Source organism: Larkinella humicola (assembly GCF_008727875.1).
GTDB lineage: Bacteria > Bacteroidota > Bacteroidia > Cytophagales > Spirosomataceae > Larkinella > Larkinella humicola.
In genome coordinates, this window is the sequence record NZ_VTWS01000006.1 from 575,685 (window position 1) to 633,355 (window position 57,671).

Sequence of the window (57,671 nt, forward strand, 5' to 3'; positions counted from 1 at the left end):
CGGCCAGTATGACCTATCTGCTCGGCGTCAACGCCAGTGTCCCCATTTTTGAAGGAAAACGGAATCAGCAAAACATCCGGTTGGCTCAACAGCAATTCAAAACTGCCGATGCCTCCTATCAGCAACGGATGCTGGTGGCCCAGCGCGAAGCCGAAACCGCCCTGGACAATCTGCAGAGCATGCGTGCGCAAATTGACGCTCAAAATCTGGCCCTCGAATCGGCCCGGTATACCGAACGACTCAACCGGGAGCTTTATACGAAAGGTCTGACGACGTTTCTGGAAGTGCTGGATTCCCAACGCACCGTTCTCGACTCCGAACGCCAGTTGGTGTTGCTTCAGGGCCAACGGGCATCGTATACCGTGGCTTTACTGAAAGCCCTGGGGGGAAGTTTTTAAGGAGTAACGATCGAAGGGGTCCAGTTTGTTGCCAAAAAACAGGCCCGTTAGCCTTTTACCTGCGGAGCCCAGTAGGTACAGTTGGCCGTGGCATACACCGGGCCTTTGAACAACATGCAACCGCCACAGGCCTTGCCCGCTGCGGGCGGTAACCACAGGTTGCAAGTGCTACACTGCTTGTCGGAGCTGGGCGATTGGGTTACATAGCCCAGTCCCTGGCGGGTTTTCAGATCGCCCTCACTCAGTCCGGAATAATCTTCACAGGGATTGGCTGCCGGTTTTTTCGTTTCATCGGTTTGGGTGGTTGGTTTAGAATCGCAGTTGGTCAGCAGGACGGTTCCACTGGTCAATACCAAGCCGATCGACGCACAGCGTTGCAGAAAAAAACGGCGGGATTTCAGTACATTCATCAATGACAAGGCGTTTGTAATCAGATCGAAGGCGGTTTTGCTAACGCTTCCCGTACGGCACGGATCGCTTTTTTTACATCTTCTGCCCGAGCCGTATTTTCCAGACTTTGGAGTGCTTTGGTTACTTCGGCGTTGCCGTCGGTTCTGGTTTCAGCTTTGGTTATTCCTTCGGCCAATCCGGTTAAACCTGCCACCTGCCAGCTTTCTTTTCGCTGGGTTGGGCTGTTTAAGAATCCCAGAAACCGGGTTACTTCGGCGGGTTGGTTCCGACGGCCCACGATGTGCGAAAAATCCGCCAGAAACGTCATTTTTCCGGCAGTTGTATCACTAAAAAAGGCCTTCTGATTCAGGAGTGTACTCAGCAATTCCGGCGACGAACCCGCCGGAGAACTCAGCACTGCGGTTCGGAACCAGCCGTTTTCGCTGTGCTTTTGAACCACCTGCGCCAGTGCCGCAACAACGGCGGGGTTCGTGAATTGACCCGCACTCAAACACGCCTGCAACGCCACCTGCACGGACGAATCGCCGATCATTTTGAGCAATTGAGGCAGTAAATCAGGGTACCGTTCGGCCAGCATCAGACCGTGTTCACGAACGCCGGGATGCGCGTCCTGCATGGCCTTCTGAACCAAATCCCGGCTGAGGGCATTCAGTCCTTCGAGCGTATAGAACGCGTGCAGCCGGACGCGCGGATCCTGGTGTTGTGCCAATAAAGTCCTGAGTTGCGGAACCACCGACAGATCCCGTCGTTCCAGCAGCAGGCGTTGCGCCTGCAACCGCCACCACCGGTTCGGATGCGCCAGCACCTCGACCAACTCCGCCGGTTTCCGGTTTCGCAGATTGGGTGAAACAGCCGGGCGGTTTTTCGCCGTCGTCGGCAGAATCCGGTAAATTCGTCCTTTGTCGTTGCCATTCAGGAAATCCATGTCTTCTTTCAGATCCTCCGGAATTGAAACCGGCGTTTCAATGTGCTGGCGGTAAAAGTCGACCACATAAAGCGCGCCATCGGGGCCGGTGGTCAGATTGTCGGGCCGGAACCAGGGATCGGTGGATGCCAGAAACTCGCGGTCGGTTTCGCCTTCAGCCCGTTTGGCTACGAAAACGGGGCTGTCGGCCAACGGTGTCAGCACATCGCGGTGAATCAGATTCCCGGCTACATCGCCCGTAAAAACCGACCCGTAATAGTCGGATGGAAAGGCGTCTCCGTCGTAAAATATGCCACCGGAAGAACCGGTAAAATGGTCTTCGGCGTATTCCTGACGATCCAGTTTTGCTTCCGCGTATTGCTTCTGCCGCCGTTCGGTGCGTTCCTTGCGCCAGTACGGGGGTGGCGTTTGCTGAAACATCACCAGATCGTGATCCGAAATATTGACGGACGATTTGGGGCCGGGCCAATGCGGATTTCGGCGCAGATACCGTCCGGCAATCGGTGCCTGCTGGATGTGAATGGTATTTTGGGTGAAAAAGCGATGTCCCCAATCGTCGATGGCCAGCCCAAACTGACCGGAACCCGACTCCGCTTCAAACAACCCGCGATCCAGCCGAAACCGGAAATCCCCGCCATTGACGGTCAACAGGGGGGCATCGGGTTTCCGGTTGAACCGGATCTGACCTTCCTGCCCGTTGTTGTTGGCATAAATCCAGTTGTCGATTCCGTAGCGAAGGCTCGTGATCTGGGCTTCAGAATTGTTCGCAAAAAAACCGGTGAAAAGCACTTCCCGCGTGTCGGCCCGGAAGTCGCCATTGGTGTCTTTCAGAAAGAGAATGTCGGGGGCTGCCGCGACAATCAACCCGCCTTCCCAGGGCAGTACGCTGGTCGCATCCGCGATGGAATCGGCAAAAATCACCGACCGGTCCATCCGGCCGTCGTTATTGGTATCGGCCAGCATCCGTATTTTGCCTTTGCCCTTCCCGGTTTCGGGTTTGCCCGGATAATCGCCCATCTCCACCACGTAGGCAACCCCCTGTTCATCGAATACCAGATCCACCGGATCGGCAATGAGCGGTTCGGCAGCAACGGTCTCAATTTTGAAACCGTCCCGAAGCTGAAAACTCTGAAGCGCTTCCGCGGGCGACAACGGATCGGCGTACCGCTTTTTTGAACAGGAAGCAAAAAGGACGATACTCAGCAGGCAGGCAATCGAAAACAGACGATTTAGGCGGTATTCGTTCATTTTTAAGTGGGTAAAGGAGTCTTGACAGATTAGTGGAGTCGGCTACAACCGGAATAATTTTTTCGAATTTTCGTACAGGATTTTCCTCTCAATGGTTTTGGAAGGCGAAAGCCGACGGATGGCCGCAATGGTTTGCGAACCCTGGCAGGTGGGTCCGTGGCCAGCCGTATCCAGACAATCACTGCCATACAAAATCTTGTTCTGGTGACGGTCCAGAAAACCCCGGGTGTGTTCTTCATCCCGCAGCAGGGCGTTCAGTCCCGACCCGGCCGACATGTCGGCATAGACATTGGGATAGTCGCTCAGCAACCGATCGGTGAGGCCGCCGGGGGTTACGCTGGTTTTCGGATACAAAACCGTCTGGTCCTGGTGTCCCTTATCGATGTTGGCCCACCAGGTTTGGGCATGTCCGATAAAATTGACTTTCGGGTATTTTTCCAGCATCGTATGAAACCGGGCGAAATCATGGTTATACATGCCGTATTGCCAGTGCATCAACACCGGAACGCGGTAGCTCTGAGCCAGTTCGTAGATTCGCTGCATCTCGGGCGAATCGCATTTCACGCCGAATTTGGATTCCCCGATGATGGGAGCACCCCGCTTCAGGTACTTTTCAATTTCCAGCGTCGCATCCGGCAAATCCGGCACTTCGTTGGCTCCGAACCGGAATTCGGTCGGGTGTTGCCGGGCCAGGTTGTAGCAGGTTTCATTGCCGCTGCACTTGGCCTGCAGTCCGTTCGACTCGCCCTTGTGCGTCGACATCCCAAAAGCCGGGGTGCCTGCGGGCAACAGAATCGTGGTGGTAACGCCCATCGCCCGCTGGTGCGCGATCAACTGGTCATGGGTCCGGCCCATGTAGTCGGTATGCTGGTGAATGTCGATGATGGGTTCGGACTGGACTCCGGCCAAACCGTTCAGGCTGACAGCCGTTCCGGCCAGTAAAATACCGGAACGGGCTAAAAATCCACGGCGTGAAACCGATGCGGGATTCTTCATGCGGGGTTAAGGAAATCGTTTAGGATTTGCCCCCCAATATAGTGAACTTTCCCCGGCTCTCCTTTTCTTTCAGGGTCTGAAGCTAAAAAATCGGTTACGTACCCGAAAACGACTTTCAGATAAATAGCGCGGTCACTACTTTAAAGACGAACCGCCATTCCATCAATGGACAAAAATCTTTCAAACCTTCTTTCCCAAGCCGCGTTTTAGTGATATTTCCACTTTAACCCTATTGATTATGGCACTTGCAACCAGCCTGCCTGAAACCGATACCACCCCCACTTCGAACGCAGAATACCCCGAAAACATGCACACCAGTGGCTACGGCGGTTCTGCGGCACTGACTGACGGCCCCGATGAAGATGAAGAATATGACGAAGAGGAACTCACCCTTACGGACGATGATGACGACGACGATCTAACCGTCGATGAAGAAGAACTAACCCTCGATGAAGACGAGGATGATGACGTGTAGGCTTAAAAAGAGAACGATGGATGATGAACGATGGAATGACTGACACGTCCGTTCATCGTTCATCATCCATCGTTTATTGGGTTATAACCGAAAGCATTGTATCGCACTTCAGCTCCGTCTCGCGCCATTCTTTTGCCGGCGAAGAGTCCTCCGTTAGCCCGGCACCGGCGTAGAGCGTTCCCTCCTGCCCTTCCAGTTTCATGCAGCGCAGGTTGACAAACAGGTCGGTTTCCGGGCCTTTCTGGCGGGCTATATTGACCGGGCCAAGAAAACCGCTGTAGAGTTCGCGCTCGTGGGCTTCGTGTTGCAGAATGAAGGCCTGAGCCGTTTCGCGGGGCATGCCACAAACGGCCGACGTCGGGTGCAACAACCGCAGCATCACGGTGCCGAGTTGAGGGAAATTAACGGCCTGCGTATCGACGGAATAATCCGACCGAAGGTGCATAAGGTTGCCGGCAACAACGGTTCGGGGTCCTTCTTCGATGTATTCCCGAACGCGGATTTTCTTGAAACAACCGATGATGTAGCGACCAACCAGCGCCTGTTCTTCAATTTCTTTCTGCGTCCAAGGCGCATCCGCCGTCCGTTTCTGCCGGCCTTCCGAATCAAAAGCCGACTGGGTACCGGCCAGGGCAACGGTGCGAAAAATACCGTCGGCATCCACGCTCACCAGTCGTTCGGGCGTGGCACCAATCCAAACCTGGTTGCGATCCGGCAAATAAACCGCAGACACAAACGCATTCGGATAGGCCTGACAAAGGCGATTGAACAGCATCGGAATGTCGGGCTGCTCTTCAAACCGGATGGTTTTGGTGCGCGACAACACCACCTTCCGAAACGTTCCGCGCTCCATCTGGCGGATGGCCCGGCTTACGGCTTCTTCAAAATCAAGTTGCTGATTTTGAATCGATTTTATTACTTTGACGATTGGAATGGCTTCCTTGCTAACGGTTTTCGAGTCGGTCCGAAAGAGCGATTCAAAGGCCGGATGATCCGTCGGCAGTTTGTTCTGGGCGGCCAGCATGGTACCATTTTCGTCGAAACGCCAGTAAAAATCGGCTTTTAGAAAGAAGGTACGTTCCGCGTCCGGATTGACAAACGGGCTGACGGCAAAGCCCATCGGCAATTCTTCAAAATCCATCGCAACGGTGGCCACCGTGCCGGAAGCGTCAATAATTAATTCGCGGTCAGTTCGATTGGGAAGGCGCCAGAGGGCTGCGGGATACCCCGCCTGAACAGCTCCCTGCCAAATGGAATGGCTGGTTTGCTGCGTTTGTACGGTTGATGACAAGTGTGTTGAAAATTGCATTGTCGAAATCGGGTCGATGCAAATTTAGCTGTATCCGAATAACAGTTTGTTCTGCTTTTTTGTGCGGAAAAAGCGACGAAGTCCGCAAAAAATCTGCCTGAGACGCCGTAATCTTCCCCATTTCAGGTCAGAAAAACAACAATTCGTTCGGAAAACTTTCCGGTTTGTCCCCTGCTCTGTTTTTATTGGATTTTATTGATTCGTACTTCCACTCCTTTTAATTTGGCAGAACTATGGACATTCTAATCGTTGAGGACGAGCCACTGGCGGTTCAGAAACTGGTCAAGCTCCTGAACCTGGCCGATGCTTCCAGCCGGGTGGTTGGCACCACGGACGGTATTGAGTCGACCGTTGCCTGGCTGAATGCCCATCCCCGCCCCGATCTGATTCTGATGGACATCGAGCTGTCCGACGGACAAAGTTTTGAGATTTTCAACCTGGTATCGATCGATTGTCCGGTTGTTTTCACGACCTCCTACGATGAGTCTGCGGTCAAGTCCTTTCAGGTAAACCGCTTCGATTACCTGCTGAAACCCATCAAAAAAGACGAACTGGCGCAGGTTCTCAACCATTACAAACAGCCCGAATCAGCCACCGTGCGTTCGGCCGACATTGGCGAGCTGGTCGATGACCTCAGGAAACAGACACGCCAGCCGGAATTCAGGAGCCAGTTTCTGGCCAAATACCAGCAGCAACTCGTCTCGGTCGATGCCACCGACGTTCGTTTCTTTTACACCCGGGAAGGCACAACTTACCTTTTTGGCCGTAACAACAACCGCTATCTAGTTGATTATACCCTCGACACGCTGGAAGGGTTTCTGGAGCCTCACCATTTTTTCAGAATCAACGAGCAGTTTATCGTCGAGCGAAGAGCAGTTTCGCAAATTCATTCCTACCTTAACGGTCAACTTACCGTAGACCTGGATTCCGGCGGCATCGCCCGGGACATCGTCGTCAGTCGTGACCGCATCCGGGCTTTCAGGGAATGGATTGGACGATAAGATGCAGAAACTGAATGACAAGTGGATGCGCATTCTGGGCATCCCATTGCTGTCTTTTACGGGTCAGTGGGCCATGTACGGCTATACGAATGTCCCCTACCCGGACGACTGGCGCATTCCGTTTTTCTTCATCCTGGGCAGCGTGGTGGTCTGGGAAACCAACCGCCGGGGCATTATCCTCTCCCGCCGAAAATACCCCGACCTGACCCAGACCCGGCAGCGGGTTTTGTACCAACTGATCTGGTTTGCTTTTTTTGCCAGCCTGATCCGCATTACCCAGACATTTCTTTACGAACGCATCGGGCTCTGGCCTACCGACGATTACCTGCAATTCAGACCGTATTTTTTCAACACCCTCGTTTCCTTCGCCGGAACGGTGCAAATAGCCGCCTATTACGAAGGTGTTTACCTGTATCAACGCTGGAAAGTAGCCTATACCGAAGCGCAGGAGTTGAAAAAAGTGAACCTGCAAAGCCAGCTCGATTCGCTCAAAACCCAGATCAATCCGCATTTTCTGTTCAACAACCTGAATTCGCTGTCGTCGCTGATCACCAGCGATGCCCAGCAGGCCGAGCTTTTTGTGGATGAACTATCGTCGGTCTACCGGTATTTGCTTCAGCAGAACAACCGCGATTTGTGTCCGCTCAACGACGAAATTCAGTTCATCAAAGCCTATTTCCACTTGCTGAAAACCCGGTATGGTGACGGTATTTTCATGGAGCTGGACCTGGATTCCCGCTACCTGACGTACCTCATTCCGCCCCTGACACTTCAGATTTTGCTTGAAAATGCCATCAAGCACAACATCATTGCCGTCGGCCGCCCGCTAACGATCAAGCTTTACACGCTGGAAGGCCACCTGTATGTGGAGAACAATCTGCAAAAGAAGAAAATGGCGGTTCCCTCCAACCAGATCGGGTTGCAAAACATCATGATCAAGTATAAACTCCTCGCCCACTCGCCGGTGACGATCTACAACGACGAGCAGAAATTTCTGGTGGGCGTGCCACTGCTGACGCCGACGGTGGAGGGGTAGCGGGTTAAGCCCCCAAAAAAACCGTCTGCCAGGCCATTACCGCGTGATGAAAATGGGTGATTTACGTGTATTTCAGCCAATGCTCACACACCTCGACGAGCTGCGCCGTGATGCCGTGAACGGAGATCTCCTTGTTGATAAAACCGTCTGCACCGGCGGTAAAGCAGTGCTCCACGTCCTTTGGTGAGGTTGAATGCGTAAAAATTACCACCGGGATGTGCTTCCAGTCCGGATGCGCTTTCAACCGGGTTAGCAACTGAAAACCGGTGATGTAGGGCATCTTCAAATCCAGTAAGATCAGATCCGGCTTTGGAGCGAAGGCGTTTAAACGTTCTTGCAGGAAAAAACCGTCCGAGTAGAGCTGAAAAGTGTACTCCGGCAGGTAGCGCGCATTGATCCACTCGTACAGAATCAGATTCTCGTCGTTATCTTCAATAAAACAAAGCGTAGGATTTTCGCCCACCGGCACCGGACGGGTGGCAAAAACCGACCGCTTATCTGATCCAGAATTTTCCATAACGTTTCCGTGAGTTGATTTAAATGGACACTTTAAACAACTCACTGGCAAACAATTATTATGCAAAACTTTTCAGAATAAATACTTAGTTATTTTCCGGTATTTTGCCGCATTACTTACTTATTCTCCAGTACTGCCACCGTCAGCCGGCTGATGCAAACGAGTTTCCCCGCTTCGTCCGTAATGCGAATGTCCCAGATGTGCGTCGTCCGGCCGACGTGGATCGGCGTTACTTTGCCGTAGACCCACCCTTCTTTTACGGAACGAATGTGATTGGCGTTGATTTCCAGGCCCACAGCCCGCTGGCGGGCCGGGTCGTCGAGTTGCGTCACCGAGGCCACACTGCCCAGGGTTTCGGCCAGCACCACCGATGCGCCCCCGTGCAGAATCCCGAACGGCTGGTGAGTCCGGTGGTCGACGGGCATCCGGGCAGTTATAAACCCGTCTCCGAGTTCGGTTAACTCGATTCCCAGGTGATGAACAATGGAGTTTTTATGAAATTGCTGCAGGGATTCTAAAGTCCAGTCCGGCTTCATTGTGTGAAGAATTTTTCGTAATTTTGCAGGCGTTTTGCCCGACAGATCGAAGCTGTCACGGGATGAAATAGCAAATTTAAAATGTAAAATGAGAATTAATAAAGTATTCTAACGGTTGGTTTTTCATTTCGCGGACCGTTTAACATTTCCATTTTACATTTACCGGAATACCTATTACAAACTTAGAGGATTGGAACAAAAAACGATATATCTCATTCGCCACGGCGAAACGGATTACAACCGACAGGGCATTGTTCAGGGCAGTGGCGTAGATTCCGATCTGAATGCGATGGGGCAGGCACAGGCCCTGGCTTTTTATCAGGCGTATCAGCACATCCCGTTTGCCAAAGTATATACCTCCAAACTCCGGCGCACCATGCAGTCGGTGCGGTTTTTCATCGATGCGGGCATTCCCCACGAAAGCTACGAGGGTCTGAACGAAATTAGCTGGGGTGCCCGCGAAGGCAAAACGCCCAACAGCTTCGACAACGAATATTACCGTACGCTGATCGAAAACTGGGCGGCTGGCCACACCGACTATCCGACCGAAGACGGCGAAAGCCCGGAACAGGTTGCCCGACGCCAGAAACCCGTGATCGATCTCATCCTCTCGCGCCCCGACGAAAATCCGGTTCTGGTTTGCATGCACGGCCGGGCCATTCGCATTTTGCTGTCGTGGCTGATGAACGAATCCCTGGCGACCATGGATTTATACGAACACAGCAATTTGTGTCTGTACAAACTGAACTACGCGTACGATACCAAAGAATTTACGATCGAAGTTTCCAATGACAGCACTCACCTGCTAGCGTTGGTGATGCATCAGTAAGGTGTTCAACTTTTGTCATCCGAAAAATGCCAGCGGTTACATAACTAAAAACCGACAACTGACAATTCTATATTGCCACTCCTGTAATAATAGCCCCACTTCATCCGCAAACTTGTATATTCGTTATGGGTACATTGTTTTTGGAGTTGATTTCTGAAGTGAGCGCATGTCAAAAAATAGAATATATTGGTTTTGTCAGATAGTCGGGTGGACGATGCTCATCATGGCAGAGTTCGCCATTTTTACATTTGAAGAAGGATACCGGTCTGATTTTTTTTACGAAGCGATTGCCACCATTATTCTGTGTATCCTGCTGACCCACCTGTACCGCCTGATGATCAAACGATGGCGGTGGGTTCAATTGCCTTTCTTTCAACTGGTTCCCCGGGTTATTTTATCGGTTTTTGTATTGGCCGTCATCATGACCATCATCAACCTCCCCATCGATAAACAGGTCCTTCCGGAATACCTTTCCGATGAACCCTCCATCGTTTTGGGCTATCTGTTGAACTGGGGAAAAAGCATGCTGGCCTGGGTTCTGAGTTACACCGCTTACCATTATGTGGAACGTTCCCGCGATGCCGAAATTGAAAAAATCCTGCTGAAAACCTCCATTCGCGAGTCCGAAGCCAAGGTTCTGCGGTCGCAGCTTAACCCGCATTTCGTCTTCAACGCCCTCAACAGCATCCGCGCGCTGGTGCTCGAAAATCCGACCAAAGCGCAGCAAAGCATCACCCAACTCTCCAATATTCTCCGCAACTCGCTGCTGGCCGACCGCCGGAAAACCGTTGAACTGCGGGAAGAAATCAAAACTGTCGAAGATTACCTGGCCCTCGAAAAAGTCCGCTACGAAGACCGGCTGAACTGCCGTCTGGAGATCGATCCGAAAACCCAGTATTTGCAGGTGCCGCCTATGATGTTTCAAACGCTGGTTGAAAATGCCATCAAACACGGTGTTCAGAAAGCCATTTCCGGCGGTTTTGTCGAACTGACCACCTGGCTGGAAGACCGTCTGTTATACATCCGCATCCGCAATACCGGCGTTCTGGGCAACACGGAAGCCTCGTCCGGCTTCGGACTCAAAAATACCTCCCAACGGCTCGAGTTGCTCTATGGCCCCGAAGCCAGTTTTCGCATTCAGCAGGAGTCCGCCGACGTGGTGTGTGCCGACGTGGTCATTCCGCTGCAATCCGCCGGTGTATTCAAACGTACGGAAGAATTGAAACGGGTTTAAGGTTTGTCGTTTAAAGTTTAAGTTTTGACGTTTAACGATTCCGGTAACAATCAAACAACTTAAATGATAAACGCTTTAAACGTTAAACTCGAAACCTTAAACAAAAAAAAATGAAGACCCTTATCGTTGACGACGAGCGGCTGGCTCGGAATGAACTCCGCCGGTTGTTGGATAATTTCCCTAAAATTGAAGTGATCGGCGAAGCTGCCAACGCCGACGAAGCCCTGAAACTGATCGATGACCTTCAGCCGGAATTGCTCTTTCTGGATATTCAGATGCCGGGGAAAAACGGTTTCGAATTGCTCTCAGCCATCGATGGCAAATCGCCGGAAGTCATTTTCACAACGGCCTACGACGAATACGCCATCACGGCTTTTGAATACAATGCCCTGGATTACCTGCTCAAACCGATTGAATTAAACCGCCTGTCGGAAGCCATCAACCGCATTGAGGAGAACAGCCATGCCCCCGAAACGGAAGCCCCGCGCCGGGACACGAACAAGGTGCTGGGCGAAAACGACCAGGTGTTTGTCAAGGACGGCGAGAAATGCTGGTTTGTCAAACTCGGGAAAGTCCGGTTGTTCGAATCGATGGGCAATTACGTCCGGCTGCATTTCGATGATCAGAAACCGCTGGTACTGAAGTCATTGAACAGCCTGGAAGACCGCCTGGACCCCAACACGTTTTTCCGCGCCAACCGCAAGCACATCATCAACCTGCCCTGGATCGACAAGATTGAGCCGTGGTTCAGCGGTGGCCTGCTGGTGACCCTGAAAGGGGGCGACAAAATCGAAATCAGCCGCCGTCAGGCCATCCGGTTCAAGGAGTTGATGAGCCTTTAATGGGTTAAGAGTTAAAAATTAAGAGTTAAGAGTTAAAAGGAGCCACCGTTGGTCGGCTGACGCAGTCACTTGGCACCGCAACTCTTAACTCTTAATTTTTAACTCTTAACTCTCCCCTCCTAATTCATTCAACGCGGCCCGGGCTTTGTTGTCGATGCTGTTTTTGTATTCGTGTTTTTTGTAGCTCAGTGCCTTCTGAAAGTACTGCCGGGCTTTGGCCAGGTTGCGCTTTTGCTGGTAGATGTAACCGAGTTGCAGGGCCGCCGTCGCGCCGTGCGACAACTGGTCGGTTTCGCTCAGACTCACGGCCCGCTCCAAATACGGCAACGCTTCCTCGGCATCGCCCGCGCGCTGGTAAATCCGGCCTTTGCGGTAATTAAACTCGGCTTTTTCGTTCAAAAGCGGAAATGAAGATTCGGAATAGTTCTTCAAGGTCGCCAGGGCGGTCTCGTAAAAACCGCCATCAGTCGCCAGCCGGGCCTTCATCAGAATTTTCTGCCGGGGCGAAACGCCTTTTTTAAAATACGATTCCGCGAATTTCTGAGCTGCCTTGTCCGACTCCACGACGGCACCACCTACCTGATTAACCTGCCGAAGGTATGGCAGGGCTTTGGCGTCGTCGTCCTGGAGCCAGTAGCACAGAAACAGTTTGTAGTACGTGTCTTTCAGGAAGTTAACGCCTTTGTATTGACTCAGAAAGGTACGGTAAACCGTAGTCGCCTGTTGATAATCAGCTTTCTGAAGCAGAATATCGGCTTTTAAATCTTCCAGAATCGGGAACGAAAGGTAATCGGGGCCGGTGGGCCGGTCGTTCAGAAGAGCCAGAGCGTCCTCACTCCGGGCATCTTTCATGAATACGGAAGTAGCAAAAAAACTCAGCAGCAGGTTATCCGGATTGTCCTGCACCATTTTTTTAAGATTGGCCGCATCCGCTGCCGTAAATTTCAGCACATAGGCCCGAAGCAGGAGATCGATCAGCCGCGCTTCGGTTTGAAAAATGGCGTCTTTCTGCGAAACCGTCCGAAGCTCCTGCATTCCCTGTTTGATGTTCCCACGCAGTCCCAGCATTCGGGTTACCCAGGTGTAATTATCGGGAACGGCCCCAATCATGACGTGCAGCAGCCCCAGCGATTTGTAGGTGGGCAGAAAACCGGGGAATTTTTTGCGGTTTTCCTCCAGCAGCTTATACGCCCGGATCACATCCCAGCAGGCGCTGGCTTCCTGCCCGAACTTGAGTTTGACAAACGCCCAATGCAACCGCACTTCGGCCTGGGCAAACCGCTGCCAGGGGGAGTTTTCGTCCAGATCCCGGAGCTGGTCAAGCCGCTGATCCTCCCGGTCCGACCACTGACTGTAGAGCTTCCGGTCGTCGGAAACCAGCAGCGTGACCATATCAGCCAGATTATCGACGTAAATCGCCACGCCATTTTCACGCGCCAACTCACCCGCCAGCGTCTGCCGGCCGTCCTGTACTTTCAGTTTCAGCACGTCGGCATAGGCGCGCTGAAGCGGGGGTGTAAAGTCGAAGTCGGCGGCCTGGAGCCGGGTAAACGTTCCAATGAAAGCCAACAAAAGCAATAGAATCCGCATGGTGCGAAAGTAAGAATTCCTGAACCTGTTTCGGGGTAATTCTCGAAACAGGGATACAAAAAAAAGGCCACCACCCGGCGACCTTTTCACGAAAAAGAATACGATCAATTACCGACGCGACGAGACCGGTTCGGGAACGCCTTCGACATCGGCGAAAACCCGTCCGCAATGCTCGCAAACGATGATTTTCTTTTTATCCCGGATGTCGGCCTGCCGCTGGGGTGGCACGACGTTGAAGCAACCGCCACAGGCACCGCGTTTCACGACCACAACTGCCAGGCCGTTCAGGGCGTTTTCCCGGATTTTATTGTAAGACTTCAGCAGGCGCTCTTCGATGTGCGTTGCCTGGTCGTCACGGTCTTTCAGTAAAGCTTTCTCCTCATCCCGGCTTTCGGACGTGATTTGGTTCAGCTCCTGCATTTTCGCTTTCAGATCTTCCTTGCGTTCGTCCAGCGCCGACTGCGTTGCTTTAATTTCTTCCTGCTTGTTGCGGATTTTGAACGAGGCTTCGTTGATCTTTTTGTCGGCCAGTTCAATTTCCAGGGTCTGCAGTTCCACTTCTTTCGAGATGGCGTCAAACTCGCGGTTGTTGCGAACGTTCATCTGCTGATCCTTATACCGGGTAATCAGCTTCTCCGAATCCTTCTTAATCGCTTTGTTCCGGTCGATTTCCTCCTCTAACACCTGAATATCGGCGTTGAATTTACCGATTCGGGTTTCAAATCCGGCAATATCATCTTCCAGATCACGCACCTCTTCCGGTAGGTCACCGCGGATCTTTTTTAGTTCATCAAGCTGAGAATCAATTGATTGAAGTTTAAGAAGTGCTTCGAGTTTTTGAGCAATCGTCAGTTCCATTCGTGCGGTTTTATCTGCCTATAAGTAGTATAGCACCGGGTTGGTGTCTATTTCGGACAAAATTACCGCAAAGGTATCATTTTTTTTCAACAAATACTGTTGAATCAAGTCTTTAGTAAATACTTCGCTTTCGTAATGTCCAATGTCTGCAATGATAATACGCGAGTCGGCGTCAAAAAATTCATGGTATTTGTAATCCGCCGTAATAAATACGTCGGCCCCGGCCCGCAGGGCGTCATTCAGTAAAAAACCGCCCGCTCCTCCGCACACCGCCACCCGATGCACCGGTTGCCCGTGCAAAGCCGTATGACGAATCACCGACAGGCTCATCTGCGTTTTCAGATGGGCTAAAAAATCCGCTTCGCTGAGTGGTTCCGGCAATTCGCCCACGGCTCCCGAACCCACCTCCTGATTTTCGTTCGTCAGGGCAGTCAGGTAATGGGCGACTTCTTCGTAGGGATGCGCTTTCCGCAAAGCCGCCAGCACGTTAGGCTGAAGGTAGGCTGGAAAGAGGACTTCAATCCGGTTTTCGTGCGCCCGGGTGTCTTCGCCCGACCTTCCAAGCGCAGGCTCCGACGCATCACTCCCCCGGAATGTGCCCGTTCCTTCGGTCCGGAAACTGCAATGGTCATACTGCCCGATCTGCCCAACGCCGGCTTCGTATAGCGCATTTAAAACCGTCTGCGTGGCTTCCTTGAACGCTGGCCCTTCCTGCTCATTCGGCACGAACGTGACCAGCTTCATCAACACGTCCGATTTCGGAGCCAGAATCCGTACCTTCTGCAACCCCAGTTGGTCGGCAATCCTGAAACTCACACCACCCGCGATGTTGTCCAGGTTGGTGTGGGCGGCATAGAGAGCCACATCATTTTTGATGGCCTTGATCACCACCCGCTCCACGTAATTCCGGCCGTTGAACTTTTTCAAACCCCGGAACACAATCGGGTGATGCGCCACGATGAGGTTGCAGTTTTTCCGAATCGCTTCCTCCACCACGGCTTCCGTGACGTCGAGGGTGACCAGAATGCCGGTTACTTCAGCGGCAGCGTCCCCGACGATCAGCCCCGCATTGTCGTAGCTTTCCTGATAGGCCAGCGGAGCCCAGGCTTCCAGGCAGGTCGTGATATCGCGTATTGTCATTTTAGGCCATAGCGTTCCGCCAGGATGTTCAGGTGATGCCGCTCGTGTCCGGCCAGAATGGAAAAAAAGGCGCGGGCCGACAAGGGCGAGCCGTTGGCGGTTCCGATCCGTTGCTGGGCTTCTTCCGCCAGGCTTTCGGCCAGGGCCAGGGTCGACTGCCGGACGAAACCGTAGTGCGTCACCAATTGCTGCTGCGACTGCGCGCTAAAATTGGCATTGTCGACGTACACGTTTTCGTCAAAACCCGGCAACGATTGCTGTTCACCCCGTGCGATGCACAGGGCACGGTAGGTAAAAATCCGCTCGGTATCGATCATGTGGCCCAGCATTTCTTTCGGCGACCATTTTCCGCTAGCATACCGGTAGTCCTGCTGAACGACGGTTAGATTTTTATACAAACTTTCTACCATCGCCTGCTGCTGTCGCAAAAGGTCAATAACGTTCTCGGTATCAACCAGATCGATGTATTTGGCAAAAAAGCTCCCTGCCGGGTACTCAGTCGGAAATGGTTTTTTCATCCTTTTTTATCTGTTTTTTTTGGCAAAGGTATTGCGTAATGTCTAAAAGCAGCTACCTTTGCACCACGTTTTCAGGAAATGAAGGCGGAATAAAAATGGATCGGTAGTTCAGTTGGTTAGAATGCCGCCCTGTCACGGCGGAGGTCGCGGGTTCGAGTCCCGTCCGATCCGCTCACAAGCGGGAAGATCCCTCAAAGAATCTGATTTTAGTTTAAAAGCCCGTTTCTACGGGCTTTTTTATTGCCCTCACTTTTTAGCCTGCCTGGAATACGCCCTGTAGTATATCGCATTTTTGGGTACACCCCAAAAAAAATCTGGGTACACCCCCCCCCCCGCTGTCATTTTTTCATACAAACAACATAATTGCTAAATCGGGGATTTTTTCTAAAATCTTCCACTTAATCCAATCAGGTTGTGCTCTCGCACAAAAAATGCACGTTTTCTTAACGACATACGTGTTTCATCAAAGAAGCGTTTTTGAAAGACCCTTGTGTAGGCAACATTTTTATGCAATATGCCCAGCCTGCTCAGGGGCAAAAATCCACAGCAGTCTGCAAAAGCAGCTTTTACATTTCATTAACATTCTTTTACTAGCCCTCTAACACATCTCAGCGCAAAGACTGGTAGGTTTGTTGAAATTCGTCAAAAAGACCCCTGTAACCGAAAGTATATGGAGAAGGCAAGGAATGTGTTTTTTTGCTAATCCGGGAATTTTGCAAGCTGACAATGGAAGGATCTGGTTTGGCAGGTTTGGATCAATGCACGGAGTGTATCGTCATGATGGAAAGATTATCACAGTCTTTTAACGTAAAAAGGGGCAGAAAAAAAGTGTATGGTCCACTGGTTACTTTCCGCTAATTACGAATTCATATGGGTTTACTTTAAATGAAAAAAAATGAAAAAATTAGTTGTGTTTATTCCGGCGATCCTCCTGGTATTATTTCTACTGAATTCTTTTGTGCTAAAAGAAAAGGGAGCAAAAAAGGAAGCAATAAAAGACGGCAAATCAGCGGGAATTGTCAACATCATTTTTAAATCTACTGATGGCGGACAAACCTGGCAGGACATTAGCGAAGGACTGCCTGAAAAATTGCAGAAAGCAGGTGTATGGAGAGATGGGTTCTTTGCAAATGACCGTGGGGTTTATTTACGTGCTGGAAATGGGTTTTATCACAGTGACCCTAATTCTACATCCCCTTTTTGGACAAAAGAAATTTTCCCTGGTAAACAACGTAACATTGCACCTGGCAAAAATGGGATATTTGCCTATGATTTCAAGGGGCAATTTTTACAAAAAATAAACGGAACGAGTAATTGGTCACCCGTGTATACGGATTTTCAAGAGCAAGCCTTACGCCTAAACGGAACGATAGATTATTATTACACGAATTATAAAGTAAAATTCGTACGTACCGTTTTTGAAACTGCCGGAGGAACCGTTTTCATCGTTTCCAGTAACAGTCTTTTTAGATCGACTAACCATGGAGAAACCTGGAAGCAAGTGCATGCTGGGGGCGGAGCAATGAATTTGGCAGAGTCAAACGGTGTCCTTTTGGCTACCTGCAGAGAGGGAATATTGAGATCCACCGATGATGGTCAAAACTGGGAACGTGTGATCAGTGAAGGAGGTGCTGGCATCGCTGTGGAACGTATTAATGGAGGATTTGCTGCTATAGTAAACAACACAATAACTCAAAAAAACAGCATACACATTTCACTGGATAGTGGAAAAACCTGGAATGCCACGGGCGAAGAACTTCAACCTTCCTGGAGTAGTTTAGTAATGGAAAAAATAGGCTTACTTCAATCTTCATCGGATATTTTATCAATTAAACAAATGGGTAACTATCTAATATGTGGTCGCTCAGATGGTATATTCCGGTCATCTGACATGGGCAAAACGTGGCAACAACTATTCCTTCCTGTTACCGAAAATTATGGCTTCAATTTGTCTGTTTCGGGCAACGTGATCTATGTCATACCAAATAAAGGATGTTAAAAAACGCCAAATTCAGAAATAATGTGCGGGCTGTCTCTTCAGCAGATTCCTCACAAATCTAAAAGTAAAATCTTCATAGGTGAACCGGGAGAAAGACAGCATCAATCAGCGGAGTTTGCGCTCCCATTCCAAATAGCACTTGTTGTGTCGGGCCGAAGCATCGACCCGTATCAATCCTCGGCAACTGGGGTTGTTGCGGGCCTAGTATTCCACAGGGCCAACTTACCTGTCCGGAACGGATTGCACTTCCCCACGCCCGTGGCATTGTGTTCGTGGAAACGAAACAAATTATCCATTGCGAAGCGGATCGTAACGACACACGGTTTCACCTGGAAAACGGAGAACTGTACATGGTGGCTAAAACCCTTGGCGATGTCCGGGAGGCCCTTGAAATGGGTAATTTCGTGCGGGTTCATCGACAGTTCATCGTTAACCTGGATCATAGTCAGAAACGGGTTTGGGGTGAGTGGAGGTATCTGCTGCTGAGCAATGGGGTCCGTAATCCCGTGTCCCGCCAGCAGAAAGACCGGCTGATGGAGCGATGTGGTTGGGTAGGAGGATTCAACAGGGTAAGCCGAGCGATTCACGAAACCGAACGTCCTGGGAAAAATGAGTGTCATCATCGACACCGCAACTTTCGGCCCTTTTGTGTTTATTTGCTCTTCCTTCACCCCTACCCATGAAACGGTTCACCTACCCCGCCTTACTCCTGATGGTTGGTTTGCTTAGCCTGACCGAAAAAACCGCCACCGTCGACTGGCCCGAATACAACGGCGGGCCCGATCGCAACCATTTTTCACCCCTCACGCAGCTACATCCCGGCAATGTGGCGGGATTACAGGTCGCCTGGGAATATGCGTCGGGCGGACTCGATACGCTCAAAAACAACACCCAAATTCAGTGCAACCCGCTCATCATCGACGGCGTGCTGTATGGGGTTTCGGCGGGGTCGCAGGCCTTTGCGCTCGACGCGGCCACGGGCAGGGAGCTTTGGAAAACGGCCTTCACCGACAATACCTTCGCCATGAATAGCCGGGGGGTCACCTACTGGACCGATGGGCAACAGCCCCGGATTTTCTTCGCCTACGGCTCGCTGCTCTATGCCCTCGACGCCCGAACGGGAAAACCGTTGACCCGTTTTGGAAAAGGCGGAAAAATCAACTTGAAGGAGGGCCTCGCCCGCCCCGGCGCCGACGAGTACGTGGTAAGCAACACCCCGGGCGTGGTGTATAAAAATCTGCTCATCATGGGCCACCGGGTATCGGAGATCGCCCCGGCCCTGCCCGGTGATGTGCGCGCCTACGACCTGCACACGGGACGGCTCGTCTGGACGTTCCACACCATTCCACACCCCGGCGAGTACGGGGCCGACACCTGGCCCAAAGATGGTTACCGCAACTTCGGTGGTGCCAACAACTGGATGGGCATGGCCATCGACCGGCAGCGCGGCATCGTGTACGTGCCCACAGGAACAGCGGCATTCGATTTATACGGCAGTACCCGGCCCGGCCAGAACCTGTTCGGCAACAGCCTGATAGCCCTCGATGCGGCCACAGGCAAGCGACGCTGGCATTTTCAGACGGTTCACCACGACATCTGGGACCGTGATATTCCGGCTCCCCCCAATTTATTCACCGTCGTTCATGACGGCAAAAAGGTGGATGCCGTTTCGGTTTTATCCAAACAAGGTTTCCTTTTTGTCTTCGACCGGGTCACGGGAAAGCCGCTGTTTCCGATTGAAGAACGCCCCATGCCCGGTTCCAGCGTGCCGGGGGAAAAAGCCTGGCCCACCCAACCGATTCCCCTCAAACCCGCGCCTTTTACCCGGCAATCGTTTGCGGAAAGCGATATCAATGACTTTGTTACCGACCGCGACACAGTGCTGGCCCAGCTCCGGCGGTGGCAATCGGGGAAGGAGTTCATTCCTCTGCCCCTGAGTCCCAACCGGACCGTGTTTTTTCCCGGCACCGACGGCGGGGCGCAGTGGGGCGGGGCCGCGGTGGACGAAACCGGCATTATGTACGTTCCTGCCAAGCAAATTCCGGTCACCATGGCGCTGGTTCCAACCCCCGCCAGTTCGATGTCAGCCCAGGCCGTTGAGCGCACGGGTAGCCAGCTCTACCAAACCCACTGTGCTGCCTGCCACGGCTCAAACCGGGAAGGCAGTCACGACGGAAGCTACCCGGCTCTAATGAGCATTGCCCGAAAACGCAACGAGACGTCGGTGGCCCAGGTTCTGGCCAAAGGCCAGGGTATGATGCCGGCCTTCACTCACCTGAAGGAAACCGAGCGCAAGGCCATCGTAGATTTTCTGTTTGGTAAAACAACGTCCGTCGCCAGCAACGCGGGCCTGAACACGGCACCCTATCACCACACCGGGTTTACCCGCTGGTACGACCGGGCCGGGTATCCCGTGAGCCGCCCACCCTGGGGTACGCTGACGGCGATCGACCTGAATACGGGCGAACACCGCTGGCAAGTGCCGCTGGGCGAGTACCCCGAACTGGTGGCAAAGGGCATTCCCCCGACGGGCACCGACAACTACGGTGCCCCGGCTGTCACAGCGGGTGGGTTGCTCTTCATTGCTTCCTCCCGCGACGAACTGATTCGGGCTTTCGACCGAAAAACGGGCCGTGAGCTTTGGCGCGCCAAACTGCCCGCTGCCGGGTATGCTTCGCCGAGTACGTACGCCGTCAATGGCAAGCAATACGTGGTGATTGCCTGTGGTGGTGGCAAACTCAAAACGAAATCGGGGGACCGGTACGTGGCGTTTGCGTTGCCGTGAACAACGCGGGGGAGAAAATGATACCCGCTTACTCCATCGCTTTGATCCAGGCCCGAAGCAATTCCAGACTTTCGGTATGCACCGTTTTTCGACCCAGTTCGGGCATCCGATCACCGGGGTCTGTCGAATACAGGCGGTAGATCAGAATCGATGCCTCGGGTTTGCCCGGTACGATATCGAAGGCGTGACCACCTGACCCGCGTCCCGCGGCAACCGGCGTTTTCAAAATTCCCAGTGCCGTAGAGTTGGTTTCCCCAATGCTCAGGTTTAATCCCGACGTCATGGCCGGCCCCCTAGGGTTATGACAATGGGCGCAGTTGATGTCGAGCCAGGCCCGCGCCCGGTCATTGAGCGAACCGGTTTCCGGTTGGTCCCACACGGGCGTTTTGGGGCAGTCGGCCAGCGGGGGCAGGTCCGTTAGCATCCCGGTGCGCTGCCAGTGCCGGAGTTGGTTTTCTTTTTTTTCTGCCCCTGCATACGCCAGATCGCCGTTGAGCTGCCGCACCGACGGACCGATGGGAGTCAGGACCTCCTGACGGTTGTGGCACCCTTTGCATTGGTTCAGGTTGGGAATCCCATACGCGAGCTGACGGGCGGTTCCCCGCGCATCCACGTACTGAACGGTTTTGGTATCGCCGGCCACTTCCAGCAAGGCGTCGGTCTGCTCGGGGTTCCACACGTATACCAGCGCTTTCCAACCGTCCGGCTGATGAACCAGTAACCGCGTTTCCAGCAACCGACGCCCTTTGGCCGGATGGCGAAAGTCATGCGGGTAGTAAAAGGTTTTGATCAGCGTGGTGCCGACCGGAAAATGGAGTACTGCCGTATCGTTGTACGCCACCGATTGACCCGGGGGCAGTTTGATGAACCGGAGTTTCTCGGCGTAATCCGAAAACAAAGGTGTGTTCAGTGTGTAGGGTACCACTCCGGCGGCCGGTTGCTGGCGGACAGGATCGCCGGTAAAAAAGCCGTAGTCCGATAGTTTTTCGGGTACCGTAGCCGTTTGCCAACTGACCAGCGTCAGCCACAGAGCCAGTAGACACGCTGCGATTAGGTACGTGCGCATTCGTTAACGGGCGTTGAGGGCCGGAGCCTTGAGCGGTGGCAACTGGCAGTCGAACGGGGCAGCATCGCGGGCCATACTTTTAAAGCCCTGCCCGGCGTCCAGGTTGATGAGGCTTTGGTTTTTGTTGTTACGAATGCAGATGCGACGCTCAGGCAAGGGCTTTCCGTTTGAGTCCAGCGTGGCCGGATCCACAATACCGTCGTAGAGAATATGAGGGATTTCAGACCCGGTTTTTAGAATTAACGCAAAAAGTTCACTGCGGGCAATCGCCGGGCCGGGGTTTCGCTCGTAGATGTTGTCGTGAATGGAAACCGCCGTCGGGAAGGGGTAGTAGGCTTTGTCGGTGATGGGCCGTTGGGTAAACAAGTAACTAATGATGCCTGTACCCGTGCTTTGATTGCGAATAAACCGGTTGTTAAACACCTCGACCGCGTTGGCCGCCAGAATGAGCAGGCCGGTTCCGGCAGATACGGTAGCAACGATGTTCCCTTCGGGAGCAAAATTTGGCAGGTTGTTATCGTGCACGTAGTTATTGAACACGCGCACGTTCCCGCTCTTCTTTTGGACCAGATCGGGCAAGTCGAACACCAGGATACCGCCCGTATTTTCGTAGGCTTCGTTGTCGAACACGTCGGCGTCGCGTGAATTTTCGATCTCGATGCCGGCTACGTTGTGGTACGCCTTACTGTTTTTAACGATAATCCCGCGCGACTGTCCCACGTAGATTCCCGCGTCGGAGGCCCCAATGGCCGTGCAACCCTCAATCACTACGTTGTCGCACTGGACCGGATACAGCCCATAGCCGCCATTGGTCGATTTGGGAGGTCCCGTCCACTCGACTTTAACGTTGCGGAAGGTGATGCCTTTGACATTCATGGTTTTGATGCCATCACCCTGGGTATCCTGGACGGTCAAATTCTCGATAACGATATTTTCACCGTTCGATACGCGCAGGCCCTCGGCTCCATCGGTCTGTCCTTTAAAGCTGAGCACGGTTTTGTCGATGCCTTTCCCGCGAATGACGATGCGCTTTTTGTCCTGAAGTGACAAACTACTGGTGAACGTAAACCGGCCTGCATCCAGTTCAATGGTACTGCCGTCATCGGCCAGGATCAATTTTGTCTGGTAGCGTTTCTGAACGTCTGACTGGGCGTAGAGCGTAGAAGCAAACAGCCAGGTAGTCAGCAGCAATAAGGCCGGTTTCATCAGGAAAGGGTTTGGGTAAGCGAACCGCTCTCCACCCTGGTCTATGGGGTGGTGGATGCGCCTAAAACTACCCTAAAGAAGAGTGACTTGCAAATTTTTACAGCTGTAAAATGTATCATAACTACCTGCTTATCGGGCCTTATCAACCTGTAGACTACCGGACTAGTCAAAGCGAATGGTTCGCCGATGCAGAATGATTTGGCTTGGGTAAGATTCGACGTTGCCCACAAAGTACGTGTCCTTATAGCCAGAAAACTGTAAACCAGATAGTTAAACCTGCTCCAGACCCGTTCCGGCTTGTTGCAACGCATCCCACAGCACCAACGGGGCTGCTACCCCGGCGCAACACCCGAATCGCCCAGCCGGATTCGCAAACGGATCTCAAAAGCCGCAAAACCGGCTGAGCCCGGTCCAATCGCGGTTTGAGAGAAGTTTGCGTATAAAGCGGCTGTACAGCGGCTGAAAACCGCCCTAAAAAAGGGGTTTCATCGGTCCGGTGAATAGCCGGGTTGTTCTGGCAAAACACCCACCTAAACCGGCAGATAGATGATAAACGTGGCGCCCTGATTTGGTTGACTCCTGGCCGTGATGGCTCCCCCATGGTTGACGACGACCTTCTCACAAATGGCCAGACCAATCCCGGTACCGCTAAAATTATTCCGGCCATGCAACCGCTGAAAGACCTGAAAAATTCGGTCTACATACTTCCCCTCGAAACCAATGCCATTATCAGCGACCTCAATGCGGTGGTAGGAAGGCACCCGACGGGCAGGTCTGATGGTTGGCGGCACGTCTTCAGCCCCTACGGTCTGGCTGCGGATGTGGATGTGGGGTGCCACCCCCGCCCGGTGAAACTTCAGGGCATTACCGATGAGATTCTGGAACAGTTGCTCTAATTGCGTGACATCACCCGCCACCATGGGCAGCGACTCCACCTGCACCTGAGCACCGGTTTCGGCAATGGCCAGATCAAGCACATTCAGCACATTCCCAACCACGTTGTTGAGCGATACCGGCCCATTGAGGCTACGTTGGTTCGTAATGCGCGAAAACCCCAGCAGATCCTTGATCAGTGTCGACATGCGACTGGCGGCTGACTGCATCCGATCCAGAAAATCCACCCCTTTGCCTAACCCCTCGGCATATTCCGCCTTGAGAATGTCGCCAAACGATTGAATCTTGCGCAACGGCTCCTGCAAATCGTGGCTGGCCACGTAGGCAAACCGCTGAAGGTTCTCGTTGGAGCGGGTGAGCAGTCCATTGGCTTCTTCCAGTTCCTCATTGATAGCCGCCAATTCCTCGTTACTATCGGCCAGCTTTTCGGCCAACTGGCGATAGCGATCCTCACTTTCCTGTAGTTGTTGGCGGGCAATAACCTGTTGGGTAATCTCCGTCGCTACAACGACGATATCAACATTTCCACTTTCATCATGGATAGGCGCGTAGACAAAATTAACGTAAGCCGTTTGGCCGTCTTCTCTAGCATAAGGAGCCTCAGCCCCTTTGACCGGTTGCTTTGTCCGGCGAACTTCGGCCAACAGCTCCTCCAGACCGATCCCCGCAATGTTCGGAAAAGCCTCAAATACGGGCTGACCCAGTACGGATTCGTGGTCAGCCGGCAGTTGCCATATTCCATACATGGTGCTGTTGGCCATTTTCAGGCGGTAGTCTGGTCCTACCAACACTGCAATCGCCACGGGTGCCTGATCAAAGATGCGGGTTAGCCAATGTTCAATCGTCATTGAGATGCAAAGTAATGAGGCACAAGGCGGCCAGCCTGAACGAAACACGCGATTTTACCGTCGGGACCTTTTTGATACGATTCTGCTGCCCATCCGGAAACCGGCGGATGATGTGATGGTAGTGGCAAGATAGCAAATCCGGGGTAAAAACAGGGCGAAGCAATCCAACGGAATGACCCATCCCGGGGTCAACGATAAACCCATGATCCGGCAAGGGGTCAAATGGGCAAAAAAATGTAGTTTACGGTATGGTTCGCCTGGTTCTGTTTTTCGGCCTGTTCGTTCTACTGCTGACGGCGTGCAGCAGTGGCAAAACCGCACTTCGTCAGGGCAATTTCGACCTCGCGGTCAAAAAAGCGTCCCAGCGGCTCAATCAGCCGCGCGGGCTCTTTAAGCGGGGCTACGAAACGGCTCCTCAGGTGTTGAAAGAAGCCTTCCGGCATGCGTACGATCAGCATCAAACCATCATCCGACGGCTCTCTTCGGCCGCACCAAGCGCCCCCAACCAGCCCGTTTCCTTTCGCTGGGAGACGGTTTTTCAGGAATATACCCACCTGCAAACCCTGACCGATAACGCCCGGCGCGGCTTCGTTCGGCAATGTCCGGCCTGTGCGGAGTGGCTGGCAGCCTATCCCGCTTCGTACGTGGATCGGCAGAATGAAGTCCGGGAATTGGCCGCGGCCGACCGGTACCAGGTTGCTGAGCAGGCCTTCACTTTCCGCGAAGAAAACCGTTTAGCGGCCAAAGAAGCTTACCAGCACTACCAGAAAGCACTGAGCTGGGTACCCAACTACCGACAGGCCCGCGCCCAATCCGAAGCGGTTTTGCCTTTTGCCATCCTCCGCGTCGTGGTCGAACCCCTGAGTCCGACCAATGAACTTAGTGCCGGAGAGAATCGAAAACTGCAACAGCTTATTTTTCAGCGTATTGAACGAAATCCAAAACCGTCAACTTTCGTACAGCTGTATCTGCCCACTGAACAGGCAGGCGATGGCTTTCCGATTCACCAGGCGATCCAGATGCAGGTAACCGGTTATTCTCCCTTTGCTGAAAATACGTTTTCCTCTTCCACCACCATCTACAGCAATCAGACGTATAAAGTAGGCGAGAAAAAAATCAACGACTCCACCAAAGTCGATATCATGGAGAAAGTCAGTGGCAAGCTGACCACTCACCGGCTGGAAATTCGCGCCGGCCTGGATTTGCGAATGCGGGCGGTGGATACGCAAACGGGAAACGTCTTGTGGGAGGAACCCGTTTGGGAAAGCCGTCACTGGGTTACGGAATGGGAAACCTTCAGCGGTGACGAGCGCGCACTCAACGGCAATTCACTTAAACGGGCCGACCCTTTTCCGCCCTCCCGCTGGCAACTCTATGACGACATGCGCGACGATCTGGCCGGGGATGTCGCCGGGCGACTGCAATCGAAGTACGCCCGGGAGTAGGCATTTCTTCCGCAATTCAGGAAACCCGTTTGCCAATTCATTCAGGATCAAGCCCAATTCATCCCGCTACGTGTTTCATCCATTCAATGGATTAACCAATTTTGGCGTACCAAAAACAACAGATACGCCATGAAATCCACCCTTTATTCCCTGCTGGCAGCCGCCTTGATCGGCCTGTCTTCCTGCTCCCATTCGACCCCGGAACCTGACATCGAAACCGATGTTCCGTCAAACCCGCAGGAAGGCGTTGTCAGCGGCCGCGTAGTCGACAGCCAGGGCAAACCCGTCGCCAACGCCACCATCGTCGCCAGCAGCACCGACTATCACAACCGAACGTCTACCGGTTACACCGACGCCAAGGGCAACTACCGCTTCGTAGTGCCAACGGGAATTGCCGCCGGTTCCTACACCGTTACCGGTTCGTTCATCACCCAATATCAGGGTCGAAAGTACACACTGGCCCTCTACAACCCCGATACCCGCGTCTTTTCGGCCTACGATGGCGCCGTTCGCAATTTTGTTTTTCGATTGACGGGCAAACGGAATATCGACGACGATGCCGCAGCCAGCCCACTCGGTGGCACCATGGAAGTACGGCCTGATTTCAACACGACCATTCGCGAAAACATTGAAGTGACGCTGGAACCAGACGGCCCGTTGGTGGATGGCAGCACGGGCAAGAAAATCGTAGCCCGGCTGTCGGACCGTAGTGATTCCATCGAAGATGTGCCGGTTGGAAAATATAAAATTACCGCCCGGGATGTCGTAACCGGCCAGAAACTGGGCGTCAGCATCGCCGACTCGTTCAAGCCGTACGCGCCATCGGTCACCGGCCTGTTTGTCGATGACCGGTTTGAGGGATCAACGCTTTTCAGACTCGACATCAACATCAGTACGCTGTAGCAGAATCGGGTTCTACCCCTTTATTTCAAGGCAAAGGCAATGTAACTGCCCCCGATTTTCTGGCCTCTGCCCCCACCAGCAGCAATCACAACGTATTGTTTTCCAGCAATTTCGTAGCTGATCGGCGTGGCAAAACCGCCCGCCGGAAGCTGGTATTCCCAGACCACCTTGCCGGTTTTTTTATCGAATGCCCGGATCTTTTCGTCCCGGGTGCCGGCAATAAACACCAGTCCCCCCGCCGTAGAAAGCGGCCCGCCATAGCTGTCGGTTCCGGTAATGGGAATGCCCTTTTTCGTCAGTTCCGGGTATTCGCCCAGCGGTACCCGCCAGAGATACTCCCCGGTATTGAGGTCGATGGCGTTGAGCGTTCCCCAGGGCGGTTTGATGCCCGGGTAGCCGTCCTGATCCGTAAACCGCTGCCAGACTTTGCTCACGTAAGCCGGTACATACGGAAAACCGCCCGGGTTGGTAGCCGCTGGAGCCGGGGCGCTGGCGACCGTCGCCGGGCCGGTTTCCCGGTTTAGCAAAAAGGCAACGATGGCATCACGGTCTTTTTCGGCCAGGTGCTGAAACGAAGGCATCCGGCCACTGCCGGTTTTTAGCAGCGTTTTGATTTCCTCCGCCGACCGCTTTTTGCCAATATCGACCAGTCCCGGCAGTTCCGGTCCGCTGCCTTTCCGATCCTGGCCGTGACAGGCCGCACAGTTGGCGGTATACAGGGCATTCCCCGCCGTGACCGGTTTTTTCTGCGCATTCAAGCTGGCCCGTTCCGCCATAATCAGCTCCCAGGGGTCTTCATTGACGTTCTGGTACAGAATTCCCTGTGGATCGATGGCGTTTCCACCCCATTCGGCACCACCGCTGTACCCAAACAGCAAGGTTCCGGTGGTGTTCGGTGGCGTAAACTTATTATCCGTTTTAATTTTTAAAAACCGCTCTTTCACGTAGGCATGGGCTTCCGGCGACAGGTCAGTAAGATCGGCTTCGGTATACACCTGCCGGTTGAGCGGCAGCGGTTTCAGCGGGTACTTTTGCGTCGGATACGGGTGTTCGCCGGGCAAACCGTTCGTGGGCACCTTGCGCTCTTCTACCGGAAACAGCGAGGTTCCTTTGTCCCGATCCAACACGTACACCAATCCGTCCTTCGTAGCCTGCACCACCGCATCGACGGTTTTTCCGTTGCGTTTTAACGTGATCAGGTTCGGCGGACTCGGGTGATCGCGGTCCCACAGATCGTGGTGAATTGTCTGGTAATACCACTTCATTCTGCCGGTTTCGGCCTCCAGTGCCAGAATGCAATTGGCAAACAGATTTGCGCCTTTGCGGTCGCCCCCGTAGAAATCCGAAGCAGGAGAACCCGTGCCGAAATAAACAACGCCCCGCTTCTCATCCAGCGACAGCCCGCTCCAGTTGTTCGTGGCTCCGATTCTCTTATACGCATCCTTCGGCCAGGTATCGTAGCCCAACTCACCAGGCTGCGGAATCGTATGAAAAACCCACTTCAATTTTCCGGTCACCACATCAAACGCCCGCACGTGGCCGGGAGCCGCATCGCCGGATTCGGATACGCTTGAGCCCATCACAACCGTGTTCCGGTAAATAATTCCGGGCGACGTGGCCGTCACCCACAACTTGCTCACGTCATGATCCAGATTGGTCTGTAGCCCTTCGTGCAGATCCACCCGCCCATCAGTGCCAAAGCTGGACACGATTTGCCCGTTTTCGGCATCGACGGCGTATAAACTCGACCCTACGGTGTACAAAATGCGTTTCTCATTCCCGTTTTCCCAGTACATCACGCCCCGGTTGGAATTCAGCCGGTCGTTTTTTGAGGGTTCAAATTTCCAGAGTTGTTCGCCCGTTCCGGCTTTCAGGGCAAACAGTTTCAGTTCGGGCGTGGTCCCGTACAGAATCCCGTTCACGACAATGGGCTGGCATTGAATGGCGCGGCCCCTCTTGCGGGCGGGGTCGTTCGGATCCGGTTTTTCGGACGCGTCATACATCCAGGTAACTTCTAAGTTTCGGACGTTTCCGGTAGTGATCTGCGTGAGTGGCGAGTGGCGGTTGCCCGCTTTGTTCCCCCCGTACTGGGGCCAGTCTTTGCCCGCATCCGGAGCCGGATTCCGGAATTCCATGCCAACCATCAGGCAACTTGCCAGCAGCAAACCGGACGCCATCACCTCGCGCATCCGGGTGTTGAATCCTTTCTTGAAAACGTTCATTTTTCGCATCTTCATTGACTACGGTTTAGGAGCGTACGCGAACGTCAGAGCCTTTCAGAGCGCCGGTAAAATCAATTTTTATCCTTGAATGGCCCTCAAACTTGGCATAAAACATCTATAAATAATGCAATAAAATAATACTATTTGCAAAAATATCCATTTACTAAAAAAAGGGGCAAATTTTCAGCAAAAAGCAGAACAACGGGAGCGGTTTGTCGTTACTAAATAATAATTGGCAAAAATACACTATTGCAAAACATACCACTTCATCCACGGTTTTTGGCAGCTTAAACCGTCATTTTAACCGCTGACACAAAATTATTTAGCAACTTATTTATCGGAACTTTACCTTCGGCTTATTAACACATACCACAACCACATCATGAGTGTCGTCATTAAACCAACCGTTAGCAACATCATCAATCTCTGGTTTGGCGCAGATACGCCCATCCGTCAGTACAAAATCAAACTCAATCCTGATCTGTGGGGTGCTTGCCAGCAAACCAATCAGAACTTTACACTGACCCGCAATCAGCCCATCGAGCAATACCGGAAGTCCGACAAAGTTGCTTTTGCCAAAGCTGTTTTGATGGAATTAGAGCGGAATAAGCAGACACTGGCCACCACGCCCCGCTGCCTGAACTGACTACGTTACCCTGAAAATTTTGTACCAATTCCGGTTTTGAGGAGCTCCGTCAGGAGCTTAACAGCGCAGCGTCGGTAGAAAAAAGGGCCAGTCTCACCCCTGCGTGCCGTCAGGTACGCAAGATTCAGAGCATACTGTGGTCGCGTACCTCACGGCACGCTGAAGCCAAGGGGTCTTCTTTTGCTACCGACGCTACGCTGTTCGGTTCCTACGGAACGGATTGTTGTACGACCATACTTTTCACCGACCCCTACCGGGTCATAAATTCCCAGGAAACGGTGGTGTAGTGAAAATTTGGGTCTTTGGGTGCGGTCCAACTGCCGGTTAGCTCGCCTTTTTTATTCTTTTTGACATCCAGTTTGGTCCAACTAAATTTGCCGCGATCATAGTCGAAGGTTTTGCCGTCATCGTCGTACAAAGCCCAGCTTGCTTCTGTTTTGCCGTAGTGCCGAACCGTCAGCGGCTGTTTTTCGTTTTCAGTCGGCGTGTGCAAAACCGGTGGAATCATTGGAATCAGACCACCCTCTTTCACAAATACCGGGATGTGGGTAAGCCCCGGCGTAATTTCGATCACCTCGCCTTCGCCCGCCAGTTTTCCCGTATAAAAGTCGTACCACTTCCCGGGTGGCAGGATCACTTTCCGGCTCGTTTCACCGGCAAACAGGGGCGCCACCAACAAATGATCGCCGACCATAAACTGGTCTTTGATGTCTTTTTTCACCGCCATCGCATACGGGTTCTCCGTGGAGTTAAGCGGTCCGGCAATGGCTTTGTCGTCGAACGCAAAACCGTCCACCAGAGGCATCGCCCGGACCGGCGGTTTTCCCTCAAAATGGTACTGTGCAAAGGTCGTGTAGAGATACGGCAGCAATTGCATCCGCAACAGCATTACGGCTTTTACCTCGTCGGCCACATCGGGAAACGTCCACGGTTTGGTGCCGTCGGCCCAGGCGTTGAGCATGGCCATCGGCGAAAAACAGACCGTCTGCATCCGGCGTAGCCATTCTTCCGACGTTTTGGACGACCGGGCTTCCGGCGTCCACAAAACCCCCGCAAAGCTGCTCGAACACAAGGCCGTAATGAAATCGCGGTGGTCGTAATAATCGTTGTAAATCACGTAGGGCATGGCCGGTGATCCCGCGTTGGAAGCCCGCACCAACCCATAGGTCCGCTGGTTCCGTTCGCGAAACCAGTCGTCGGTCATCTTCTGAAATTGCAAGCCGTAAATCTGCCGCATCTGCTCTGCGCCAATGCCCGACGGGAACTTGGCCACATCCGGCCACAGCCAGTTGTCGTAGCCATCGACCTCATCTACTTTGTATCCCGACACGCCAACCGCCAGGTGTTGTTCCGAGAACAGATCTTTGTAGAGCTTGCGGGCGGGCGCCATATTGAAATCAGGAACGCGCCCCACCCAGACGGTATGCGAACCCGTATACGGCAAAACCGCCTTGAAAATGGGCGAATGCGAAGAAACGTACGGGTTGATCCACAGGTTGGAGCGGATGTTTTTTTTCGCCAGTTGCGCCAGAAATTGGGTAGGTTTCGGAAACCGCACACTATCCCAGACAAAACTATTCGGGTAGGAATGCGACTGCCAGCCGGGTTCGAGACCGACGAAACTAAGCGGATAACCTTTGGCCTCAAATTCAGCCACTTCCTTCAAAATCTGTTCGTCCGTAAACAAGGTCGGCGTCCGGTGCGTAAAGCCCAGCCCCCACTTCGGCGGCAAGGTCCCTCCTCCGCAATAGAGGTTGTACCGCTGCATGACTTCCATCGCGTTGCGCCCCGCAAATACCAATACCTCGGTTCCAGCCGCCGGAATAACCATCTCCACAGCGTCCGAATAAGGCTGCGGATTCCAATTTTTCTGGCTGTTGCGGTTCATTTCGGGCGGTGCGTTTTTGCCCCCGGCCAACACGCCCGAACCGGCATATACGGTGATGTAGCGGGCCGAATTAACCAACACGCCATAGCCCAGATTCGAGATGTAAAACGGAACCGGCGCGTGCGTCCGGCCGTTGTCTTTGCCGTTGTAATGATCGACGTGAAGCGTTTTGATGGTGCCCCGCTGCTGAACGGTTTTGAAGTTGAGCCCCAGCCCAAAAAGCTGCTCACCCGGTTTCAGTGGAAACCGCAACAATGTTTTGCCATCCGTCTTTTCGTGTACACTTTCGCCCAGCAGGGCCGGAAACGGAACGTCGCCCAGCCTTTGAAGACCGTCGAGCCGGGGTTTTACCTCCGCAACCCCCAGGGGCGTAATGCCGTCCGAAGTTCCGACGACCGCTTTCCACACGCCCGGTGCCACCGGCTGCCACTGAAAAGCCGCTTGTTGCGCAAAACCGGAAGTGAACGCCAACAGAGTAAGGAAATTAACCAGGGAAATCAACGACGTAGAAATTCTCATAGCGGCAACTTAAGTTACAAGTTGAGGGTGTCCTGCACGCAGACGGTGCTTCAGGGTTCTATTTTAGTACTCCCAGCAGAAGACAAAGGCCCGTATAATTTACTATCGTTTCGGCTATCCGATTAGAAATGACATTCTACGATGGCCCACATCATCCGGTGCCCCGGCATTCGTTCCCGAATTCACCCGGTTCCGCTTCCCTTTTCCGGCATTGAACCTTTTCCATTTTTGCCGGCCAATTTGGAATGACACCTTTGCGCGACGAAAACCGAGCCGTAAACCAACCACTTAAAACAAAAAACGATGCCGTCCCTGAATCCCTGGCTGGCCGGTCTGGCCCTTAGCCTACCCAATATTGCCACGCCCTCGTCCACAGCGGCTGAGGGGCTTTACATCGCCCACGCCGATGCAGTGCTTGGCACTTCGTTCGATCTCAAACTCGTGGCCCGCTCCCTGGGGTCAGCCGTACAGGCTGAAACGGTGATTCGGGCCGAAATAGAGCGACTAACGGGCATACTCAGCAGTTACCAAACCGACAGTGAGTTCTGCCGCTGGCTGGCAGCTCCGGTTGGCGAAGCAGTTGCGGTTTCTGCCGATCTGTTGAGCGTGCTGGCTCACTTCGACCGCTGGCATGAAAAAACCGGCGGAGCCCTCAACGCAGCCGCCGAACACATCAACCAGCTTTGGCAACAGGCCGAAGGGTCGGGCGTGCCACCCTTGCAAGCGGCCCGGGAACGGGTCGTGGCCGAAGTCGGACAGACGCACTGGCTGCTCGACCCAACCCACCAGACCGCCACCCGCCTGAGCCGGATTCCGCTACGTCTGCATACGTTCACCAAAAGCTACATCCTCGACCGGGCGGCCTCTGCCGCACTGGCTCTGCCTGACGTAACGGCGGTGGTGCTGAACAGTGGCGGAGATCTGGTGATTCGGGGTAACTGGACGGAACAGGTGGCCGTTGCCAACCCTCGCGCCGACGCCGAAAACGACCGGCCCGTCGCGCAGGTGGCCGTCCAGAACCGGGCCGTTGCCACCAGTGGCGATTACCGGCGCGGTGTCCGGATTGGGGCCGACTGGTTCTCCCACTTGGTGGACCCACGGACGGGCGAACCCGCCAGTCATGCAATCAGTGCCACGGTGATTCACCCCGATGCCGTAACGGCGGGCGCATTGGCAACGGCGTTCAACGTCCTGTTGCCGACCGAGAGCCAGCAGGTTGCTGCAACGCTACCCGGAACCGAATACCTGATCATGACCCAGGCGGGAGAAACCATCACCAGCCCCGGCTGGCCGGAATTGACGGGTGCGTCAGGCCAATCCCTTCCCCAGCCAACCCGTACGGCCCGACTGCTCTCGCTGTCTTCCGTGAAAGACAAGATCTGGAATGCCGATCAGGAACTGTTCATCAGTCTTGAACTCAGCCCGTTTGAAGGGCGGTATCACCGGCCTTTCGTTGCCATCTGGGTGGAAGATCAGAACCACCAACCCGTGCGGAACCTGGCTCTGTGGTACAATAAACCGCGCTGGCTCCCTGAATTGCGGGCTTTCCATGCGCAGCGAAGCGACGTCGACCGGTCCTCCATAACCAGCGCCACGCGTTCGCCGGGCACCTATACGCTCCGGTGGGACGGTAGAGACAATGCCGGACAGTATGTGAAACAGGGTAAATACACCATCTGTATTGAAGCCGCCCGCGAACACGGAACCTACCAGTTGATCCGACAGGAGATGGATTTTAACGGAAAACCTCAACAACAAAACCTGAATGGCAATGTCGAAATCGCCCACGCAGCCCTGGATTACCGCCAGACGAAATAGACCCGGGGACAACTCGTTTCCCCGGCAGTCGGCCAAAAACGCAAACCGGAAACCCCGGATGACCGTCATCATCCGCTGGCTGCACATTTACCTTTCCATGGTGAGTTTCGCCATCGTCCTTTTTTTCGCCGTAACGGGCCTCACGCTCAACCATGCCGACTGGTTTGACGATCAATCGCGAACGACGGAATACAGCGGAAAGCTGACACGGGCCTGGGTGGCCGGAACGGATACTGCCACCGTTGCCCGGCTGCCCATTGTCGAACAGTTGCGGGCAACCCACGGCATCAAAGGAGCCGTCAGCGACTTTCGGATCGAGGATCGCCAGTGTTCGGTTTCGTTTCGGGGACCGGGCTACACGGCTGACGCGTTTATCGACCGCGCCACCGGCACCTACCAGCTTACCGAAACGAAGCTGGGACTGGCGGCTGTCCTGAACGACCTGCACAAGGGCCGCGATACGGGAAGCCGCTGGGCCTGGGTCATTGACGGGTCGGCGGTATTCATGATTTTGATTTCGGCAACAGGACTCGTTCTGCTGCTTTTTCTGCGAAAACGACGGTTTAGCGGGCTGGTAGTAGCGGGCGTGGGCGCTGTCGTGTGTTACCTGATTTACCAGCTCTGGGTAGCCTGATCCCGTTGCTTCTTATTGAAATACGTACCAGGTTTGACTTTTTGCGGGAATGGTAACCCGAAGCGTCAGTTTGCTGCCATCCAGCGGCTGACTCGCAAACGCGCCGTCCTGTTTGCTCACGGCAACCCGGTCTTTCAAACCCGTGTAGTATAAATCGACCGTCAGCGTTCTCGTAATCGGCTCATCCAGCGGATTGTACACCATCAGCAGACCTTTCTCTTTTCCGCCGGCATCGACGTGCAGAATGGCGTCGTAATCGCGTCCGTCTGGTCGGCGCAGGTGGATGAGGTCGGCGTCCAGAATGGGGCGGTGTTTCTTGTAAAAACCTACCCATTTTTTCACCACGGCTTTGGTTTCCGGCGCGTCGTACAACTGCGGTCCGCGGTAACAGGCCTGCACTCCCGCCCCGAACAGATTGGCCATCCGCTGCTCGTAATGCGGCAGATGGTCTTTCAGCGGTTCGATGGTAGCCGCCGGACCTCCGCCGTGGTATTCGACCAGCGGCACGAACATCCAGCCCATCGACGGCGTTTTTTCCCAGGTACCGTCGTAGATGTTCTGCCGTTCGATAATCTCCTGGTATTCACGGGGCAGCGACCAGTTCGTTTCGCGGTAGCCCATCGCAATCTTGTTGCTCCCCGCCAGAAAATACCAGTCGGGCACGTTCAGGTAAATGCCTTTCCCGCGACACCACTGGTAAAAATCACGGATTCGGGCAAACTGTTTCCACTGCGAATCTTCCAGACCCGCGTGGCCGGGGTGACTCGTGGAAGCGCAAATGTCGCCCGGAAACGAACCGTCGTGTTCCAGGATGTCCATGCCGGTTTCTTTGTAAAAACGGTATAAATTTTCGAAATACCGCTGTCCCCAGCCACTTTCCAGACAGGGCGAATGACCGAAGATGGGACTCATGCCGGGTTTCGGCATCACCACGTCATTTTCTTGATCGATCGACCGGCTCGCCAGCAGGGAATACCCGCCAATGGCAATGCCTTTCGAAGCTGCGTAGTCTTTCAACGCCTTCATGCGCTGCCGGTTTTGCCGGGTCGAATCTTCGATGTTAAAACCGCTGCCGAACGTCAGAATGGCCATTTCGAAACCAGCTTCCGCGCACTGATCGACGGCTCTTTTCACGTCGGCATCAGCCGAACTGCGGATGTGCATCAGAATCGGATTTTCGGTCACCCAGGGCGCGATCGTGCGGTACATTTTCCGCTGCGCCAGCCCCCGGCGTTCCCGGTCCCCTGAGTCGTAAAGCAATTCCCAAAGCCGCATGCTTTCAAACGGCTGCCCCCGAACGATCGTCTGCCCAACGCCCTGCCGGGGCTGACAAACCAGCACCGAGGGTGTTTTGAGGTTGTAATTCACCTGCGTGCGGTAGGTCGCATCTTCCTGCCATTCGACGCAGGCATTTTCGGACGCGTTGGGCGCCATCGACTGGAACGCAAAATCGCTCTGGGCAAAAATCGGAGGCAATTCCCAGCGCCGTTTGGCTTCTACGGAGCTTTCGGCTTCGGTCACGGCCAGGTGTTCGGTTCGGAGATTGTTCAGCACAAAGCCTTCCGCCGATGCGGTTTCGACCGTCACCCACTTACTGAGCAGCGGCAAACCGTCGTACAATTCGTAATGCACTTTCACGACCAAACCGTTCAGAAAATCCAGGTCAGCCCCCGGATTCTGCGGGCCACCGAGCAAGGTCAACTGCTCAATCCGGCAGCGGCCCGTCGATTTGGAAGCAGGCTGCTCCGAGGTAGTGCCTTTCTGATCGGTTTTTCCGACCCGGATGCCTTTCGGAACGGAGGCCAGGTCGAGCGTGCGAAGCGTTCTGTAGCCAATACCGTCTTCCGATACCGACAAAAGCACTTTGCCCAACGCCAGTTCGATGCGCAGATACCAGGATTTGGCCGGATCGAACCCCTCGAAAAACTCTCCCTGATCGCCATTTTGCAAACCAAACTGCTGGCTGCCTGGCGAGAGATAGAATTTCAACGGCGGCCGATCCGCAAACGTGAGCGCCACACCGGGCCCGTAATACACACTTTGATCCGTTCCCGAATTGAGTTTGCAAATCACCACGGCGGTTTTTTCGGGCAATGGTCGCTCCGCAAACAGGGTGCTGTTGGCCGGAATCTGAATTTCACCCGCTTTGCCTTCATTTGTAAACGACGCGGACTGATTGCCCGGCGACGCCACGATTTTCCAGTCGGGCGACAGACTCCGAAAACCGTCGTCCAGCAGTTTGATGCGCCGGTCATCGGACGTCAGGCGGTTTTGGTTGTTGCGAATGATGTCGTCCGTCGTTCCGTACGTAAACGTGACCTCCAGTCCTTTGGGGGGCCAGTCGGCTTTCTGCGTCGACCAGGCCGTCCGGCGGTTCCACTCCATCCGTTTTTTTATCGGAGACACCTCATACGTCAGCAGTTTCAGGCTGTACGGATCGGCTTTCATGGTTTTGAGCCAGCCCGTCAGCAAGTAGTTCTGAATGGGCTGTCCGGTCAGCCCGCCCACTTTGATCTCGTGGCCGTTGATCCAGAGAATGGCTTCAGGCGATACCGACCGCAGCAGCGATTCTCCCGTCGTCAGGTTATCCAGACCGACCGAAGCGCCGTTGGATTCGACGGAAAAGGTTCGGGTAATGAGGCCGTTGCTCAGGGCCAGAAAGCCTTCTTTGGTTTGGTAAACCGCCGATTTTTGGGCTGGCGCAGCCAGAAGCCAGTCGGTTTTGCTCCGCAGTTCTTCGCTGGAATACACCGGCAAACGGGCAATGGATTGGGCGTGAAGCGCAGAAACGACGCTCCACAGAAACGCGATGGACAGGAGGGGTCGGATAAGAAATGGGGTCATGGAACTTGATGGGAAACAGTCGGTGGTGGGAACGTCTTTTCGGAAAATAAGCGAATTCCGGCCGCTTTCCCGATCCCATCGGGGCTTTTTTTTATTTCCGGGCGGGCAGACGCTATAGATTGGCAAAATTACTACGAATGCTTTCTTTCCGCGCGCTGTACTTTGTCGTAAACCGAATCGCGGGCGGTTTTGTCGGTTCGCTTCGTACTGCTGCCCAACCCGTCGGCAGACCTGTTTTCTCCGTCTTCGCCATGTCTAAACCAATCAAGATTCTGAACATTGTCGGTGCCCGGCCTAACTTCATGAAAGTGGCACCCCTCCACCGGGCCTTTCAACACTATCCGCAGGTTCGGTCGATCATCGTTCACACCGGCCAGCATTACGACGCCAAAATGAGCGATGTCTTCTTCAGCCAGTTGGAGCTTCCAAAACCCGATTATTTTCTGGGCATTGGCGGAGGGTCGCACGCGCAGCAAACCGCCCGGATCATGCTGGAATTTGAAACCGTGATGGAAACCGAGCAGCCGGATCTGGTGCTGGTGGTGGGCGATGTCACCTCCACAATTGCCTGCGCGCTGGTGGCCGTCAAGATGCACGTTCCGGTGGTTCACGTAGAAGCGGGTTTGCGGAGCCAGGACCGGCGCATGCCCGAGGAAATCAACCGCATCCTGACCGACAGCATTTCCGACCAGTTGTTCATCACCGAGCAGGCCGGTCTCGACAACTTAAAACACGAAGGGGTCTGTAACGAAAAAGTGCATTTTGTGGGCAACGTCATGATCGACTCCCTGATGCATTACCGCCAGAAAGCCGCCGAAACCAAAACCGTCGAGAAGCTCGGATTAAAGCCGCAGGAGTACGTTCTGATGACGATGCACCGCCCCGCCAATGTCGACATGGAAGCCGGTTTACGGAGCATCCTGCAAATCATCGAAGACACTACTCCCTACAAAAAAGTCCTGTTTCCCATTCACCCGCGGACGTTCCACAATATTGAAAAATTCGGCCTCTCATCCCGGCTTTCCGCCATTGCCAACCTGATGTTGATGGAACCGCAGGGGTATCTGGAATTTCTGAACCTGATGGAACACGCGGCCCTGATCGTAACGGATTCGGGCGGTATACAGGAAGAAACGACCTACCTGCAGGTTCCCTGCCTAACCTTCCGCGACAGCACCGAACGACCCGTGACCGTCGAACTCGGCACCAACCAGTTGCTGGCCGATCTGAACCCGGAAACCGTTCACGGCAAAGTACTGGAGATTCTGGAAGGCCGTTCCAAAAAAGGGACGATTCCCCCGCTCTGGGATGGAAAAGCCGCCCACCGAATCGCCGAGATTCTGTTTGCCTGATTGAAGGAATGATAACTGTAAAATGGCGAATGATGAATGTAAAAGTGCCGGGCTGGCGACTCCTTTTACATTCATCATTCGCCATTTTACAGTTATCATTCCCTTTTCGCGGTAGCGCATCAGACCTAAAACCCGGACAGTCGGTCAAGCAAAAAAACAAACCCGGCCCTAACAGGCCGGGTTGTTCCACGTTTCAAAGAGTTACCCTACCTCCATAGGATAACGCTGCAAGCTAGCCGGTTTCTTCCCCGTGGACTATAGTAAATTTTCTATTTTACAGACAAATCAACATTCGTTCGTTTAGTCGGATCACCCCTCCTATTGGCATTGGGCTAGTTTTCTACACAAAGCACTTTTAAAACCATTTTACTTACCACATAAAGTAGTTAAACGAAGTTCGATCTCTACCTTTAAAAGGTATATAAAGTCATTTTTTGTACCACGTTTGCAAAGAAAAAAGGCAGAAAACGTATAGCCCACAGAAACATGATTGAGACAATTTATACAGAAGAAAATGGAGAATATCTGCAAAAAAACCCAACCTGGCACGTTGAGGATTCGCCCTGGAAAGCAGAGCAATTACTCAAAATAATAAATGCAAACCACCTTCAGCCAAACTCAATTGCCGAAGTGGGCTGTGGGGCTGGCGAAATACTAAATCAGTTGTATTTATCGATGCCCGGCGATGTCCTTTTCACCGGGTACGACATTTCAGTTGATGCCATCAACCTTGCCAAACACCGAAAAAAAGAACGGTTGGTGTTTAAGCATGAAAACTTTCTGGACACAAATACGCAGTATGACTTATTAATTATGATGGATGTTTTTGAGCATGTCAATGATTATTTAGGCTTTTTAAAACAGTGTAAAAACCGGGCAAAACACACCATTTTCCACATTCCGCTGGATCTTTCGGTTAGCGCAATTATGAGAAATAAATTAATAGATGGGAGAAAATCGGTCGGTCATCTGCATTATTTCATGAAAGAAACGGCTCTTGCCACCCTGGTTGATTCGGGGTATGACGTTATCGATTTCTTTTATACAACCGGCTCACTGGATTTACCCCTGAAGAACTTTCGATCAAAGCTTGCGGTCCTTCCCCGAAGACTATTGTATACGATCAATCAGGACATGGCCGCAAAATTAGTCGGTGGTTTTTCGTTATTAGTACTGACCAAATAAAACCGGCCGTACCTGCATCCGCTGGTCTTCCAGGCGATGTAGCGAAGCCAATTACCAGTCGTTCCGGCGCTACGTCGAACGGACATTTGGCTAGTTTTCTACACAGCTCCCCTCCCCCGTCCACCTATATTTACAATACAGAGCCCGGGTAGGTTTCCCAGTCGGCTCCATCTATCTAGCTCACTACGCCGTGGTTTTTTGGGGATTAACAGGTCGAATACCGTTTAATTGGCTACTTTGTCTGGCCGTCATTACTGGTCTGGGAATCCTGTCGCCATCGGTTGCACAGAAAGTGTCCGATTTGACCGACGAACAAATCCAGCAATTTATTCAGCAGGCCAAATCAAGCGGACTTTCCGAATCACAGATTGAACAGCTTGCTTTGTCGAGAGGCTTTACGCAGGCTGATATTACGGCAGTACGCCAGCGGATCGGCAATGCGGCCCTTAAAACACCAACGGAACCGGTTCGGGCCCCAGACGCATCCGATCGCATCCAATCGCCCGAATCGCCCATTCCGCTGCCGACAGACAACCCGACACCGCCCGCTCAATCCACTGCGAAGTCTCCCGATGCGCGGGATACCCCGCCGGTTTTTGGCGCTTCTTTATTCAGCAACACAAACCTGACCTTCGAGCCGAATCTCCGAATTCCTACGCCCAAAAATTATCAGCTCGGCCCGGACGATGAACTGATCGTGGATATTTATGGGAATGCCCAGCAAACCTATCGGGCCAAAATAAACCCGGAAGGCACCATCCGGCTGGAAAATCTAAGTCCCATTTACGTCAGTGGTTTAACCGTTGAGCAGGCTGAACAACGGATTGTTGGGCGATTGCGCCAATTATACATGGGCTTGAATACGGCCGGGAGCGGTGTTCAGGCGCAGGTTTCGCTGGGGAACATCCGGAGCATCAAAATAACGCTGATCGGTCAGGTCGTGAAACCGGGAACCTATACGCTATCGTCTCTGGGGACGGTTTTTAATGCCCTCTACGCGGCCGGGGGACCCGATCCGGACCGGGGCTCCTTCCGTGACATCCGCGTATACCGGGCCAACCGGCAGATTCGAACCCTGGATGTGTACGATTTCCTGCTCGGGGCCGACCAAAAAGACAACATCCGTTTGCAGGATCAGGACATCGTTTATGTCAACCACTACGACACGCGGGTGGAACTGAATGGCGAAGTGAAACAGCCTGGTATTTACGAAGTCAAAAAGGGTGAAGTATTGAAAACCGTACTGGCCTTTGCCGGCGGTTTCACCGATCGGGCGTATACGGCTTCGCTGACATTACGCCGAAATACGGATAAAGAACTGGAAATTGGAACCATCCCCGCCCTTAAAATCGATGCTTTTGTGCCCCAGCGCGGAGACCATTACGTAGTAGGCAGCATTACCGAACGCTACAGCAACCGGGTAACGATCCATGGCGCCGTGTTTCGCCCCGGCACTTACGCCCTGCAAAACAGCCCTACGCTCAAGCAGCTCATTGCCGCTGCCGAAGGCTTGCGGGAAGACGCTTTTATGAATCGCGTCACCCTTCGCCGGCTGCGGACCAATCTCGATCCGGAATTGATTTCGGTTGACCTGGGCAAAGTGATGCGGGGCGAACTAGCCGACTTCCCGTTGCAGCGTGAAGATGAAATTACGGTTCTGGCCTACGGCGACCTGCGCGAAAAACGAACCGTCACGCTGCAGGGTGCCGTCAATAAACCCGGTTTATTCGATTACGCCGACAGCATGAGCGTTGCCAGCCTGATTGTGCTGGCAGGCGGTTTTACGGAAGGAGCGACAGCCTCGCGGATCGAAATAGCCCGCCGTCTGCGAAACGACACAACTGGTTTACCAGACAATCAAAATATCCGGATTTTTCAATTTAACCTGGATGAAAACCTTCGGCTCACCGATGCCGACGCCCGTTTCAGCCTCCACCCCTTCGATCAGGTCTTTATCCGTACCTCTCCGCGCTACGAAACGCAGAAAATGGTCACCATCACGGGCGAAGTTCGCTATCCCGGACGGTATGCCATCCGGGATAAATCGGAACGGATTTCGGATTTGATTGGCCGGGCCGGCGGGTTACAACCGGAAGCCTTTTTAAACGCGGCCCGATTTGTCCGGCAAGGCGAAATTATATCCATCAACATCCGCGAAATTTTGCAAAAACCAACCAAAAGCGGCAACCTGCTGCTGTTAACCGGAGATTCCATCACCATTCCCCGAAAGGTCGAGTTAGTTCGGATCCGGGGCGAGGTGTTGAATCAATCGACCGTCGATTATAATTCCACGAAATCATTTCGATCCTATATCGATGAATCCGGTGGTTTTACCTCAAATGCGCAACGGCGAAAAGCCTACGTCGTGTATGCCAACGGGCAAATTCAGCGCACCAAGCGGTTTCTGCTCTTTCGGTCTTTCCCCACTCCGGAACCGGGCATGGACTTGGTAGTGCCAGCCAAACCCAAACGGGAAGAGAATAAATTGTCGGCCCCTGAACGCATTGCGGTGATGACCGGAATTACGTCATTAGCGGCTGTGGTCCTGACGGTTATCCGACTATTTTGATGAAAGGCGAAGCCATCATACCCACCGCCAATCACGTTGTGGCGCAGCCCGTTCGGGAAAGCTACTGGTTAGGCTTATCGCCGGGACGGCTGGTCAAACTGCTTTGGAAAAGACGGGTTCGACTCCTGTTGATCACGGCTTTTTTTTCAATAACCGGCATTATCGTGTCTTTCCTGCAACGACCGGAATACATCTCTGAAGCCCGGATCATGCCGGAAATCAGCCAGGGTTCCGGCGACTTGATTAAAAGACTGGCGACCGTGGCCGGGTTTGCCGGGCTGGAGCTGGGCGAAACCGGGAGCGTCGATGCGGTCAGACCCGATCTCTATCCCAAGGTTTTGCAAAGTACGCCTTTCGTGCTGGCCTTGATGAACAAACGGGTGCCGACCCAAGACGGGGGGCAGACGAGTGTGGCCGCCATGCTGTCTGAAACCGATTCCTGGTTCGAAAAAAAGTGGTTTTCATTCGATAAAAAAGCTGACAACTTCCGGGCCAACGTGAGTCCCCATACGATCCGGCTTACCCAGGACCAACAGGATTTACTCGAAGATATTCAACAGCGGGTTTCGGCGCAAATGGACACCCGCTCCGGGGTTATTACGGTTTCTGCCCAAATGCCGGATCCCGTCGCGGTAGCCGCTGTTACGCAAATAACCCTGGATTATTTGACCCGGTATGTGAGCAATTACCGAACAGAGAAAGTCCGGCGTGACCTGGAATTTTACACCAATCGGGTGAAAGAAGCCAAACGACGGTTCGAGCGTGCCCAGTACAGCATGTTTCACTACACGGACCAGCATAAGTACATGGTGGTTCAGACAGCGACCATGGAAAAGCAACGGATCGAAGCGGAATTGACCATTGCCCAAGCGGTTTATACCGAACTGGCCAAGCAGTTCGAGCAGGCCAAAATCAAAGTACAGGAACAGACACCGGTTTTTAAAGTACTCGAACCGGCCACCATTCCTTTGAAGCGATCATCACCCCGGCGCACGAATCTGGTACTCCTCTTTACGTTGACAGGCCTGGTTTTGGGCGGCCTGTCCTGTACGGCGGTTGACCTCGATGCGTGGGGCCACCTGCGCCGGAGTCTGAGCGATTGACCGGCATGATCCGGACCAAAAAAGTAAACCTTGTAGACCGAACTGCGATGTTGCACCGTGTTTTACAGTCGTTGAGGGCGAGTGCATTCAGTCAGGCCAGTCAAATCCTGATTCAGTTCGTCAGTGTACCCATCCTGATTCACGCCTGGGGATTGGTTTACTACGGCGAGTGGCTGTTGCTGTTCACGATTCCGTCGTATCTGGGGCTGAGTGACGCTGGGCTGACATCGGCGATTTCCAATGAATTACTCATTCAGGTAAGCAAAAAAGAGTACCCGAAAGCCGCGCGGCTCCTCGGCAATGGCATGACGTCGATCATCGGTTTTGGCGTCCTGGCATCGGCTTTTCTGGCGGCCGCTCTTGAATTTTCCGACTTTACTATCTGGCTGAAAATCAACCGGATTCAGGTATTAGAAGCCCGTTTTATCGTCCTCATCCTAATGATCTACGTGATGCTTATTCTCCAGCAGGAATTGATGAGCACGGTTCCCCGGGCGGAAGGCGACAATGCGACGGGTCGCATCTGGACGACGATCACCCGCTTGCTTGAATTCGCTTTGGTGGTCATTCTCGTCACCGTGGGTTACAAGGCCCTGGCGGTCGCACTGGGTTATCTGGTCGTTCGCGGGTTGAGTTGGGGAGCCATGTTTTTCTATTACCGACACCGGTATTCGTGGGTGAGCCAGGTGAAGGTCGGCTGGTTTCCGCTGGCCGAAATCCGGCACCTGCTCAGTCCGTCACTGGCTTTTTTAGGGTTTGCGCTGGCGAATTCCATGATCTTGCAGGGCAGCACGTTGCTGATCGGTTTTTTTATGACCCCAGTTCACGTCGTAATTTATACGGCCCTTCGCACCCTGAGCAATTTTATCCGACAGATGATGAACCTGCTCACCTCAGCCATCTGGCCGGAACTGACGCGGGCGCTGATTGCGAACGATCTTCCCAGAGCGGTCATACTCCACCGCCGGGTTTGCCAGATCGCTTTCTGGACTTCCCTGGGGTTGCTGTTCATCCTGGAAACAACCGGCGGCCCCATTCTGTCGGTGTGGACAAAAGGCACCGTTCAGCCCGTTCAACCGGTGTTTACCCTTCTTTTGCTGGCGACGCTGCCATACAGTTTGTGGCTCACGAGTGCCACCATTGCCATTTCCGTCAACCGTCATCAAACCATTGCCCTGAATTTTGTCTTGAGCAGTTTATGCACGCTGGTGGCGGCAACCTGGCTAATTCCCCGCTACGGATTATCGGGATTGGCCATTGGCTTATTGATTGGCGATTGCTTCATGCTCTTCCCGGTTTTTCGAGACAGTCTTCGGATTCTTCTGGAGGAACGTATCGAAAAATTAGTCCCGGCTATAGTAACCGATTTCGGGTGGTTAAACAAACTTCAAAAACAACAGCGATGATGATTTTTAAAGATAAAAAATGATATGATTTGGGTGTATGCACTGACCAGTCTGGCCGTTTTGGTCGTGGGCTTTAACAAGGCCCGGCATTTGGGATCAAGTCAGATGATTCCATTCAGAATAAGCGTTACTCTACTCATCATTTATTGCGTACTAACGCCTGTTTACTTTTATTCAACAGGCCGAAAAACGATTGTTGGCGATCAGGGTTTATTTATGTTTACCGGGAAAGACATTTCCGGGTATTATGAAAAAGGAATGCTTTTTCACCTCATTGCCAACGTATTTTTTGTGTTTGGTTTTGCCTGGAAACGGTATTCCAATTCAATTGAAAAGTTCGAGATAGCCCCCATGCAATATGCGGTTTTACGCAGAAAAGTAATCTGGTTATACGGTTTTTTCTTTTCTATTGTTCTGATAGACCTTATGTTCAGTGGGATCAATCCACTCGCCCTGCTAACCGGCGTTTCTGATGAAGAAATTTTTGGCAATGAAAACTCAACAAGGTCTTTCTACTTTCGAAATTGCGCCGACTGTGTGGTATCAACCCTGATCATGTATGCTTTTCTACGCGGAAAAACCTGGAAATTAGCACTCTTAATCATTCCCGCTTTCGTCTTGTTTGCAATAATGGGATTTCGGTATCGAATGATCATTACCCTATTAGGAATCATCCTTGTTTCAATAGTGAATTCGTCGTCCGCTTTTAACATCCGCAAATGGCTTGTTATTGGAACCAGTGTGATGTATTTTATCTTTTTCATCACCTACAACCGCTGGAATTTTATTGCAGGCCAATTCAGTGAATTAACGTATGACCCATCGGAATTCAACTATGAGCTGTTTTTTGATCAAACGCACCAATCGTTGAATGATTACAACCTGATTCGCTATTATGAAGAAAACAGAGAACTAAAGCATGATTACGGCTTAACGATGTTTGGCTATATTTTTATTAAAGCAGTACCAAAATTCGTTTTCAAAAATGGGGAAAAACCGTACCCCCCTCCAGCATTGGCCATTGTAAACGACTCACTGGAATTTCCACCGTCATGGCCCAAAACGGGCGAAACCACCATGCATTATGGCGGTTTTTATGGCGCTTTCGGGTGGTTCGGCGCCATGATCATGCCTTTTTTATTAGGACTTTTTATCCATTATTTTTCCAGCAAAAATCCGTCAGTTAATCCCGTAGGTTTCTTAAATCAAATCGTTATTTCACTGGCCTTATTTATGTTTATCAGTCGAGGTTATCTTCCTCAGTTTTTAGACAATTTCGTTTACCTTTCGTTACCGGTTTGGTTACTAAGCAAGTCAATTAAAAAAGCTTGTCATACAATTTACTAACGATGGTGTAGTACAATGTACAGGCTTAGCATACGAACCGATCAGATTAATGGAAACATCCCTGTAGTTCTGATTTATCATGAATCTGCTGATCAACGCTTTTAATCTCGCTTCGGCTGGTGGGCTCACGGTGGCACTGAACTTTCTAAAGAATATTCAGAAGCTGAAGCGTGAGACCGACTCCATCCATGTAGTCGTTCCCCGGGACTGTGGCTACGAGGAACTGGAATCGGGCGGTTTACAGATCCATTTTTTGCCTAAATCGTTAAATAACTGGCTTACCCGGCCCTATATGGATGCCATTTGGTACCCGCACCTGGTAAAGCAGGTCGATCCGGATGTGATCTTCACAATGGGCAACTTCCCTTCGCCCGTACAGTACAAACAAGTGGTGTTGCTGCATCTGTCTCACCTCGCGTACCCGAATGACAAGGTACTCTGGGAAAAATTAGGCCTTCGGATCTTCCTGAAAATCAAATTGCGCACCTGGGTTTTTAAACGACGGCTTCGCTATGTTGATGTTTTGCTCGTGCAGACGCAAACCATGAAAACCCGGATGAATCAACTTTATGCCCACTTGCCTCCGACCCGGCTTTTTCCAAATGCGTACACCTTGCTGAACAGCCGGACTCCCTACCAGCTACCGACTCAAAGGCAGCCCAACCTGACGTATCTCCTGTGTCTGTCCCGGTATTATTTACACAAAAATCTGGAGATTCTCGTCGAGGTTGGCCAGCTGATCAAAGCGAACCGGTTGCCCTACCGGATTTTTCTCACCATCGAAGCCCGGCAACACCCGAAAGCGGAACGGCTTTTGCAACAGATTTTCAGCGAATCGCTGGAAGACATCCTCGTCCCGATTGGTAATGTACCCACCGATTGCATAGCGTCTATTTATCAACAAGTTGACGGCTTACTGATGCCGACCTTGCTGGAATCGTTTTCAGCAACCTACGTCGACGCCATGCACTTCGGTGTTTCCATTTTCACGTCTCAACGTGATTTTGCCGAAGAAGTCTGTGGTGAAAGTGCGTATTATTTCGATCCGCTTTCGGCCCAAAGCATTGTCGATACGGTTCACGCCGGGTATTCGAACGAAACCCTGCGGCAACGCAAAATTAGCGAGGGACGCCGGCGTTCAACGACATTACCGGATTGGCCGCAGGTCAGCCGAACGTGCTGGGAGTTGCTGTTGTCGATGGCCGAAAACAAGGAAACGAACGTAAAACAATGATCCAATAAAACCTGTCCTCCTCTTGAAAACCATGCATCTGATCACAATTCTTCGGCGCTTTCGCCCGTTCATTCTGCCCTTCGCCGGAATAACCGCCTTTCTTTTTCTGGATGCCTGCCAGTCGTCCACCCCCGAACCCACAGCATCGGGTTTCGATTACCAGCCCCTGGAAAAAGGCAATTACTGGATTTATGAAGTGACGGAACAGCAATTTGCGCTCAATGGCAGCTCAACGACCCAAACCTATCAATTGCGGGAACTCATCACCCACTCATACGTGGATACGGCTGTCGTCGACCCGACCGCCAGTGCCACCTTTCGCGTGGAACGCCACCGCCGGACCAACGACAGCCAGCCCTGGCAACCCGACTCCGTAAGCAGCATTCGAATCGCTGACAATCAGCTGATTAAAACCGAAAATAACCGTTCGTACGTCAAGCTGGTGTTTCCGCTCATCGACCAGTTTCAGTGGAATGGTAATGTCTTCAACACAGCGGGTGAAGACCTGTATCAACTTAAAAATACCGCCAAACCGTTCAACGTACTGAGCAAACCGTTTCCTGAAACCGCAACCATTGTGCAGCAAAATGACTCGACGCTGGTTTCGCAGGACAAACGACTGGAAATCTACGCGCGCGGGGTTGGCTTAATCTATAAAGAAAAAGTACAATTGCAATTCTGTTCTTCAACCCCTTCGTGTGTTGGAAAAGCCCAAATCGACTACGGAATGCGGCAGTATATCCGACTCCGTTCGTATGGAAAATGACGAAATAGAACGCGGGTTGTGTTCTTCCGCGTATAGAATGGACGATTTTCTACACGCCGGGCCCGGTCCTTCTGACGATATTTGGTATAGGTACCGGATCAAGAACCTTCAGGATGAATGCGAAACAACAAGTTCACGATTTCTGGAATGAGGCCTCCTGCGGTGAAGACTTATACCTGAAGGGAGAAACGCTTCGGCAGAAATACCATCGACAAGGCATAGAACGCTACGCCCTGGAACCGTATATCGCCGATTTCGCTGATTTTCAATCGTTTGCCGAACGGCAGGTTTTAGAAATCGGCGTCGGTTTGGGGGCGGATCACCAGAAATTTGCGGAAGCCCACGCAAACCTTCACGGTTGCGACCTGACCGAGCGTGCCATTGAGCACACCCGCGAACGCTTGGCCTTGTTCAGTTTACGCTCGGAGCTACGGGTTGCTGACGCCGAAAACCTTCCATACGAAACCGGCTCGTTCGATCTGGTTTATTCGTGGGGCGTTATCCACCACAGTCCGGATACCCAGCGGGTTACGGATGAAATATTCCGGGTTTTGAAACCCGGAGGATTGGCTAAAATCATGATCTACCACAAACACAGTTGGGTGGGCTACCTGCTCTGGCTGCGGTATGCACTCGCCCGGGGAAAGCCCGCAACCGATCTCGCAGCGATCTATGCCAAGCACCTGGAAAGCCCCGGAACCAAAGCCTACAGCAAGGCCGAAGCCCAGCGGTTATTCGCCCAATTCCGGCAGGTGTCCATTAAAACCGTCTTGACCCACGCCGATTTACTGGCTTCGCAAGCCGGTCAGCGGCACCGGAGCTGGCTGCTCACTGTCAGCCGCCGGCTGTATCCCCGGTGGCTGATCAAAACGTTTTTCCCGGAACACGGCCTGTATATGATGATTTCCGCCATTAAATAAGCCCTCCGGTAAAGCGCGCGTTGATCGTTCGGGTTTATCGCTACCATTTAAACCACTGAATACCTGCGTTTTGCCCCGTTCCTCTAAAGGGGGCTCTTAGCATCCGGATTTGAAAAGTCCCCTTAGGCGAACGGGGCAAAAACGCAGGTATAAAGAATGATCAAACTCAACTCTAAACCATGAACTTTAAACCGGTCTATTACTAGTATGTGCGGCATTGCGGGCATCGTCAGTACTTCCATTTCGTCGGCCGTTGACATCCAATCGACCATCCGCCACCGCGGGCCGGACGGAGAAGGTATTTTCAATGCACCGGGAATTCAACTGGCCCATACCCGTCTGGCAATCCTGGACCTGTCGCTCAATGGCAGGCAGCCCATGCAAACCGCTGACGGTCGCTACGTTATTGTTTTTAACGGCGAAATCTACAACCACCTCACGCTGCGGGCCGCCCTGACCGATCGGTACGTCTTCCGGTCGACGTCGGACACCGAAACGCTACTGTACGGATTTGCGGCCTATGGAACAGCGGTTTTCAGAAAACTGAACGGGATTTTTGCCTGCGCCATTTTCGATACCGTCACGCGCCAACTGGTGCTGGCCCGGGATCAGTTTGGCGTAAAACCGCTGTATTATTACCACAAAAACGGGCTGTTTCTCTTCAGCTCGGAGCTAAAAACCATTGCTGCCTATCCGGGAGTCGATAAAAGCATCGACTATCCGGCGCTTGTCAACTACCTGCATTTTCTCTATTCGCCCGGTATGCAGACGCCTTTTCAACACGTCAGCAAGCTGTTGCCGGGTCATTTGATTCAATTGCCGATCGACGAACCCGCTTCAATCTGCATCAAACGGTATTACGACCTGCCTTTCCGGGGCACCTATTCCGAACAGTCCGAATCCCAGTTGCTGGAAGAACTTGACGAACGGCTTTTCTCTGCTGTCAAACGCCAGTTGCAATCCGATGTTCCCCTGGCTTTTTTTCTGTCCGGTGGCCTGGACTCCAGCCTGGTCATGGCGATGGCCAAACGGGCGCATCCTACCGAGCGGCTGACCGGTTACACCATTCGCACGGCCCTTCGGAACGGGAAATTTGAGGGTTTTGAAAACGATTTGCCGTATGCCCGGCAGGTGGCGGCCCATTTAAACGTCGATCTGGTGGAAGTGGATGCCAACGTAGACATCGTCCGCGATTTCGACCACATGATTTACCACCTTGACGAACCGCAGGCCGACACCGCTCCCTTTAACGTCCTGAATATCTGCCGGGAAGCCCGTAAAAACGGGCATACGGTTTTGCTGGGCGGAACAGCCGGAGACGATGTTTTTTCGGGCTACCGGCGTCACCAGGCCCTCAGCATGGAGCCGTTTCTAAACCGGATTCCGCCCGCCGTGGGCCGGTTGCTGAACCGCACCATCAACCTCGGCACCAACGATGCGCCCCTGCTTCGGCGGCTTCGAAAATTAACCGCCGGTATGGGCCAGCCCCAACACGAACGAATGGCCGATTACTTTGCCCGCTTACCCCTTGCCACCAACCATCATTTATTCGAAAGCAACATCGGAAAAACCCTGTACGGTCACCAGCCCAGCCATCAGTTGCTGGCGGCACTCGAACGGATTCCCGACGAAAAAAACCTACTCAACCAACTATTATTCTGGGAGTTATCATACTTCCTACCGGATCACAACCTGAACTACACCGATAAAATGAGCATGGCAGTCGGAGTCGAAACCCGCGTGCCTTTTCTCGATACCGAGCTGGTTGAATTTAGTACCAGGCTGCCGCCGTCCCTGAAAATGCACGGGCGAACCACCAAATACCTGCTCCGAAAAGTGGCGGAGCGGTACTTACCGCAATCCGTCATCTACCGCCCCAAAACCGGTTTCGGAACACCCCTGCGCGACTGGCTCCGCACCGGCCAGTTGAACGAAATGCTCCAGCGGTATCTCTCCGTAGAAAGCCTGCGGAAACGGGGCATTTTCGATCCGGAAGCCGTACACCAGTTAATTCGGGATAATCAAACCGGAAAACTCGATGCGTCCTATTCCATCTGGGGCTTAATGGCCATTGAGTCCTGGTTCCGCCAATTTGTAGACCTCAACGAATGAAACAACTTATTCTTCACCTAAAAACGGGTCATACGTTACTGGAAGACGTACCCGCTCCACAGGTTCGGCGCGGGCAGGTTCTCATTCAAACGCGCCGGACGCTGGTTTCGCTCGGCACTGAACGCATGCTGGTCGAATTTAGCCGGGGCAGCCTCATTTCGAAAGCCCGCCAGCAACCCGACCGGGTGAAGCAGGTGCTGGAAAAAATCCGGAGCGACGGCCTGATTCCAACACTGGAAGCGGTTTTCAACAAACTGGATCAACCGCTGCCGCTGGGCTATTGCAACGTTGGCGAGGTGGTGGCCCTGGGAGAAGGCGTCACCGATTTGTCCGTTGGCGACCGCGTTGCTTCCAACGGACACCATGCCGAAGTGGTTTGCGTTCCGCGGAATCTGGTGGCACGCGTGCCCGACCGTGTCAGCGACGATGAAGCGGTTTTTACCGTCATTGGTTCCATCGGTTTACAGGGTGTCCGGCTGTTGAATCCGACGCTGGGCGAAACCGTGGTTGTCGTTGGCCTGGGGCTAATTGGGCTGCTCACAGCCGAACTGCTCCGGCTGAACGGGTGCCGGGTGATCGGGCTGGATGTGGACGAAAAAAAGCTGGAACTGGCCCGCAGCCGGGGGGTGATTGCCCTGAATCCGGCGGGTGGTACTGATGCCGTAAAAGCCGTCCTGGCGCTCACCCAGGGCATTGGCGCGGATGGCGTCGTGATCACAGCCTCGGCCAAAAGCGACGAACTGATTTCGCAGGCCGCCCGCATGAGCCGGAAACGCGGACGCATTGTGCTCGTGGGGGTTGTTGGCCTGAACCTGAGCCGCGCCGAGTTTTACGAGAAAGAACTAACGTTTCAGGTTTCCTGCTCCTACGGCCCCGGCCGCTACGACGACCTGTACGAACAACAGGGAGCCGATTATCCCCTTCCGTTTGTTCGCTGGACGCAAAACCGCAATTTTCAAACCATCCTGCAACTGCTGGAAACGGGTCAACTGGATGTAAAACCGTTGATTACGGAAGTGGTCCCGCTCGGAAATTTTGACCGGATCTACCGCGAAATCTCCCACTCGCTTTCGATTGCGTCGCTGCTGAGTTACCCGGAAAAACGGGATCTGAAACCGGTGGTTCGCCTGCGGGAAAGCCGGTACGAAGGCGCTGGAACGGCGGTTGCGGGGCTGATTGGTGCCGGTAATTTCGCCAGTGCCGTTCTGTTGCCCGCTTTGAAAGAAACCGGTGTCCCGCTAAAAACCATTGCCAGCGCCAACGGATTGAATGGAACCTTGCTGGCCAAAAAATACGGTATTGCGCTCAGTACCACCGACTACCGGGAAGTTCTGAACGATCCGGACATCAATCTGGTGGTCATCACCACCCGCCACCAGCAACATGCCCGGATGACCCGCGAGGCTTTGCTGGCGGGCAAACACGTTTTTGTCGAGAAACCGCTCGCCATTTACGAAGACGAACTGGAGCAACTGCTGGAAGTGCAGCAGCAAACCGACAAAACGGTTCTGGTGGGTTTCAACCGCCGGTTTGCGCCCCACGCCCAGAAAATGAAAGCGCTCCTGGGCGGTTCGGCCTCCTGCGATGTTCCGATGAACGTCATTGCCACGATGAACGCGGGTTTTATTCCGGCCAGCTCCTGGGTGCATGACCGGGCCGTGGGCGGTGGACGAATCCCGGGTGAAGCCTGCCACTACGTCGACCTGATCACGTTTCTGACTGGCAGCCGGGTGGTGGCGGTTTGCATGAATGCAATGGGGCGGCAAACCTCCGAAACGAGCGATTCAGCCTCGCTCCTGCTGCGGTACGAAAACGGTTCGACGGGCGTCATCAACTACTTCGCCAACGGCAGCAAAGCCTACGCTAAAGAGCGTTTCGAGGTGTATTCGCAGGAACGAACCCTGATACTGGACAATTTCCGAACGCTGAAAGGCTACGGTTTCAAAGGTTTTTCCGACTTGTCGACGCAACAGGACAAAGGCCATAAAGCGCAGTTTCAGCGGCTGGTGGAGCAGGTGCGCACCGGCGGGAACCCGCTGATTCCGTTCGACGAACTCGTCAATACTACCCGCACGATGCTGGCCGCCCTGCAAAGTTTAAAAACCAGACGGTGGGTGGAAGTCGCCACCGGAGTTGGCGTGATTCAATCAGCAGAACCGTCGCCTGTCCTATGAAAAACTGGCGGCTTTACTGGAACACCATCCGGCATTTACGGACGCAGCAACTGGTTTATCAGACCATAAACCGCTTGCGTTCAAAACCGTCACTGACCATCGAAGCCGTTCCGCCCGCTACTACTTTCCTGGCGTTTGCAGCCCCCGATAAACCGCAGAGTCTGACTGGACAAACCTTCACGTTTCTGAATCAGTCCGTTTCGTTTCCAACGGAAGTCGACTGGAATTATGCAAACAATGGAAAGCTCTGGCAGTACAACCTCAACTACTTTGATTTTCTGAATCAACCCGGTCTGGACGTGGAGCAGGGCATCGGTTTGATCCGGCAGTTTATGCGCCAGTCGGTGGAATTGAACGGGGGCCTGGACCCCTACCCGGTTTCGCTGCGCATCATTAACTGGATTCGATTCCTGTCGCACCATCAGCTCCGGTTAGCCGACATCGACGTTCATCTTCGAGCGCAGGTTCGGCTGCTGCAAAGCCGACTAGAATACCATCTCTTGGGAAATCATTTGCTGGAAAACGGCTTTGCCCTGCTGCTGGGATCGTTGTATTTTCAGGATCGATCCCTGTACCAGAAAGCCATTTCCCTCGTCCGCTCGCAACTGACTGAACAGTTGCTGCGGGATGGCGGGCATTACGAACGCAGCCCGATGTACCACCAGATTATTCTGGACCGGCTGCTCGACACCTGTCAGGCCCTGAAAAAAGACGATTGGCACACCGATCGCGACGCCGACGGTTTGCTGCTGGAACAGGCCCGGCGGATGCTGGACTGGCTGGTGACGATCACCTTTTCAAACGGAGCGATCCCGCTGATGAACGATGCCGCCGACGAAATGGCACCCACCACTGCCCAGCTTCGCGCCAAAGCCGAACGAATCGGAATCAACCCGCAACGCACTAGTTTATCAGACAGCGGTTTTCGCCATTTCCTGACGCCGATGTACGAAGTCGTAGCGAACATCGGCACCGTCGGGCCGGCGCACCAGCCGGGTCATGCACACGCCGATACGTTTAGCTTTGAACTTCACGCTCACGGCCAGCCGGTTCTGGTGGATAGCGGCACGTCCACCTACGCGGTCAACGCCCGGCGGCAATGGGAACGCAGCACGGCAGCCCACAATACCGTTCAGCTTTTCGATGCCGATTCGTCGGAAGTATGGGGCGGTTTTCGTGTGGGGCGACGGGCAACCGTAACACTCCTGGAAGAAACCCCTGCCCTCATCCGGGCGCACCATGATGGGTATCAGCACCTCGGCGTCAGCCACGAACGCCAGTGGGTTATGGCTCCTAACCAACTGGCGATCATTGACCGGATCAACGACGGGCCAACCGCCGTGGCCCGGTTTTATCTGGCTCCCGGGGTTCGGCCCCTGACGGTAAACGCGAATCGCATGCGCTTCTCCTGGGGGAACATGGAGTGGCAAAATGCAGTCAAAATCAGCCAGAAAGCCGTTCAGGTTGCCCGGCAGTTCAACCAGCTTCAGCCGACGCTGGTGATCGAGGTTCAGTTCAAAAAAACAGTACGGACGATAATTACCTGTGTGGAATGAAAATTGTCTATTTCTATCAGTACTTCTCAACGCCAAAGGGTTCCTGGGGAACCCGCGTGTACGATTTTGCCAAACAATGGGCGGAAAGAGGCCATTCGGTTACCGTCGTCACCAGCCTCTATGCGAAGTCGGATCTGAAGGCCAGCCGCTGGACAGAAGAACAGACCATCGACGGAATCCGGGTCAAAATCCTGAACCTCCGCATCGACAACAAACAGTCTCCACTTCGACGAATCTGGACCTTTCTTGCCTTTTCAATCTGGTCGAGCTGGTATGCCCTGACCTTGCCCGCCGACGTGGTCGTGGCTTCCTCCGGCCCCATTACCGTGGGAATTCCCGGTTTGATGGCCCGGTATTTGCGGGGTCGGAAGCTGGTTTTTGAAGCCCGGGATCTGTGGCCCGACACGGCCATTCTGATGGGCGCGTTGCCCAATCCGGTTGTCCAAAAACTAGCCTACTGGTTTGAGCGGCAATGCTACCGGGCCGCACACCTGATCGTTGCCCTTTCGCCCGGTATTCAGCAGAACATTGCCCTGCGCTGCGGTTTCACCCACAGCATTTCCATCCCCAACGCGACCAACCTGGATCTGTTTGGCACGCCCGTCGCAAACGTTCCGCTGCCCGCTTCGCTATCGGGCAAAAAAGTCGTTATTTACACGGGAAACATCGGGGCCGTCAATAATTCCACCCTGTTGTTCGAAACCGCTAAAGCCCTGCGCCAGCGAACCGACATCGTTTTGCTGCTCATTGGCGACGGCCAACAGAAGCAGGAACTCCTGGCAAAACAGCAACAGGACGCCTTACCCAATTTCTTTATTTATGATTTAATGCCTAAAAATGAAGTGGTTGCCTACGTCCAGCAAGCCTGGCTAGCCATTGTTCCCCTCAAGCGTGCGCCTTTGCTCGACACCTCATCGCCGAACAAACTGATGGAAGCCCTGGCCGCCGGAACGCCGGTTATTCAGACCACCGACGGCTGGATAAAAACCTTCCTGGAAGAACACCAGTGCGGTTTTACGTTCAGTTCGGATGATCCGGCAGCCCTAGCGGCATTGCTCATTTCATTGGCCGACGACCCCACCTGGCGTCCGGCCATGAGCCTGCGGGCAGCGGCCGTCGCCCGGCGTCTGTTCGACAAGAACCAGTTAGCGACCGACTATTTAACCGCTTTATCCAATGTCTGCCAATCCAAGCCCCATTCCACCGACCGCGTTACTGACCGGACACAATGGATTTCTGGGTAAATACCTGGCCCGAAGTTTAACCGAAACCGGGTACCGGGTTTTAACGCTGGGGCGAACCGAAGGCGATATTCGCTCTGATCTGGCAATTCAACAACCTGATTTGTCTGGATACGCCATCAATCTGGTGGTTCACGCGGCCGGGAAAGCCCACAGCCTACCACGCAGTGCGGAAGAATCACAGGCTTTTTTCCAGGTGAACCGGGATGGAACCCGGCGGTTGCTTCAAGCGCTTGAATCGCAAAAAAAACGGCCCGACGCCTTCATTCTCATCAGCACCGTGGCTGTTTATGGGGGCGAAACAGGAGACAATATAAGCGAAGAAGTAGCTTTGGGTGGGAAAACACCCTATGCCGAAAGCAAAATACAGGCCGAGGAAGTGGTGCAAACCTGGTGCGCACAGCAGGGCGTCCGGTGCTGCATCCTGCGATTGCCGCTGATTGTCGGTGCCGAAGCCCCTGGTAATTTAGGAAAAATGGAGCGGGCCATTCGACATAGGCGCTACGTCCACATCGGTGCCGGTTCGGCCAGGCGGAGTATGGTTCGCGCCGACGATGTGGCCCGAATGATTCCGAAAGCCGCCCTGACCGGCGGAATCTACAACCTGACGGATGGCGTTCATCCATCGGTGCGGGAATTGGGGGACGCCATGGCCCGGCAAATCGGCCAACGAACGATACCGACGGTTCCGATCCGTTTTGCAAAAATTCTGGCCCGGCTGGGCGATGGCATCAACGGGATGATCGGACGAAAGTTTCCCTTCGATTCCATTACATTAGCGAAAATGACGAGTTCCTTAACCTTCTCGGACCAGTTAGCCCGGGAAAAACTAGGCTGGAAGCCGCGTTCGGTCCTCTCTTTTTTTGCTCCGGATTCGGACGAAAACCATAATTTTATTCAAGCCTCTGCAAAAAAGAGGGAAGCGTTTTAACCAGCCAGCATGAATTCAAAGCGACCACGGGTTTTACACATTAGCACGGCTCATCCTCCATACGATCCGCGCATCCTGTATAAATATTTGCCCGTTTTAGCCGTCCATTACGACGTTTTTTGCGCCATTCCGAACGCCGATCCGGCCGTTGTTCCGGCGGTACGTTTTATTAGCTTGCCTTATTTCAAACGCGTC

46 protein-coding genes and 1 tRNA gene (2 of these 47 cut by a window edge) are annotated in these 57,671 nt (G+C 53.2%); 31 read left to right on the forward strand and 16 right to left on the reverse strand.

Annotated elements, in window-relative coordinates:
* On the forward strand, window positions 1–398 hold the 3' portion of the coding sequence (locus F0P93_RS23890) for an efflux transporter outer membrane subunit (protein WP_225309616.1). Its footprint begins 973 nt before the window's first position; 398 of the gene's 1,371 nt are visible here — the last part of the coding sequence; its start codon lies beyond the left edge, outside the window; the stop codon is at window positions 396–398.
* A 47-nt stretch (window positions 399–445) separates the two neighbouring features.
* Here the strand turns inward: F0P93_RS23890 and F0P93_RS23895 are convergent, their stop codons facing one another.
* From F0P93_RS23895 to F0P93_RS23905, 3 genes are read right to left on the reverse strand one after another with little or no spacing between them, the layout of a single operon-like run.
* Complete coding sequence (locus tag F0P93_RS23895; RefSeq protein WP_150880243.1) at window positions 446–808, reverse strand: high-potential iron-sulfur protein; 363 nt, start codon at window positions 806–808, stop codon at window positions 446–448.
* Between the two features lie 20 nt (window positions 809–828).
* Entirely contained in the window at window positions 829–2,982 is a 2,154-nt protein-coding gene (locus F0P93_RS23900) for a PVC-type heme-binding CxxCH protein (protein ID WP_150880244.1), read from the reverse strand.
* A gap of 42 nt (window positions 2,983–3,024) precedes the next feature.
* Complete coding sequence (locus tag F0P93_RS23905; protein WP_150880245.1) at window positions 3,025–3,978, reverse strand: amidohydrolase family protein; 954 nt, start codon at window positions 3,976–3,978, stop codon at window positions 3,025–3,027.
* A 238-nt stretch (window positions 3,979–4,216) separates the two neighbouring features.
* On the opposite strand from F0P93_RS23905, the gene F0P93_RS31575 reads away from it, so the two are divergent.
* Complete coding sequence (locus F0P93_RS31575) at window positions 4,217–4,453, forward strand: hypothetical protein (RefSeq protein WP_191908904.1); 237 nt, start codon at window positions 4,217–4,219, stop codon at window positions 4,451–4,453.
* Between the two features lie 73 nt (window positions 4,454–4,526).
* Here F0P93_RS31575 and F0P93_RS23915 read toward each other — a convergent pair whose 3' ends face one another.
* The gene (locus tag F0P93_RS23915; RefSeq protein ID WP_150880246.1) at window positions 4,527–5,762 is read right to left on the reverse strand and encodes an isochorismate synthase; all 1,236 of its coding nucleotides are present in this window, start codon (window positions 5,760–5,762) and stop codon (window positions 4,527–4,529) included.
* Between the two features lie 233 nt (window positions 5,763–5,995).
* Here F0P93_RS23915 and F0P93_RS23920 point away from each other — a divergent pair, with 233 nt between their 5' ends.
* Together F0P93_RS23920 and F0P93_RS23925 are read left to right on the forward strand one after the other, a co-directional pair.
* Window positions 5,996–6,763, forward strand: coding sequence for a LytR/AlgR family response regulator transcription factor (locus F0P93_RS23920; protein WP_150880247.1), 768 nt, complete (start codon window positions 5,996–5,998; stop codon window positions 6,761–6,763).
* Between the two features lies 1 nt (window position 6,764).
* Window positions 6,765–7,799 (forward strand): sensor histidine kinase, encoded by a 1,035-nt coding sequence (locus F0P93_RS23925; protein ID WP_150880248.1) that lies wholly within the window; start codon window positions 6,765–6,767, stop codon window positions 7,797–7,799.
* A 61-nt stretch (window positions 7,800–7,860) separates the two neighbouring features.
* Here the strand turns inward: F0P93_RS23925 and F0P93_RS23930 are convergent, their stop codons facing one another.
* Both F0P93_RS23930 and F0P93_RS23935 read right to left on the reverse strand, forming a co-directional pair.
* Window positions 7,861–8,316, reverse strand: a complete 456-nt coding sequence (locus F0P93_RS23930) for a response regulator (protein WP_150880249.1) — start codon at window positions 8,314–8,316, stop codon at window positions 7,861–7,863.
* Between the two features lie 116 nt (window positions 8,317–8,432).
* Window positions 8,433–8,852, reverse strand: coding sequence for a hotdog fold thioesterase (locus F0P93_RS23935; protein ID WP_150880250.1), 420 nt, complete (start codon window positions 8,850–8,852; stop codon window positions 8,433–8,435).
* A gap of 190 nt (window positions 8,853–9,042) precedes the next feature.
* On the opposite strand from F0P93_RS23935, the gene F0P93_RS23940 reads away from it, so the two are divergent.
* The 3 genes from F0P93_RS23940 to F0P93_RS23950 all read left to right on the forward strand — a co-directional run bounded on the left by F0P93_RS23940 (window position 9,043) and on the right by F0P93_RS23950 (window position 11,757).
* Window positions 9,043–9,681, forward strand: coding sequence for a histidine phosphatase family protein (locus F0P93_RS23940; RefSeq protein ID WP_150880251.1), 639 nt, complete (start codon window positions 9,043–9,045; stop codon window positions 9,679–9,681).
* Window positions 9,682–9,847: 166 nt separating this feature from the next.
* The gene (locus tag F0P93_RS23945) at window positions 9,848–10,915 is read left to right on the forward strand and encodes a sensor histidine kinase (protein WP_150880252.1); all 1,068 of its coding nucleotides are present in this window, start codon (window positions 9,848–9,850) and stop codon (window positions 10,913–10,915) included.
* A gap of 110 nt (window positions 10,916–11,025) precedes the next feature.
* A complete protein-coding gene (locus tag F0P93_RS23950) occupies window positions 11,026–11,757 on the forward strand; it encodes a LytR/AlgR family response regulator transcription factor (protein ID WP_114409000.1) in 732 nt (243 codons plus the stop codon).
* Between the two features lie 105 nt (window positions 11,758–11,862).
* Here F0P93_RS23950 and F0P93_RS23955 read toward each other — a convergent pair whose 3' ends face one another.
* The 4 genes from F0P93_RS23955 to F0P93_RS23970 all read right to left on the reverse strand — a co-directional run bounded on the left by F0P93_RS23955 (window position 11,863) and on the right by F0P93_RS23970 (window position 15,863).
* The gene (locus F0P93_RS23955; RefSeq protein WP_150880253.1) at window positions 11,863–13,347 is read right to left on the reverse strand and encodes a tetratricopeptide repeat protein; all 1,485 of its coding nucleotides are present in this window, start codon (window positions 13,345–13,347) and stop codon (window positions 11,863–11,865) included.
* Window positions 13,348–13,455: 108 nt separating this feature from the next.
* Window positions 13,456–14,205, reverse strand: coding sequence for a zinc ribbon domain-containing protein (locus tag F0P93_RS23960; protein ID WP_114408998.1), 750 nt, complete (start codon window positions 14,203–14,205; stop codon window positions 13,456–13,458).
* 18 nt (window positions 14,206–14,223) lie between these two features.
* Window positions 14,224–15,345, reverse strand: a complete 1,122-nt coding sequence (locus F0P93_RS23965) for a Nif3-like dinuclear metal center hexameric protein (RefSeq protein WP_150880254.1) — start codon at window positions 15,343–15,345, stop codon at window positions 14,224–14,226.
* A complete protein-coding gene (locus F0P93_RS23970) occupies window positions 15,342–15,863 on the reverse strand; it encodes a DinB family protein (protein ID WP_150880255.1) in 522 nt (173 codons plus the stop codon). The genes F0P93_RS23965 and F0P93_RS23970 overlap by 4 nt, the downstream gene beginning before the upstream one ends.
* A gap of 97 nt (window positions 15,864–15,960) precedes the next feature.
* On the opposite strand from F0P93_RS23970, the gene F0P93_RS23975 reads away from it, so the two are divergent.
* From F0P93_RS23975 to F0P93_RS23990, 4 genes are all read left to right on the forward strand, one after another.
* Window positions 15,961–16,034, forward strand: a tRNA-Asp gene (locus F0P93_RS23975).
* A 724-nt stretch (window positions 16,035–16,758) separates the two neighbouring features.
* The gene (locus F0P93_RS23980; protein WP_150880256.1) at window positions 16,759–17,862 is read left to right on the forward strand and encodes a DUF6242 domain-containing protein; all 1,104 of its coding nucleotides are present in this window, start codon (window positions 16,759–16,761) and stop codon (window positions 17,860–17,862) included.
* A 272-nt stretch (window positions 17,863–18,134) separates the two neighbouring features.
* Window positions 18,135–18,545 (forward strand): LytR/AlgR family response regulator transcription factor, encoded by a 411-nt coding sequence (locus F0P93_RS23985; RefSeq protein ID WP_225309617.1) that lies wholly within the window; start codon window positions 18,135–18,137, stop codon window positions 18,543–18,545.
* A complete protein-coding gene (locus tag F0P93_RS23990; protein WP_150880257.1) occupies window positions 18,542–20,647 on the forward strand; it encodes an outer membrane protein assembly factor BamB family protein in 2,106 nt (701 codons plus the stop codon). The genes F0P93_RS23985 and F0P93_RS23990 overlap by 4 nt, the downstream gene beginning before the upstream one ends.
* A 28-nt stretch (window positions 20,648–20,675) precedes the next feature.
* On the opposite strand, the gene F0P93_RS23995 is transcribed toward F0P93_RS23990, so the two are convergent.
* The 3 genes from F0P93_RS23995 to F0P93_RS24005 form a co-directional block, all read right to left on the reverse strand.
* A complete protein-coding gene (locus F0P93_RS23995; protein ID WP_150880258.1) occupies window positions 20,676–21,713 on the reverse strand; it encodes an SO2930 family diheme c-type cytochrome in 1,038 nt (345 codons plus the stop codon).
* 3 nt (window positions 21,714–21,716) lie between these two features.
* Window positions 21,717–22,919, reverse strand: a complete 1,203-nt coding sequence (locus tag F0P93_RS24000; RefSeq protein WP_150880259.1) for a parallel beta-helix domain-containing protein — start codon at window positions 22,917–22,919, stop codon at window positions 21,717–21,719.
* Window positions 22,920–23,449: 530 nt separating this feature from the next.
* Complete coding sequence (locus tag F0P93_RS24005) at window positions 23,450–24,661, reverse strand: sensor histidine kinase (RefSeq protein ID WP_150880260.1); 1,212 nt, start codon at window positions 24,659–24,661, stop codon at window positions 23,450–23,452.
* Between the two features lie 248 nt (window positions 24,662–24,909).
* Here F0P93_RS24005 and F0P93_RS24010 point away from each other — a divergent pair, with 248 nt between their 5' ends.
* A complete protein-coding gene (locus F0P93_RS24010; RefSeq protein ID WP_150880261.1) occupies window positions 24,910–26,106 on the forward strand; it encodes a hypothetical protein in 1,197 nt (398 codons plus the stop codon).
* A gap of 129 nt (window positions 26,107–26,235) precedes the next feature.
* On the forward strand, window positions 26,236–27,009 hold the full coding sequence (locus tag F0P93_RS24015; protein ID WP_150880262.1) for a carboxypeptidase-like regulatory domain-containing protein: 774 nt from the start codon (window positions 26,236–26,238) through the stop codon (window positions 27,007–27,009).
* 20 nt (window positions 27,010–27,029) lie between these two features.
* Here F0P93_RS24015 and F0P93_RS24020 read toward each other — a convergent pair whose 3' ends face one another.
* Window positions 27,030–29,240, reverse strand: coding sequence for an outer membrane protein assembly factor BamB family protein (locus F0P93_RS24020; protein ID WP_374756783.1), 2,211 nt, complete (start codon window positions 29,238–29,240; stop codon window positions 27,030–27,032).
* A gap of 373 nt (window positions 29,241–29,613) precedes the next feature.
* Here F0P93_RS24020 and F0P93_RS24025 point away from each other — a divergent pair, with 373 nt between their 5' ends.
* A complete protein-coding gene (locus F0P93_RS24025) occupies window positions 29,614–29,877 on the forward strand; it encodes a hypothetical protein (RefSeq protein ID WP_150880263.1) in 264 nt (87 codons plus the stop codon).
* 250 nt (window positions 29,878–30,127) lie between these two features.
* On the opposite strand, the gene F0P93_RS24030 is transcribed toward F0P93_RS24025, so the two are convergent.
* The gene (locus F0P93_RS24030; protein ID WP_150880264.1) at window positions 30,128–32,284 is read right to left on the reverse strand and encodes a glycoside hydrolase family 31 protein; all 2,157 of its coding nucleotides are present in this window, start codon (window positions 32,282–32,284) and stop codon (window positions 30,128–30,130) included.
* Window positions 32,285–32,587: 303 nt separating this feature from the next.
* On the opposite strand from F0P93_RS24030, the gene F0P93_RS24035 reads away from it, so the two are divergent.
* Window positions 32,588–34,102, forward strand: a complete 1,515-nt coding sequence (locus F0P93_RS24035; protein ID WP_150880265.1) for a DUF2271 domain-containing protein — start codon at window positions 32,588–32,590, stop codon at window positions 34,100–34,102.
* Complete coding sequence (locus F0P93_RS24040; protein WP_150880266.1) at window positions 34,056–34,736, forward strand: PepSY-associated TM helix domain-containing protein; 681 nt, start codon at window positions 34,056–34,058, stop codon at window positions 34,734–34,736. The genes F0P93_RS24035 and F0P93_RS24040 overlap by 47 nt, the downstream gene beginning before the upstream one ends.
* 12 nt (window positions 34,737–34,748) lie before the next feature.
* Here F0P93_RS24040 and F0P93_RS24045 read toward each other — a convergent pair whose 3' ends face one another.
* A complete protein-coding gene (locus F0P93_RS24045; RefSeq protein WP_150880267.1) occupies window positions 34,749–37,580 on the reverse strand; it encodes a hypothetical protein in 2,832 nt (943 codons plus the stop codon).
* A gap of 263 nt (window positions 37,581–37,843) precedes the next feature.
* Between F0P93_RS24045 and wecB the strand changes: the two genes are divergently transcribed.
* The 15 genes from wecB to F0P93_RS24120 form a co-directional block, all read left to right on the forward strand.
* The gene (gene wecB, locus F0P93_RS24050; RefSeq protein ID WP_150880315.1) at window positions 37,844–38,932 is read left to right on the forward strand and encodes a non-hydrolyzing UDP-N-acetylglucosamine 2-epimerase; all 1,089 of its coding nucleotides are present in this window, start codon (window positions 37,844–37,846) and stop codon (window positions 38,930–38,932) included.
* Window positions 38,933–39,418: 486 nt separating this feature from the next.
* Window positions 39,419–40,117, forward strand: coding sequence for a class I SAM-dependent methyltransferase (locus tag F0P93_RS24055; RefSeq protein WP_150880268.1), 699 nt, complete (start codon window positions 39,419–39,421; stop codon window positions 40,115–40,117).
* Window positions 40,118–40,409: 292 nt separating this feature from the next.
* Complete coding sequence (locus F0P93_RS24060) at window positions 40,410–42,686, forward strand: SLBB domain-containing protein (RefSeq protein WP_225309619.1); 2,277 nt, start codon at window positions 40,410–40,412, stop codon at window positions 42,684–42,686.
* A complete protein-coding gene (locus tag F0P93_RS24065) occupies window positions 42,686–43,789 on the forward strand; it encodes a Wzz/FepE/Etk N-terminal domain-containing protein (RefSeq protein WP_150880269.1) in 1,104 nt (367 codons plus the stop codon). Before F0P93_RS24060 ends, F0P93_RS24065 begins: the two co-directional genes overlap by 1 nt.
* A 47-nt stretch (window positions 43,790–43,836) precedes the next feature.
* A complete protein-coding gene (locus F0P93_RS24070) occupies window positions 43,837–45,195 on the forward strand; it encodes a lipopolysaccharide biosynthesis protein (protein WP_191908905.1) in 1,359 nt (452 codons plus the stop codon).
* Between the two features lie 33 nt (window positions 45,196–45,228).
* Window positions 45,229–46,542, forward strand: a complete 1,314-nt coding sequence (locus tag F0P93_RS24075) for an O-antigen polymerase (protein ID WP_191908906.1) — start codon at window positions 45,229–45,231, stop codon at window positions 46,540–46,542.
* Between the two features lie 79 nt (window positions 46,543–46,621).
* On the forward strand, window positions 46,622–47,776 hold the full coding sequence (locus tag F0P93_RS24080) for a glycosyltransferase (protein ID WP_150880272.1): 1,155 nt from the start codon (window positions 46,622–46,624) through the stop codon (window positions 47,774–47,776).
* Between the two features lie 31 nt (window positions 47,777–47,807).
* Window positions 47,808–48,542 carry a hypothetical protein gene (locus F0P93_RS24085; protein WP_150880273.1) on the forward strand — a complete coding sequence of 245 codons (735 nt, stop codon included), beginning with the start codon at window positions 47,808–47,810 and terminating at the stop codon, window positions 48,540–48,542.
* Between the two features lie 113 nt (window positions 48,543–48,655).
* Complete coding sequence (locus tag F0P93_RS24090; RefSeq protein ID WP_150880274.1) at window positions 48,656–49,462, forward strand: class I SAM-dependent methyltransferase; 807 nt, start codon at window positions 48,656–48,658, stop codon at window positions 49,460–49,462.
* A 207-nt stretch (window positions 49,463–49,669) separates the two neighbouring features.
* Complete coding sequence (asnB, locus tag F0P93_RS24095) at window positions 49,670–51,574, forward strand: asparagine synthase (glutamine-hydrolyzing) (protein WP_150880275.1); 1,905 nt, start codon at window positions 49,670–49,672, stop codon at window positions 51,572–51,574.
* Window positions 51,571–53,748, forward strand: a complete 2,178-nt coding sequence (locus tag F0P93_RS24100; protein ID WP_150880276.1) for a bi-domain-containing oxidoreductase — start codon at window positions 51,571–51,573, stop codon at window positions 53,746–53,748. Before asnB ends, F0P93_RS24100 begins: the two co-directional genes overlap by 4 nt.
* The gene (locus F0P93_RS24105) at window positions 53,745–55,304 is read left to right on the forward strand and encodes a heparinase II/III family protein (RefSeq protein ID WP_150880277.1); all 1,560 of its coding nucleotides are present in this window, start codon (window positions 53,745–53,747) and stop codon (window positions 55,302–55,304) included. Before F0P93_RS24100 ends, F0P93_RS24105 begins: the two co-directional genes overlap by 4 nt.
* Window positions 55,301–56,548 carry a glycosyltransferase family 4 protein gene (locus F0P93_RS24110; protein ID WP_150880278.1) on the forward strand — a complete coding sequence of 416 codons (1,248 nt, stop codon included), beginning with the start codon at window positions 55,301–55,303 and terminating at the stop codon, window positions 56,546–56,548. Before F0P93_RS24105 ends, F0P93_RS24110 begins: the two co-directional genes overlap by 4 nt.
* The gene (locus F0P93_RS24115) at window positions 56,481–57,476 is read left to right on the forward strand and encodes an NAD-dependent epimerase/dehydratase family protein (RefSeq protein WP_150880279.1); all 996 of its coding nucleotides are present in this window, start codon (window positions 56,481–56,483) and stop codon (window positions 57,474–57,476) included. The genes F0P93_RS24110 and F0P93_RS24115 overlap by 68 nt, the downstream gene beginning before the upstream one ends.
* Window positions 57,477–57,485: 9 nt before the next feature.
* On the forward strand, window positions 57,486–57,671 hold the 5' portion of the coding sequence (locus tag F0P93_RS24120; RefSeq protein ID WP_150880280.1) for a glycosyltransferase. The gene runs 951 nt beyond the window's last position; 186 of the gene's 1,137 nt are visible here — the first part of the coding sequence; its start codon is at window positions 57,486–57,488; the stop codon falls past the right edge of the window.

Excerpts from the sequence above, each read along its gene's own strand:
- F0P93_RS23895 (WP_150880243.1), bottom strand. The coding sequence starts at position 808 with ATGAATGTACTGAAATCCCGCCGTTTTTTTCTGCAACGCTGTGCGTCG.
- F0P93_RS23900 (WP_150880244.1), bottom strand. The coding sequence starts at position 2,982 with ATGAACGAATACCGCCTAAATCGTCTGTTTTCGATTGCCTGCCTGCTG.
- F0P93_RS23905 (WP_150880245.1), bottom strand. The coding sequence starts at position 3,978 with ATGAAGAATCCCGCATCGGTTTCACGCCGTGGATTTTTAGCCCGTTCC.
- F0P93_RS31575 (WP_191908904.1), top strand. The coding sequence starts at position 4,217 with ATGGCACTTGCAACCAGCCTGCCTGAAACCGATACCACCCCCACTTCG.
- F0P93_RS23915 (WP_150880246.1), bottom strand. The coding sequence starts at position 5,762 with ATGCAATTTTCAACACACTTGTCATCAACCGTACAAACGCAGCAAACC.
- F0P93_RS23920 (WP_150880247.1), top strand. The coding sequence starts at position 5,996 with ATGGACATTCTAATCGTTGAGGACGAGCCACTGGCGGTTCAGAAACTG.
- F0P93_RS23925 (WP_150880248.1), top strand. The coding sequence starts at position 6,765 with ATGCAGAAACTGAATGACAAGTGGATGCGCATTCTGGGCATCCCATTG.
- F0P93_RS23930 (WP_150880249.1), bottom strand. The coding sequence starts at position 8,316 with ATGGAAAATTCTGGATCAGATAAGCGGTCGGTTTTTGCCACCCGTCCG.
- F0P93_RS23935 (WP_150880250.1), bottom strand. The coding sequence starts at position 8,852 with ATGAAGCCGGACTGGACTTTAGAATCCCTGCAGCAATTTCATAAAAAC.
- F0P93_RS23945 (WP_150880252.1), top strand. The coding sequence starts at position 9,848 with ATGTCAAAAAATAGAATATATTGGTTTTGTCAGATAGTCGGGTGGACG.
- F0P93_RS23950 (WP_114409000.1), top strand. The coding sequence starts at position 11,026 with ATGAAGACCCTTATCGTTGACGACGAGCGGCTGGCTCGGAATGAACTC.
- F0P93_RS23955 (WP_150880253.1), bottom strand. The coding sequence starts at position 13,347 with ATGCGGATTCTATTGCTTTTGTTGGCTTTCATTGGAACGTTTACCCGG.
- F0P93_RS23960 (WP_114408998.1), bottom strand. The coding sequence starts at position 14,205 with ATGGAACTGACGATTGCTCAAAAACTCGAAGCACTTCTTAAACTTCAA.
- F0P93_RS23965 (WP_150880254.1), bottom strand. The coding sequence starts at position 15,345 with ATGACAATACGCGATATCACGACCTGCCTGGAAGCCTGGGCTCCGCTG.
- F0P93_RS23970 (WP_150880255.1), bottom strand. The coding sequence starts at position 15,863 with ATGAAAAAACCATTTCCGACTGAGTACCCGGCAGGGAGCTTTTTTGCC.
- F0P93_RS23980 (WP_150880256.1), top strand. The coding sequence starts at position 16,759 with ATGAAAAAATTAGTTGTGTTTATTCCGGCGATCCTCCTGGTATTATTT.
- F0P93_RS23990 (WP_150880257.1), top strand. The coding sequence starts at position 18,542 with ATGAAACGGTTCACCTACCCCGCCTTACTCCTGATGGTTGGTTTGCTT.
- F0P93_RS23995 (WP_150880258.1), bottom strand. The coding sequence starts at position 21,713 with ATGCGCACGTACCTAATCGCAGCGTGTCTACTGGCTCTGTGGCTGACG.
- F0P93_RS24000 (WP_150880259.1), bottom strand. The coding sequence starts at position 22,919 with ATGAAACCGGCCTTATTGCTGCTGACTACCTGGCTGTTTGCTTCTACG.
- F0P93_RS24005 (WP_150880260.1), bottom strand. The coding sequence starts at position 24,661 with ATGACGATTGAACATTGGCTAACCCGCATCTTTGATCAGGCACCCGTG.
- F0P93_RS24010 (WP_150880261.1), top strand. The coding sequence starts at position 24,910 with ATGGTTCGCCTGGTTCTGTTTTTCGGCCTGTTCGTTCTACTGCTGACG.
- F0P93_RS24015 (WP_150880262.1), top strand. The coding sequence starts at position 26,236 with ATGAAATCCACCCTTTATTCCCTGCTGGCAGCCGCCTTGATCGGCCTG.
- F0P93_RS24020 (WP_374756783.1), bottom strand. The coding sequence starts at position 29,240 with ATGCGAAAAATGAACGTTTTCAAGAAAGGATTCAACACCCGGATGCGC.
- F0P93_RS24025 (WP_150880263.1), top strand. The coding sequence starts at position 29,614 with ATGAGTGTCGTCATTAAACCAACCGTTAGCAACATCATCAATCTCTGG.
- F0P93_RS24030 (WP_150880264.1), bottom strand. The coding sequence starts at position 32,284 with ATGAGAATTTCTACGTCGTTGATTTCCCTGGTTAATTTCCTTACTCTG.
- F0P93_RS24035 (WP_150880265.1), top strand. The coding sequence starts at position 32,588 with ATGCCGTCCCTGAATCCCTGGCTGGCCGGTCTGGCCCTTAGCCTACCC.
- F0P93_RS24040 (WP_150880266.1), top strand. The coding sequence starts at position 34,056 with ATGTCGAAATCGCCCACGCAGCCCTGGATTACCGCCAGACGAAATAGA.
- F0P93_RS24045 (WP_150880267.1), bottom strand. The coding sequence starts at position 37,580 with ATGACCCCATTTCTTATCCGACCCCTCCTGTCCATCGCGTTTCTGTGG.
- F0P93_RS24055 (WP_150880268.1), top strand. The coding sequence starts at position 39,419 with ATGATTGAGACAATTTATACAGAAGAAAATGGAGAATATCTGCAAAAA.
- F0P93_RS24065 (WP_150880269.1), top strand. The coding sequence starts at position 42,686 with ATGAAAGGCGAAGCCATCATACCCACCGCCAATCACGTTGTGGCGCAG.
- F0P93_RS24070 (WP_191908905.1), top strand. The coding sequence starts at position 43,837 with ATGTTGCACCGTGTTTTACAGTCGTTGAGGGCGAGTGCATTCAGTCAG.
- F0P93_RS24080 (WP_150880272.1), top strand. The coding sequence starts at position 46,622 with ATGAATCTGCTGATCAACGCTTTTAATCTCGCTTCGGCTGGTGGGCTC.
- F0P93_RS24085 (WP_150880273.1), top strand. The coding sequence starts at position 47,808 with ATGCATCTGATCACAATTCTTCGGCGCTTTCGCCCGTTCATTCTGCCC.
- F0P93_RS24090 (WP_150880274.1), top strand. The coding sequence starts at position 48,656 with ATGAATGCGAAACAACAAGTTCACGATTTCTGGAATGAGGCCTCCTGC.
- asnB (WP_150880275.1), top strand. The coding sequence starts at position 49,670 with ATGTGCGGCATTGCGGGCATCGTCAGTACTTCCATTTCGTCGGCCGTT.
- F0P93_RS24100 (WP_150880276.1), top strand. The coding sequence starts at position 51,571 with ATGAAACAACTTATTCTTCACCTAAAAACGGGTCATACGTTACTGGAA.
- F0P93_RS24105 (WP_150880277.1), top strand. The coding sequence starts at position 53,745 with ATGAAAAACTGGCGGCTTTACTGGAACACCATCCGGCATTTACGGACG.
- F0P93_RS24110 (WP_150880278.1), top strand. The coding sequence starts at position 55,301 with ATGAAAATTGTCTATTTCTATCAGTACTTCTCAACGCCAAAGGGTTCC.
- F0P93_RS24115 (WP_150880279.1), top strand. The coding sequence starts at position 56,481 with ATGTCTGCCAATCCAAGCCCCATTCCACCGACCGCGTTACTGACCGGA.